This window comes from Pseudomonas sp. S49 (genome assembly GCF_009866785.1).
Lineage (GTDB): Bacteria > Pseudomonadota > Gammaproteobacteria > Pseudomonadales > Pseudomonadaceae > Aquipseudomonas.
Map to the genome: position 1 here is coordinate 475,586 of NZ_CP019432.1, position 57,671 is coordinate 533,256.

Genomic DNA, 57,671 nt, shown 5'->3' on the forward strand with positions numbered 1-57,671 from the left:
GGTGTCGCCAGTCAATTGGCCAGCAAGAACCTTGATCTGGGCAGCGGCAATGCACGCACCGCTACGGTGGTCGAGGCCAAGGATCGCACGCGGCTGATCGTGAGTCTCACGCAACTGGCGCCTTACACCACGCGGGTCGCGGGCAACAATCTGTTCGTGGTGGTTGGGCAGGGCGCGCCGGCGGCAGCGCCGCGATCTGCTGTCGTTGCGCCACGCCCTGCGGCTGCAGCGCCGGCCAAGGCAGTTGTGCCGAAAAGCCGGGCTATTCGCGGCGTAGATTTCCAGCGGGGTACGGCAGGTGAAGGCAACGTGGTCATTGACCTCTCCGACCCGACCATCGCTCCGGATATCCAGGAGCATGACGGCAAGATCATCCTCAGCTTTTCCCGCACACAACTCCCGGAAAAGCTGCGGGTACGCCTCGACGTCAAGGATTTCGCCACCCCGGTGCAGTTCGTCAATGCCGGAGTGACCGCTGATCGCACGGTTATTACGGTTGAACCCAGTGGTACTTACGAGTATTCGACTTTCCAGACCGACAACAAACTGACCGTCAGCATCCGCCCGATGACCGCCGATGATCTGCAAAAGCGTAACGTCGATCGTCAGGCTTACGTCGGCGAAAAGCTCTCGCTGAATTTCCAGGACATCGATGTGCGTTCAGTGCTGCAACTGATCGCCGATTTCACCAACCTCAACCTTGTCGCCAGCGACACGGTGCAGGGTGGCATCACCTTGCGCCTGCAGAACGTGCCGTGGGATCAGGCGCTGGATCTGGTGCTGAAAACCAAGGGGCTGGATAAACGCAAGATCGGCAATGTGCTGCTGGTTGCTCCGGCCGATGAAATCGCTGCCCGCGAACGTCAGGAACTGGAGTCGCAGAAACAGATCGCCGAACTGGCACCGCTGCGTCGCGAACTGTTGCAAGTGAACTACGCGAAAGCAGCGGACATCGCCAAGCTGTTCCAGTCGGTGACCAGTGCCGAGGCTAAAATCGACGAGCGCGGTTCGATTACTGTCGATGAGCGGACCAACAACATCATTGCCTATCAGACTCAGGATCGTCTCGACGAACTGCGGCGGATCGTGGCACAGCTGGATATACCGGTACGTCAGGTGATGATCGAGGCGCGGATCGTCGAAGCTAACGTCGATTACGACAAAAGCCTGGGCGTGCGCTGGGGCGGTTCGATCCAGAACAAGGGCAACTGGAACGCCTCCGGGGTCAACGGATCGTCGACCACCATTGGTACTCCCGGCAGCACCAGTACCAACTCGCCGTTCGTCGACATGGGCACCGTCAACAATACTTCAGGAATCGGCATCGCTTTCATCACCGACAACGTCTTGCTCGATCTTGAACTGACGGCCATGGAGAAAACCGGTAACGGAGAAATCGTCTCGCAGCCGAAAGTGGTCACCTCCGACAAGGAAACCGCGAAAATCCTCAAAGGCACCGAGATTCCGTATCAGGAAGCCAGCTCCAGTGGCGCCACGTCGGTGTCGTTCAAGGAGGCCTCGCTGTCGCTGGAAGTCACGCCGCAGATCACCCCCGACAATCGCATCATCATGGAGGTCAAGGTCACCAAGGACGAACCGGATTACCTGAACAAAGTGCAGGATGTACCGCCAATCAAGAAAAACGAGGTCAACGCCAAGGTGCTGGTCAACGACGGCGAAACCATCGTGATTGGGGGCGTTTTCTCAAATACTCAAAGCAAGGTCGTAGATAAGGTGCCATTTCTTGGCGATGTGCCGTATCTTGGCCGCCTTTTCCGGCGTGATGTGGTTTCGGAGAAAAAATCCGAGCTGCTGGTATTTCTCACACCACGTATCATGAATAACCAGGCGATTGCTGTGAGTCGTTGATTCTGTGCGAAATTTGATTCTTGTAGGACCGATGGGCGCTGGCAAAAGCACCATCGGCCGGTTGCTGGCCAAAGAGCTGCGCCTGCCGTTCAAAGATTCCGACAAGGAAATTGAACTGCGCACGGGCGCCAATATCCCGTGGATCTTCGACAAGGAAGGCGAGCCCGGCTTTCGTGACCGTGAGCAGGCGATGATTGCCGAGCTGTGCGCGTTCGACGGCGTGGTGTTGGCGACCGGCGGTGGCGCCGTCATGCGCGATGCCAATCGCAAGGCGCTGTATGAGGGCGGGCGAGTGGTGTATCTGCACGCCTCCGTTGAACAGCAGGTCGGCCGCACGTCGCGCGACCGCAATCGGCCGTTGCTGCGCACCGCCAATCCGGAGAAAACCCTGCGCGACCTGCTGGCGATTCGTGATCCGCTCTATCGGGAAATCGCCGATCTGGTGGTGGAAACCGACGAACGGCCGCCACGCATGGTCGTGCTCGATATTCTCGATCGTCTGGCGCAGCTGCCTCCCCGTTAAAGCATCGCTCGAAATGCGCTATCCTCGGCGTCCTGTCACAGCCCGCCGAGGTTGTGGCGGATGGCGGGCGAGCGGCGTCATACCCGCTATAGGCCGCAGATAACCAATAATTCAGGGCAGGACGCCTGCTTCCATCTTCACTGTGGGGACACATGCAGACACTCAAGGTCGATCTAGGCGAGCGCAGCTACCCGATTCATATTGGCGAAGGTTTGTTGGATCAGCCCGAGCTGCTGGCTCCGCATATCCATGGGCGGCAGGTGGCAATCATCTCCAACGAGACCGTTGCGCCGCTCTATCTCGAACGTCTGACCCGCAGCCTGGCGCAGTTCTCGGTGATCTCCGTGGTGCTGCCGGACGGTGAAGCCTTCAAGAACTGGGAAACCCTGCAACTGATCTTCGACGGTCTGCTGACCGCCCGTCATGACCGCCGCACCACCGTGATCGCCCTCGGCGGCGGTGTGATCGGCGACATGGCCGGTTTCGCCGCTGCCTGCTACCAGCGTGGCGTTGACTTCATCCAGATCCCCACAACATTGCTGTCCCAAGTCGATTCGTCGGTGGGCGGCAAGACCGGCATCAACCATCCGTTGGGCAAGAATATGGTCGGCGCGTTCTATCAGCCGAACGTCGTGCTGATCGATACCGCGTCCCTGAAAACCCTGCCAGAACGCGAGTTGTCCGCCGGTCTGGCCGAGGTCATCAAGTACGGTCTGATCTGCGACGAACCGTTCCTGACCTGGCTCGAAGACAACGTCGATGCCCTGCGTGCGCTGGATCAGAAAGCCCTGACTTATGCCATCGAGCGCTCCTGCGCAGCCAAGGCTGCGGTGGTCGGCGCCGATGAGAAGGAAACCGGCGTACGCGCCACGCTCAACCTCGGCCACACCTTCGGCCACGCCATCGAGACCCACATGGGCTATGGTGTCTGGTTGCACGGGGAGGCGGTCGCCGCTGGCACGGTGATGGCGCTGGACATGTCCGCACGCCTGGGCTGGATCAGTGACGCGGAGCGTGATCGCGGCATTCGGCTGTTCCAGCGTGCCGGTCTGCCGGTGGTGCCGCCGACTGAAATGGCCGAGGCCGATTTTCTTCAACACATGGCAATCGACAAAAAAGTGATCGACGGTCGTCTGCGCCTGGTGCTGCTGCGCCGGATGGGCGAAGCGGTAGTGACCGACGATTATCCGAAAGAGGTTCTACAGGCCACGCTGGGAGCGGATTACCGCGCCCTGGCTCAGCTTAAAGGTTAATAAGATTCCGATGACTAGTTTGCATGCCGACGAGGCGTTCCTCGGCCATTTCCAGTTAAGTCACGACCCGTTCGCGCCACGCGTACCGGGCTTCAAGTTCTTCCCGGCCCAGCGCAAACCGGTGCTGGGTCAATTGCATCATCTGGCGCGTTACAGCCAGTTGCTGCTGGTGGTCACTGGCCCGCAAGGCAGCGGCAAGACGCTGCTGCGTCAGGCGCTGGTCGCCAGCACCAACAAGCAGTCGGTACAGAGCGTGGTGGTTTCCGCCCGTGGCGCCGGCGATGCTGCTGGCGTGCTACGCCAGGTGGCGCAGGCACTGAACGTCGCTCAGGCCGAAGTTGGCGCGATTCTGGATCAGGTGGTGCAACTCGCACTGACCGGTCAGGAAGTCTATCTGCTGGTGGACGACGCCGAGCAGCTCGATGAATCCGCCCTCGAAGCGCTGATGGCGTTGGGTGCCGGCGCACCGGAAGGTCGCCCGCACGTGTTCCTGTTCGGTGAGTCGTCGCTGATCGCGCAGCTTGAGGCTTTGCACCTTGAGGAAGAGCGCTTCCACGTCATCGAATTGCAGCCGTACACCGAAGAAGAGACCCGCGAATATCTCGACCAGCGGCTTGAAGGCGCAGGCCGGGGTGTCGAACTTTTCACCGCAGATCAGATCTCTGATATTCACGAAAGCGCCGAGGGTTGGCCGGGCAACATCAACCAGGTCGCTCGCGATGCTCTGATCGAAGTCATGATTGCCAGCCGCTCTGCGGTCAAGCGTCCAAGTATGGGGTTCAACATGCCGAAGAAACACGTATTGGCGATTTCCGCCGTCGTTGTGGTCGCGGTCGCTGCCGCCTGGCTGATGCCGGGTCGCAACAAGGCGCCGACTACCGGTGCACCGGCCAATGAACAGGCACAGTTGCCATTGGGCCAGGGCGCAGCCAATGGCGGCGCACCGAACGTCGAGTTCGCTGGTAATACACAGCCGATGCCGTTGCCGCTGGTCGGCAACTCGCAACCGGTGATGCGCGGTCCGTTGGCCGAAGCGGCCGGTGGCATTACCGAAGGCGACGATGGCGTGCCGCTGGAAGGTTCCAGCGATACCCCGCCGACCGTTACTACTTCCGCACCGCCTGCGGGCGTTCCGGCCGGCCCTGCGCCGACACCGGTTCCGTTGCCTGCCGCCAAGCCGACGCCGGCGCCGACGCAAGTCGCCACCGCCAAGCCTGCTCCGGCAGCGCCTGCAGCGAAACCGGCTCCGGCACCGGCCAAGCCAGTCGCTGCAGCCAAACCGGCCGAGAAGCCGGTCACCGTCGCCAAAGCCGCCGGTGGCAGCTGGTATGCCGGTCAGCCGACCGGCAACTACGTGGTGCAGATCCTCGGCACCAGTTCGGAATCCGCCGCGCAAAACTTCGTCAAGGAGCAGGGTGGCGAGTACCGTTATTTCAAGAAAGTCCTCAACGGCAAGCCTCTCTACGTGATCACCTACGGCAACTTCGCCAATCGTGATGCGGCCGTTTCTGCCATCAAGGCCTTGCCAGCGAAGGTTCAGGCTGGTAAACCTTGGCCTCGCACTGTCGCCAGCGTCCAACAGGAACTGGCAACAACTCGCTGAAGATTCGGCGGCCTTACCCAGGCCGCCTCTCCAAGCACCTCAAAATTTCTACGAGTGCGCGCTTCCTTCCAGGTCGCGTGCCTTGTGGTGTCTGCGTCACAGTAGTCTTTGAGTCGTTGCGGTCAAAATTAAAAAAGCTTTGACTAGCACAGCAGATCGCTTTAAACCTTTCACAAATGCGACATGAATTTGCGACATTTCGTCGTCAAATTTGTGAGCCTCTGTGTCGCTGTGTACAATGACCACCCTTTTGCCCCTGCTAAGCTGGCGTACGTTCGGCGCGGGATGCAAGTGGTTGAATTGAAAAGAAATTTGCCTCGAAAAGAGGCAGCCTGGTGAGAAAGTGTCTATGAAAGCAGGTCTGTACCAACCAGATGAATTCAAGGATAACTGCGGTTTCGGCCTGATAGCCCATATGCAGGGCGAGCCCAGTCATACCCTTTTGCAAACGGCCATTGAGGCCCTGACCTGCATGACCCACCGCGGTGGGATTAATGCCGACGGCAAGACCGGTGACGGTTGCGGTCTGCTGATTCAGAAGCCTGACGCGTTCCTGCGAGCCATTGCCCAGGAAACCTTCAGCGTCGAATTGCCCAAGCAATATGCGGTGGGCATGGTTTTCTTCAACCAGGATCCGGTCAAGGCCGAAGCCGCTCGCGAGAACATGAACCGCGAGATCCTCGCTGAAGGCCTGCAACTGATCGGCTGGCGCAAAGTGCCAATCGACACCAGCGTCCTCGGCCGCCTGGCCCTTGAGCGCCTGCCACAGATCGAACAGGTGTACATTGGCGGTGAAGGCCTGAGCGATCAGGATATGGCCGTGAAGCTGTTCAGTGCACGTCGTCGTTCGTCGGTGGCCAACGCCGTCGACTCCGACCACTACATCTGCAGCTTTTCGCACAAGACCATCATCTATAAAGGCCTGATGATGCCGGCCGACCTGGCCGCGTTTTATCCAGACCTGAGCGACGAGCGCCTGCAAACCGCGATCTGCGTGTTCCACCAGCGCTTTTCCACCAACACTCTGCCGAAATGGCCGCTGGCGCAGCCATTCCGCTTCCTCGCCCACAACGGCGAGATCAACACCATCACCGGTAACCGTAACTGGGCGCAGGCCCGTCGGACCAAGTTCACCAATGATCTGATGGATCTGGAAGAACTCGGCCCGCTGGTCAACCGTGTCGGTTCCGACTCCTCGAGCATGGACAACATGCTCGAGTTGATGGTCACCGGTGGCATCGACCTGTTCCGTGGCGTGCGGATGATCATTCCGCCTGCGTGGCAGAACGTCGAAACCATGGACCCGGATCTGCGTGCGTTCTACGAGTACAACTCGATGCACATGGAGCCGTGGGACGGCCCGGCCGGCGTGGTCATGACCGACGGTCGCTACGCGGTGTGCCTGCTCGACCGTAACGGTCTGCGCCCGGCGCGCTGGGTTACCACCACCAACGGTTTCATCACCTTGGCGTCGGAAATCGGCGTGTGGGATTACAAGCCTGAAGACGTGATTGCCAAGGGCCGTGTCGGCCCGGGCCAGATCTTCGCGGTGGACACCGAAACCGGGCAGATCCTCGACACCGATGCGATTGACAACCGTCTGAAGTCCCGTCATCCGTACAAGCAATGGCTGCGCAAGAATGCCCTGCGCATTCAGGCGACCATGGAAGACAACGACCACGGTTCGGCGTTCTACGACGTCGATCAGCTCAAGCAATACATGAAGATGTATCAGGTCACGTTCGAAGAGCGCGATCAGGTCCTGCGTCCGCTCGGCGAGCAAGGCTACGAAGCCGTGGGCTCGATGGGCGACGACACGCCGATGGCCGTGCTGTCGCAGCGCGTGCGCACGCCGTACGACTATTTCCGTCAGCAGTTCGCGCAGGTCACCAACCCGCCGATCGACCCGCTGCGTGAAGCGATCGTGATGTCGCTGGAAATCTGCCTCGGTGCCGAGCGCAACATTTTCCAGGAGTCGCCGGAACATGCTTCGCGCGTGATCCTCAGCTCGCCGGTCATTTCCCCGGCCAAGTGGCGCTCGCTGATGAACCTCGACCGCCCGGGTTTCGAACGGGCGATCATCGACCTCAACTACGACGAAAGCGTCGGCCTCGAAGCGGCGATCCGCAACGTCGCCGATCAGGCTGAAGAAGCCGTGCGCGCCGGTCGTACCCAGATCGTCCTGAGCGACCGTCATATCGCTCCGGGCAAGCTGCCGATCCACGCATCACTGGCGACCGGTGCCGTCCACCACCGCCTGACCGAAAAAGGCCTGCGTTGCGATTCCAACATCCTCGTTGAAACTGCAACCGCCCGTGACCCGCATCACTTTGCGGTGCTGATCGGCTTCGGCGCCTCGGCGGTCTATCCGTTCCTGGCCTACGAAGTGCTGGGCGACCTGATCCGCACCGGTGAAGTGCTGGGCGACCTCTACGAGGTGTTCAAGAACTACCGCAAAGGCATCACCAAAGGTCTGCTGAAGATCCTCTCGAAGATGGGCATCTCGACCATCGCTTCGTACCGTGGCGCTCAGTTGTTCGAAGCCATCGGCCTGTCCGAAGAAGTCTGCGACCTGAGCTTCCGTGGCGTGCCGAGCCGCATCAAGGGTGCGCGTTTCGTCGACATCGAAGCCGAGCAGAAAGCACTCGCCACTGAAGCCTGGAGTCCGCGCAAGCCGATCCAGCAGGGCGGTCTGCTGAAGTTCGTCCACGGTGGCGAATATCACGCCTACAACCCGGACGTGGTCAACACCCTGCAAGCCGCTGTGCAGCAGGGCGACTACGCCAAGTTCAAGGAATACACCTCGCTGGTGGATAACCGTCCGGTGTCGATGATCCGCGACCTGTTCAAGGTCAAGACCCTCGACACGCCACTGGACATCAGTGAAATCGAACCGCTGGAATCGGTGCTCAAACGCTTCGACTCCGCCGGTATCTCGCTGGGCGCACTGTCGCCGGAAGCTCACGAAGCCCTGGCCGAAGCCATGAACCGCCTCGGTGCGCGTTCCAACTCCGGCGAAGGTGGTGAAGACCCGGCGCGTTACGGCACCATCAAGAGTTCGAAAATCAAGCAGGTTGCCACTGGGCGTTTCGGTGTAACCCCGGAATACCTGGTCAATGCCGAAGTGCTGCAGATCAAGGTTGCTCAGGGCGCCAAGCCGGGCGAGGGCGGGCAACTGCCGGGTGGTAAAGTCAACGGTTTGATCGCCAAGCTGCGTTACGCAGTGCCGGGCGTGACCCTGATTTCGCCACCGCCGCACCATGACATCTACTCGATCGAAGACTTGTCGCAGCTGATTTTCGACCTCAAGCAGGTCAACCCGAAGGCACTGGTTTCGGTGAAGCTGGTGGCTGAAGCAGGCGTCGGCACCATCGCCGCCGGTGTGGCCAAGGCCTATGCGGACTTGATCACCATCTCCGGTTACGACGGTGGTACCGGTGCTTCGCCGCTGACCTCGATCAAATACGCGGGCGCACCGTGGGAACTCGGCCTCGCCGAAACTCACCAGACCCTGCGCGGCAACGACCTGCGCGGCAAAGTCCGGGTGCAGACCGACGGCGGCCTGAAAACCGGCCTCGACGTGATCAAGGCAGCCATTCTCGGCGCCGAAAGCTTCGGCTTCGGCACCGCGCCAATGATCGCGCTGGGCTGCAAATACCTGCGTATCTGCCACTTGAACAACTGCGCCACTGGCGTTGCGACTCAGAACGAGAAGCTGCGCAAGGATCACTACATCGGTACCGTCGACATGGTGGTGAATTTCTTCACCTACGTCGCCGAAGAAACCCGTGAGTGGCTGGCCAAGCTCGGCGTACGCTCCCTCGAAGAGCTGATCGGTCGCACCGATCTGCTGGAAATCCTCGAAGGCCAGACCGCCAAGCAAAACCACCTCGATCTGACGCCGCTGTTGGGCAGCGATCACATCCCGGCGGACAAGCCACAGTTCTGCGGTGTTGAGCGCAACCCGCCGTTCGACCAGGGCCTGCTGGCCGAGAAAATGGTCGAGATGGCCTCGTCGGCGATCAACGACATGAGCGGCGCCGAGTTCGATCTGGACATCTGCAATTGCGACCGTTCGATCGGCGCGCGGATCTCCGGCGAAATCGCCCGCAAGCACGGCAACCAGGGCATGGCGAAAGCGCCGATCACCTTCCGCTTCAAAGGCACTGCCGGGCAGAGCTTCGGCGTGTGGAACGCCGGCGGTCTGAACATGTACCTGGAAGGCGATGCCAACGACTACGTCGGCAAAGGCATGACCGGTGGCAAGCTGACCATCGTGCCGCCGAAGGGCAGCGTTTATAAGACTCAGGACAGCGCCATCATCGGCAACACCTGCCTGTATGGCGCAACTGGCGGCAAGCTGTTCGCCGCTGGCACCGCAGGCGAGCGTTTCGCCGTGCGTAACTCCGGTGCTCACACGGTTGTGGAAGGCACTGGCGATCACTGCTGTGAGTACATGACCGGTGGTTTTGTCTGCGTTCTGGGCAAGACCGGTTACAACTTCGGCTCTGGCATGACCGGTGGTTTCGCCTACGTGCTCGATCAGGACAACACCTTCGTTGACCGGGTCAACCACGAACTGGTGGAAATCCAGCGGATCAGCGGCGAGGCGATGGAAGCCTATCGCAGCCACCTGCAAAACGTGCTGAACGAGTACGTCGCGGAAACCGACAGCGAGTGGGGTCGTGAACTCGCCGAAAACCTCGATGACTACCTGCGCCGTTTCTGGCTGGTCAAGCCTAAGGCTGCCAACCTGAAATCGTTGCTTTCCAGCACTCGTGCCAACCCGCAGTGATATGCGCCTGAAGAGTTTGATGAGGTTTTAACAATGGCTGAACGTCTGAATAACGACTTCCAGTTCATCGATGTCGGGCGCAAAGATCCGAAGAAGAAACTGTTGCGTCAACGCAAGAAAGAGTTCGTCGAAATCTACGAACCGTTCAAACCCCAGCAGTCGGCCGACCAGGCCCACCGCTGCCTGGGTTGCGGCAACCCGTATTGCGAATGGAAGTGCCCGGTGCACAACTTCATTCCCAACTGGCTGAAGCTGGTGGCCGAAGGCAACATCCTTCAGGCCGCCGAGCTGTCGCACCAGACCAACACCCTGCCGGAAGTCTGCGGTCGGGTATGTCCGCAGGATCGTCTGTGTGAGGGTGCCTGCACCCTTAACGACGGTTTCGGCGCGGTGACCATCGGTTCGGTCGAGAAGTACATCACCGACACCGCGTTCGCCATGGGCTGGCGCCCGGACATGTCCAAGGTCAAACCGACCGGCAAACGTGTCGCGATCATCGGCGCGGGCCCGGCGGGTCTGGGTTGTGCCGACGTGCTGGTACGCGGCGGCGTGACTCCGGTGGTGTTCGACAAGAACCCGGAAATCGGTGGCTTGCTGACCTTCGGCATCCCCGAGTTCAAGCTGGAAAAGACCGTGCTGAGCAATCGTCGCGAAGTCTTCACCGGCATGGGCATCGAATTCCGTCTGAATACCGAAGTCGGCAAAGACGTGACCATGGAGCAACTGCTCGCTGAATACGATGCCGTGTTCATGGGCATGGGCACCTACACCTACATGAAGGGCGGTTTTGCCGGTGAGGACCTGCCGGGCGTGTATGACGCGCTGGACTTCCTGATCGCCAACGTCAATCGCAACCTGGGCTTTGAAAAGTCGCCGGAAGATTTCGTCGACATGAAAGGCAAAAAGGTTGTGGTTCTCGGCGGCGGCGACACGGCGATGGACTGCAACCGCACGTCGATCCGTCAGGGCGCCAAGTCGGTGACCTGCGCGTATCGTCGTGACGAAGCGAACATGCCCGGCTCGCGCAAAGAGGTGAAGAACGCCAAGGAAGAAGGCGTGAAATTCCTCTATAACCGCCAGCCGATCGCCATCGTCGGCGAAGACAAGGTTGAAGGCGTCAAAGTGGTCGAGACCCGTCTCGGCGAACCGGACGCCCGTGGCCGTCGCAGCCCTGAGCCGATCCCGGGTTCCGAAGAGATCATCCCGGCCGACGCCGTGGTCATCGCTTTCGGTTTCCGCCCGAGCCCGGCGCCGTGGTTCGAACAGTTCGAGATCCAGACCGACAGCCAGGGCCGCGTCGTTGCGCCTGAGCAAGGTCAGTACAAGCACCAGACCAGCAACCCGAAAATCTTTGCTGGTGGTGACATGGTGCGCGGTTCCGACCTGGTGGTGACGGCAATCTTCGAAGGCCGCAATGCCGCCGAAGGGATCCTCGATTACCTGGGCGTCTGATTACATTTCAATCTGAAATGCGATCAAAAATGTGGGAGCGAGCCTGCTCGCGAAAGCGGTCTGTCAGCCAACTTAAATGTTGGATGTGCCGACCTCTTCGCGAGCAGGCTCGCTCCCACAGTTGTTTCTCGGTGTTGCTGATAGCGCATTCCAACGCAATAAATTGACCCGATAGACAAAAGGCTGACCTGCATCCGTGCCTTTTGCGTCGCGCTCTGAGAAAATGCCCGCACTTTTTTTCCGGATGCCGACATGACTGCCCTGAAGAACGACCGTTTCCTCCGCGCCCTGCTCAAGCAACCCGTTGACGTCACCCCGGTGTGGATGATGCGCCAGGCCGGCCGCTACCTGCCGGAATACCGCGCCAGCCGCGCCCAGGCCGGAGATTTCATGAGCCTGTGCATGAATCCGGAATTCGCCTGCGAAGTCACGATGCAACCGCTCGACCGCTACCCACAACTGGACGCGGCGATCCTGTTTTCCGACATCCTCACCATCCCCGATGCCATGGGCCAAGGCCTGTACTTCGAGACCGGTGAAGGTCCGCGCTTCAAGAAAGTCGTCAGCACGCTGGCCGATATCGAAGCCCTGCCGATCCCGGATCCGCACAAAGACCTTGGCTACGTCATGGACGCGGTCAGCACCATCCGTCGCGAGCTGAACGGTCGTGTGCCGTTGATCGGTTTCTCTGGCAGCCCGTGGACCCTGGCAACCTACATGGTCGAAGGCGGCTCGTCGAAAGACTTCCGCAAGACCAAAGCGATGCTCTACGACAACCCGCAGGCCATGCACCTGCTGCTGGATAAACTGGCGCAGTCGGTGACCTCGTACCTCAACGGCCAGATCATGGCCGGTGCGCAAGCGGTGCAGATCTTCGATACCTGGGGCGGCAACCTGTCGGCGGCGGCGTATCAGGAGTTCTCGCTGGCCTACATGAAGAAAATCGTCAGCGGCCTGATCCGCGAGCACGACGGCCGCAAAGTGCCGGTGATCATCTTCACCAAAAACGGCGGCCTGTGGCTGGAAAGCATCGCCGAGGCTGGCGCCGACGCACTGGGCCTGGACTGGACCTGCGACATCGGTAACGCCCGCGCCCGCGTTGGCGACAAGGTTGCGCTGCAAGGCAACATGGACCCGACCGTGCTGTACGCCAAACCGGAAGCGATCCGCACCGAAGTCGGGCGCATTCTGGCCAGTTATGGCAAGGGCAGCGGTCACGTGTTCAACCTTGGCCATGGCATCACGCCTGAGGTTGATCCGGAGCATGCCGGTGCGTTCTTGCGTGCGGTGCATGAGCTGTCGGCGCAGTATCACGAGTGATCGCCACACCATAAAAAACGCCCGGCTAAATGCCGGGCGTTTTTATTTGCACGATCCTACGTCGGACGCAGACCAATTGTAGGAGTGAGCCTGCTCGCGATAGCGGTGAGTCAGTCGCCCAATATGTTGGCTGACACACCGCTATCGCGAGCAGGCTCACTCCTACATGGGTTACGCGTCAGGCCTTTACACCCTGCAATGGCGGCAACTTCGCCAGCTTCAACGCCACCAGCAGCGCGATCAGCAACAGCGCGCCAATAAACAAGCCGATGCCATTCCACCCGCCAAGATGCCAGAACACCCCGCCCGCCGTGCCGGCAATGCTCGACCCGGCGTAATAACTGAACAGGTACAACGACGACGCCTGTCCCTTGGCCTTGGTCGCGCGACGGCCGATCCAGCTGCTCGCCACCGAATGCGCGCCAAAGAAGCCAAAGGTGAAGATCAACATGCCGACAATCACCAGCAGCAGCGGCGTAAACATGGTCAAGGCAAGACCGGCAAACATCAGCGCAATGGTCGCCCACAGCACCTTGCGCCGCCCCAGTTTGTCCGCCAGCGAACCGATCTTCGCCGAGCTGTAAATCCCCGACAGATACACCACCGACAGCAAACCAACGAACACCTGATCGAGGTTGTACGGCGCGGCCAGCAAGCGATAACCGATGTAGTTGAACAGCGTGACGAACGCGCCCATCAACAGAAATGCTTCAAGAAACAGCAACGGCAGACCGGCATCGCGAAAGTGCATGGTGAAGCCGTCGAGCAAGCTGCGCGGGTGCAGCGAGCGTGAGCGGAAGTTGCGCGATTCGGGGAGGATCTTCCAGAACACCGCGGCGGCGATCATCGCCAGACCGCCAATCACCAGCATCGCCGTGTGCCAACTTACGAAGTCGATCAGCACGCCGGTGATCAAACGCCCGCTCATGCCGCCAATGGCATTGCCGCCAATGTACAAACCCATCGCCAGACCAATGTGTTGAGGGTGAATTTCTTCGCTCAGATAGGTCATTGCCACCGCTGCCAGCCCACTCAACGACAGCCCGATCAGCGCGCGCATGATCAGCACACCTTCCCAGCTCGGCATCATTGCGCTGGCCATGGTGCACAGCGCCGCTGCGAACAGCGCAGTCACCATCACCGGTTTGCGCCCGACCCGATCAGAGATCGGTCCGGTGATCAGCAGGCCGATGGCGAGCATGCCGGTCGCCACCGAGAGGATCAGGCTGCTCTGCGCCGCATTGATCCCGTACTCGTGGGACAGCAGCGGCATCATCGGCTGCACGCAATACAGCAGGGCAAACGTCGCGAAGCCGCCGCTGAACAGCGCCAGCACCGTGCGCATGAACATCGGCGTGCCTTTTTCGATGTAGATCTCTTGCAGCTCGGCGACGACATCGTCCGCCGCAGCAGGCGGGACTTCATGGGCTAGGGGCGCGACAGCAGTTTTCACTTCAGACCTCGGAGGGCACGGCCAGGCAGGCAATGAAAAAATCATATAGCTGGCTAATGTTTCTATCCAATATATTGTTCGACCTGTTTGATAGCTTTAACGACCTAATGGGGTTTCCATGGAATTGCGTCATCTGCGCTACTTCATCGCCGTCGCCGAAGAGCTGCATTTTGGCCGCGCCGCACAAGTGCTGGGGATTTCTCAGCCACCGCTGAGCCAGCAGATTCAGGCGCTGGAGCAAGAGGTTGGCGCGCGGCTGTTCGAACGCACCAATCGTCGTGTCGAGCTGAGTGAGGCGGGGCGATTGTTTCTGGAGGAGGCGCGGCTGGTGCTGGCGCAGGTCGACAAAGCAGCGGATGTTGCCAGGCGTGCGCAGCTCGGTGAATTGGGCGAGTTGAAGATTGGCTTCACTTCGTCGGCACCGTTCAACTCGACCATTCCGCAGGCGATCTTTTCCTTTCGCCAGCGTTTTCCGGCGGTGCACCTCAACCTTCGCGAGATGAGTAGCACGCAAGTCGCCGAGGGCCTGGTGGATGAGTCGATCGAGGTTGGCATCATGCGCCCGCTGGGTTTGCCCGATTCGCTGAGTGTGGTGGAGTTGATGCGAGAGCCGCTGGTCGCCGTGCTCGGTTCCAAGCATCCATTGGCGCAGGGCAGTGAAGAAGGGCTGTTCCTCTCGGCGCTGGCGCTGGAGCCGTTCGTGTTCTTTCCGCGCAGCTACGGCAGCGGGCTGTATGCCCAACTGCTGAGTCTGGCGCGCGATGCCGGGTTCAGCCCGCACTTCGCTCAAGAGGCGGGAGAGGCGATGACCATTATTGGTCTGGTCGCAGCGGGGCTTGGAGTTTCGGTACTGCCGGCGTCTTATCAGCGGATGCGCATCGACGGCGTGGTCTATCGCCCGTTGCTCGATCCGGAGGCGGTGTCGGCGGTGTGGCTGGTGCAGCGCAAGGATCAGAAATCGCCGATGGCCAAGGCGTTTGTCGACCTTCTTACGCGCAAGGTTGAACCTTCAAAGGCCTGATTGCTGCGCAATTCAAATCGCGAGCAGGCTCGCTCCCACAGGGGAACGCATTCCAAGGTGGGAGCGAGCCTGCTCGCGAAGGCGTCGGCCCAAACATCACCGATTTCAGGGCAACCGCACCAAATCCCCCCTCAACGCCACCCGCGTGACAAAAATCCCCGCCCGGCACTCGTACGTATTCAAATCCTTGCGCACATGCTGGTCGTAATAGCTGACGATATTGACCACCGCATTCGCCCCGACCCGCTTGGCATCGGCCTGCAACTTGATCAGATTCGACTGCAACACCCACTCGCAGGAGTTGTGGTCACTCTTGTTGAAGCCGTTGGTCTTCAAATCACTGACCACCCCTCGGCGAAGCAACTGCTGCGTGCCCTGCGGCCCATTACCGAGCAGATAGAACTTCACACTGCCATCCAGCCGCCCGGCGCGAAGCGCATCCGACAGCACGGTTTCGAAGGGCATGTACATGAGGTTGGTAGCGTGGCTGGCGCTGGGCAGTAGCGCGAAAAGTGCGACGGCGATCAGGGCTTTCACTTGCATGGTCATCTCCTTGACGTAGCGATGAACATTCGCTGATTCAAAGAGTGTAGACACCGTACATCTGCTACAGAGAAAACAGTGTGGAGTATGTGTAGCTCAAAGGCTACACTTCGGCGATGACTGAGATTCTTCGAAGTTCCACATTTTCCAGCTGGCTTTTAAAGTTGGCTGATAGTCGCGCCAGGATGCGTATTCAGGTGCGAATTGATCGTATGGCTGACGGAAATTTTGGCGATGTCAAAGCTATCGGTGAAGGGCTCAGCGAAGTCAGAATTGACTATGGCCCCGGATATCGAGTCTATTTCATGCAACAAGGTCGGCAAGTGGTCATCCTCCTTTGCGGCGGAGACAAGAGCAGCCAACCCCGAGACATCAAGCAAGCCAGGCTCATCGCGGAGTCCTGGCAGGAGCAAAACCCATGACCGAAAAATTCACTCGTTGGGACTCAGCCGAGTACCTCAAGACAGAAGAGGACATGGCTAACTATCTGGACGCCTGCATGGAGGAGGCTGGAGATGACCCGGCTTTTATCGCCAAGGCACTTGGCACCATAGCGAGAGCGCGAGGCATGACTCAGGTCGCACGTGACGCAGGGTTGTCCCGAGAGAGCCTCTACCGCGCACTATCAGGTGAAGGAAACCCCGAGTTCGGAACAATCCTGAAAGTGGTGAAGGCGTTAGGATTGAAGTTACACGCCAGTACTTGATCCGGGCTGAATGACAAAGGGCGCCGAATGGCGCCCTTTGTCGTTTCTACAATCCCATCAATCCACGTGCGCCAGATCCCCGCGCAGCGCCACGCTCGACACCACCAGCCCGGCACGGCACTGGAATTTTTCGGTGTCCTTGTACAGATCACGCTGGTCGACGCTGGCGATGTTGATCACCGCGTTGGCGTCGGCTTTCTTCGCGGCGTTCTGCAAGGTGGCCAAGGCCGATTGCAGCGCCCAGAAGCAGGCGTCTTCGTCGGACTTGTTCGAGCCGTTGGTTTTACGGCTGCTGCTCACGGTGTCGAGTTTGCGCACCTGTTTTGGCAGCGTTTCGCCGGCCAGGTAGAACTTCACGCTGCCGTCGAGCAGGCCGGCGTCGGTGGCGCGTTTGACGCCTTCGCGGAAGCTCAGGTAAGTCGGCTCGTCGGCACCCTGTTTGATGATGCCTAGGTTGTTGACGGCTTCGATGTCCGGGTTGATCGACAGCTCTTTGAGCACGTTGTCGCGCAGGCGATTGACCCAGCGGTTGTAGTTGCCGTGGATCTTGCCGTCCTTGGCGTCGAGGCCGTAGCTGCTGCGGTAATCGATTTCAAACGAAGTCGGGGTAAACGGAATATCGACTTCGGCGTGATGACGACCGCGTACGGTGATCGCCGCTTTGATCATGCCCGGACGTACCGATTGCACGACCCACTGGCGATCGTTCAGCGCAGTGACGATGGCGCGGCTCATCTGTTGCTGGGTGAAGCCGAGGTTGGGCGAGAACTCTTCCTTGGCGTTGTAAACCGGTTTGCTGGTGCAACCGCCGAGCACAAAAGCCAGTGCCAACAGAGCGGCGATGCGGTGAAACTGAGTCATTCCCTTCACTCCAAAGGTGTTGCGGTCAGTGCCAGCGGCGGAAAATCAACGAGGTGTTGACGCCACCAAAAGCGAAATTGTTGTTCATCACGTAGTCGTGATGCATCTGGCGGAATTCGCCGCGCAGGTAATCGAGTTTGCCGCAGTGCGGATCGACCTCGTCGAGGTTGAACGTGTGCACATACAGGTCGCGGTTCATCATCTCGATGCTGAACCACGACTCCAGCGCGCCGCAGGCCCCGAGGGTGTGGCCAAGAAAGCTCTTCTGCGAACTGATCGGCATGCGTTCGCCAAACAAACTGCTGGTTGCCAGTGTTTCGGCAATGTCGCCCTGTTCTGTAGCGGTGCCGTGGCCATTTACATAACCGATGGCCTCCGGCGTCAGGCCGGCGTCTTCCAGCGCCAGTTCCATGGCACGGCGCATGGTCACTTGTTCCGGGCGTGTGGTGTGCTGGCCGTCGGCGTTGCTGCCGAAACCGACGATCTCGGCGTGGATGTGCGCACCGCGCGCCAGAGCATGTTCCAGCTCTTCAAGGACCAGCATGCCGCCGCCTTCACCGATCACCAGGCCATCGCGGCCCTTGTCATACGGGCGTGGACTGGTCTGTGGCGCCTCGTTTTTCAGGCTGGTGGCGTAGAGCGCGTCGAAGACCATGGCTTCGGTCGGGCACAACTCTTCGGCGCCGCCGGCGAGCATCAAGGGCAGGCGGCCGAACTTGATCGCCTCGTAGGCGTAACCGATGCCCTGGCTGCCGCTGGTGCAGGCGCTGGACGTCGGGATCAAACGACCGGTCAGGCCAAAGAAGATGCTGATGTTGGCGGCGGTGGTGTGCGGCATCATCCGCACGTAGGAGTTGGCGTTGAGGCCTTCGGCGACCGAGTTGAGCAGCATATTGCCGAACGCTTTGATCTCGTCGGTGCTGCCAGTGGACGAGCCGCACGCGACGCCCATGCGCCCGTCCTTGATCGATTCGTCACCGAGCAAACCGGCGTCAGCCAGGGCGTTTTCTGCCGCACGAACCGCCAGCCGCGACACCCGGCCCATACTGCGCAGCTGTTTGCGCGTCCAGTGGGCGGGTACTTCGAAGTCATCGATCGGCCCGGCCAGGCGCGTGTTGAGTTCGCTGAAACGATCCCACTCGTCCATCCGGCGAATGCCGCTGCGATTGGCCGCGAAGTTGCCAGCGATGGTCTCCCAGTCGCTGCCCAGCGAGGTGATGCCGGCCATGCCGGTGACGACGACGCGCTTCATCAGCACAAGCCTCCGTTGACCGCCAGCACCTGGCGGGTGATGTACGAGGCTTCCGCCGACATCAGGAAATTCACCGCACTGGCGACCTCTTCCGGGGTGCCCATGCGTTGCGCGGGGATCATTTTCATCAATTCTTCCACCGGCACGTTTTCGTCGAGCATCGCGGTGTCGATCAGGCCCGGCGCGACGCAGTTAACCGTGATTTTGCGCTTGCCCAGCTCGATCGCCAACGCCTTTGCCGCACCGATCACCCCGGCCTTGGAGGCGCTGTAGTTGACCTGTCCACGGTTGCCGATCAGCCCCGACACCGAGGTGATGCAGACAATGCGACCAGCAGCACGGCGGCGGATCATCGGCATCATCACCGGGTGCAGCACGTTGTAGAAACCGTCGAGGTTGGTGCGCAACACCACGTCCCAATCGTCGTCACTCAGCGCCGGAAACGCACCGTCGCGGGTCAGGCCGGCATTCAACACAACACCGTAATAGGCACCGTGGCTTTCGACGTCGGCTTCCAGGATGGTTTTGCAGGTTTCGCGATCGGCAACGTCGAATTGCAGGATGCGCGCCTTGCGCCCCAAGGCTTCGATTTCCGCCTGAACGCCTTGCGCCTCAGTCACGCCGCTGCGGCAATGCAAGACGATATCGTGCCCGGCCTGCGCCAGACGCAAGGCAATGGCGCGGCCGATGCCACGGCTGGAGCCGGTGACCAGTACGGATTCAGTCATCGTTCGACTCCTGTGTCTGTTGCAGATATTGGGATGGCTGGGGTGGGCGGAACACGTTCAGCCGCGCGCTGGCATGGATGCCGGCGCCGTGGATATGACATTCGAATACGCCCATGCCGTTGTCGTCTTCCAGCGAGCGCAGACCATGAATGGTCAGATCGCTACCGGCGGGAAACGCTTCGACGTTGCATTCGAACTTGCGCGTGCCGAGCAGGAACCCCAGCTCCACCGGATTGCCTTTGAGTCGCGCGTGGCAACCGGCAAACGCGGCGACGCTCTGTGCCATCAGTTCGACGCCGACCCATGCCGGCAGGCTGCCGTCGGGCAGGCTGAACAAGCCTTCGGGCTTGACCGTGAGGCGGGTGAAAATCTGCTCCTCGTCAAAGCTGAGGATGCTGTCGATCAGAATCATGTCGCCCGCATGGGGCAGCAGTTCGGCGAGCGGCCAGGCCGTCATGGGGCGTCTCCGATAATCAGGCTGACGTTGTTGCCGCCGAAGGCAAACGAGTTGCTCATCAGGTAGCGGGGTGCAATGGACGTCAGGCGCTCGCTCGCGGTCACCCACTTCAGCGGCGGCAGCGCGGGATCGGCCTGACCGTCCCAGACGTGTGGCGGCAAGGCGTGGTCGGGATTGTCGACGCTCAGGCTCAACCAGCAAAACGCCGCTTCCAGTGCGCCGGCTGCGCCGAGGGTGTGGCCGGTCAGCGGTTTGGTCGACGAGCAGGCCACGCCTTCGGGGAACAGTGCGGCGACCGCCAGACTTTCCATGGCGTCGTTGTGCTGGGTGGCGGTGCCGTGCAGGTTCAGGTAGTTGATCTGCGTTGCTTGCAGATGCGCGCGGTTCAAGGCTTTCTGCATGGCTTGCAGCGCGCCGCGCCCGGTCGGCTCAGGGGCGGAGATATGATGGGCGTCGGAACTGGCACCGGCGCCGAGCAGGGCAATGGCCGGGCCTTCGCCTTGCTGTTTGCTCATTACGAACAGCACCGCCGCTTCGCCGATGTTGATACCGCTGCGGTTGGCCGAGAACGGATTGCAGCGTTCGTCGGACATTGCTTCCAGTGACGAGAAACCGTTGAGGGTCAGTTTGCACAGGCTGTCGACGCCACCGCACAGCACCGCGTCGCACAGGCCCAGATCGAGCAAACGCTGAGCGCTCATCAGCGCCCGAGCGCTGGAGGTGCACGCCGTGGAGATCACATACGCCGGGCCGCTCAGTTGCAGCCAGTCGGCGAGGAAATTCGCTGGCGCGCCGAGTTCCTGCTGACGGTAATCGTACTCCGCCGGAAACTGTTGCTCGCGGATGTAATGCGCCAGACCACGGCTGGCCTCGTCGATGCCCGAGGTGCTGGTGCCAAGCACCACGCCGATGCGCTCGCGGCCATAGGTCTGGATCGCTTGATCGATGTCATCGCGAATCTGCTGTGCCGCTTCCAGCAACAGCTGATTATTGCGGCTGCGCTGATCGGCGAGTTCTGCCGGGATCGGCGCCAGTTTGCCTTGCACGGCAGCGACGGGTAACACACGTTCGGGCACCCAGCCGGACTCATGGCGCATGCCCGAGCAGTCGCCAGCGAACAAATTGCGCGCCACTTGTTGTTTGTCGCGACCCAGCGAACAGATCACGCCGAGGGCATTCAGGTAGGCGGTCATGGCGTCGGTTCACCCAGCGGTGCAACCCGATAGTGCGGGCCTTGGGGCAGGTTCAATTGAAAGCTCAACGGTTGTGAATAGTGAATATCCCAGCGCGCAGGCAGGGACCGTTGCTGACCTTCTTGTTGCGCGGCGGGGTAATTGCGCAGCAGCTCACCGGACGGGGTCAGGGCGAACAACAGCGCGGCGAACAATTCCCGCGCTTCCGGATTCGGTGGCAGCAGCCCATCGGCTTGCCAGTGCCCGTCGATCAATTGCTGACGCGCCTGAGGGATGCCCAGCGGATCCATCATCGACCAGCGGATGCCGGGACCTTCGCGCTGGATCACCAACAGCCAGTCCTGGCGTTGTTCGGCTTGCTGGCGTTCGATGTGCAGTTGCAGCGGCAGGGGCAGCGTCGGGTTGCCCGCTGGCAGCGGCGCCTGGCTGGCGCAGGCACTCAACAGAAGAATCACGCCGACCACGAAAAGTCGCCACACCGCGGACACTGTAGGAGTGAGCCTGCTCGCGATAGCGGTCGGACATTTAAAATACAGGTTGGCTGACCCACCGCTATCGCGAGCAGGCTCACTCCTACAAGGATTTGTGTACATCAGGAAACCTCTGCCAGAGGCTTGCGCGCAACGACATTCACCAACGTCTCTTCGCGCTGCCCGAACGGCTTTGGCTTGCGCAACCCGAACCGCTCCAGCAAGCCAAAATCCTTCGACCGGCTCCACCACAGATACGGGTAGGAAACATTGCGTTCGCCAAACTCGAAACCCTGCCCGCGAATCATCTGCAGATACTGCGCCGCACTCTTCTGCACTTGCATCGGATGGCGGAACAGCCAGCGAATCACCCACGTATCAATGTATGCCTCGGTGGACTCGGCGAACAGCAGATAGCCGCCCGGTTTCAGCACCCGATAAAACTCGGCCAGGGACTTTTCCTGCTCGACCAGATGATGAAAGGTCTGGTGGCAGAACAGCAGGTCAACGCTGGCGTCCGCTACATTGAGCGTCGCGCAATCGCTGCCGATCAGTTCCACGTCCAGTTCCAGACGCGTCGCTTCTGCGCCGCTCAATTCAAGGCTGTGCGGATCAGCATCAACGCCGATCAAACGCTGTGGCGCAAAGGTCTGGCGCAGATGGCCGAACGACTTGCCCTGACCGCAACCGGCGTCCAGCAGCACCGGATTTTCCGGCAGGGCGTCACTGAACAAGCCGCGCAAATCATTGATCGCCACGCGCAACACATGGTGCTGCCAGGTGTGACTGCGCAGGAACCAGAAACCGAAGCGGGTTTCCTCGACGTAGCTGTCGCTCAGGTAATTCATGTGGCGTCCTTTGCACAGAGTTCGGAAATCATCTTCAAGCGGCGACGCGCTTCGCTGACGAACGGATTGCGCTCATCCCAGGCGTAACCGGCGAGGATGGAGCAGATCATCCGACGGATTTCCGCCTGACTGTCTTCATAAAAAATCACGTCTTGAAAAGTGCCGGCGTACCAGCCCTCGACGTAGCAGCGGAAGGTGTCAACGCCGCGCTTGAGCGGCTCGGCGAACTCGCTTTGCCAGTCAACCGTTTCACCCTGCAACTGACGGTGCAGAACGGCAGCGGCCATGCTCGCCGAGCGCATGGCGATGGTCACGCCGGAGGAGAACACCGGGTCGAGAAATTCCGCCGCGTTGCCGAGCAGCGCGAAACCCGGACCGTGCAGGGTTTTCACATTGGCCGCGTAGCCGCCGAGGGTGCGCGCCGGGGTGTCCCACACGGCATTGTTCAGCACGCCGGCAAGGCTCGGCGTTTCGGCGATGAAGCCGCGCAGGCAGGCATCCAGATCGCTGTCGCGACCCTTGAAATGTTCCTCGGCCGCGACCACACCCACCGAGCAGCGTCCGTTGCTGAACGGGATCGTCCAGAACCAGATATCGCGATGCTCAGGATGGGTGGTGACGAGGATCTTTTCGCGGTCGAAGGCCGGGTTGTCGATGTGATCTTCGACGTGGGTGAACACCGCCTGACGCACCGGGAAATTCGACGGTGCTTCGAGGTCCAGCAAGCGTGACAGCACACGACCGTAGCCGCTGGCATCAAGGACGAAATCCGCTTCGACGCGGTACTCACTGCCGTCCTCGCGGCGCACGTCGAGCAACGGTTTTGTCCGGTCGAAATCGACGCTGACGATGGCATCGCCGTAGCGGATTTCCGCGCCTTGCAACGCCGCTTGATCGGCCAGCAGTTTGTCGAAGTCGGCGCGTTGCACCTGGAACGTGGTCGGTTTGCCGCCGGTAAAAGTCTCAGCGAAGTCGAAGGCGCTGTAACGCTCGCCCCATGCGAATGCGGCGCCGGTCTTGCGCTGGAAACCGGCGGCGTTGACGGCGTCGAGCATGCCGGCCTCTTCGACGAAATCCAGGCAATGGCTGAGCAGGCTTTCACCGATGGAAAAGCGTGGGAAGTGCTGGCGCTCGAGCACCAGCACATCGTGGCCCTTGCGCTTGAGCAGCGCGGCGGCGATGGCGCCGGACGGGCCGGCGCCGATGATCACGACCTGACGGGATTCCATTTCAACGATTGGCACGTGAACTCCGGGGCAAAGGATGTTGCAGATTCAATGGTGCGCGATGCAGACCGATCAGGGCCGGTAGCAGCGTCGCGATCAGGCCCATCAGCATCAGCGCGAAGTACAGCGCCGGGGTGATGAGTTGTTGTTGCAAGAGCAGATTGAGAAAGACGATTTCGCTGAGGCCACGAATGTTCAGCAGCACGCTTTCACGCCAACGGCTGGCGCCTTCGAACGAAGCACCGGCCCAGCCGAGACCGAGCCAGTTGCCGAGCAGTTTACTGGCAATCGGCAACAGCAGCAGCGCCGCCCATTGCACCGCGCCGAGGCTGGCGAGGGCGCTGTGCACGTCGATCTGCACAATGCCGAAGGTGAGGATCAGCGGAATCGCCAGCCACGTTTGCAAGCGGCTCATCCAGCGCGCCGGCAACGGTAGCACCAGTGGCACTTTCAATGCGGCCATACACAGCAGATAACCGATGCCGAAGATCAACGCGTTGAGTTTGTAATGCTCGGCCATCACCAAAAGCGCAAAGAACCCGAGGCTGTAGGTCAGCGGTCGACGCACACGCAACAGATTCAATAGCAACGGCACACAGGCGAGACCCAGCGGCAGCAGCAGACTGCTCAGATGCAGACTGCCCTGGGCGAGGCCGAACAGCGTCCAGCAGGTCAGATCAATGAGGATCGCGGTCTGCACCAGGCGGCGCGTGGCGGCGGGCGGGTAATCGATGTGGCGCAGATACAGGTAGAGCACCGGGATCGCGGTAATCGCGAACACCAGGCCGATGGCCAGCGAGTTGAGCCACGGTTGCGCCGGCAGTAGCCAATAAGCCGCGGCAAGACCACAGGCGAACGGCACGGCGAAACTGGGCACGGCGATTTTCACACTCTGCCGATCCAGTTTCAGATCGATCACATCGCTGAGAATATGCCCGAGCAGCAGGGCGAAACTCAGGCTGTAGAGGTTTTTCAGCCAGTCTGGTGCGATCAGTTCTGCGCCGCTGAGCTGCCAGCCTGGCTCGATCCAGAAGTACATCAGCAGCGGCAAGCCGAAGCTCGCCAGCAGTAACTGGCTGACAATCGGAATCAGACCGAAGTGGCGTCCGACGCGGGTGGCCACGGCAAACAACGCCAGCGCCATGAACCAGAAGGCGACGACCATCATGCTGCCGGCTCCGCGACTGTCGCGGTGTGTTCGTGGCGTCCGGCCCACGGTGCGAGCATGAAGCTGAACGCCAGACCGAGGCTCACCGACAGACCGAAGTTGCTCACCGCCGGCGTGCTGGAAACCGCCAGCAAACCGAACGACAGCCACGTCGTCACAGCCGCCAGCAAGGTGCCGAGCAGGCTCACCGCCGCGCCGCCGACTTGTTCACGCATGAGAATCGCGTAATCAACGCTGATCGCCGTGACCAGCAGCAGGCCGAACAGGCTGAACAGGGTCAGTGGCTGACCGAGCCAGCCCAGACTGGCGAGGCTACACAGCGCGGCGAGCAACGGCAGGGCGACAATGCGCAGCGCACCGCCGAGACCGAACGGCAGCATCAGCACCAGCACGATCAATGCGCAGGAAGCGAGTTTCAGTTCGGCAGCGCTGATCTGCGTCGCGGCGAAAACCTCGTTCAATTCACCGAGACGATCGACCAGCATCACCCCCGGCAAATCCAGCGCCTGCACCCGCAGCAGCGCCGGGTTGTTCAGACCTTGCAGACTGGTCATTGCCGCTACGCCGTCTTCGGTCGGGCCGAGCCAGAGTGTGCGATATGGCTCGCCGAGCGGGCCGGCCAACGCTGCGTCGATGTCTTCGGCGGGCACGGTCTGCAACTGTTGCAGTTCGCTTTGCAGCGCGGCGAGCGGTACGCCGAGGTCAAGCAGTGGCTGCCAGTATTGCGGCAGTTTGTTCAGCGCCGCGCGCACTTGCTCTTGCTGATTCGGCGGGCTGACCAGTTGATCGAGGGCCAGATAGCCTTGCAGCTTGTCGAGGTTGACCAGTTGCTCCAGGCGCTCGCTCAGCGCGGCCTGACGCTCGAGCAATTGCTGCTGATTGTCGGCGCGCACGAGGAAAAACTGGCTGGTCGGCTGATAGCCGGTGATGCGCGCGATGGCCTGCGCTTCGTCGGTCAGCTGTTGCGGTGCGCCGACCCATTGGCGGATGTCATTCTTGCTTTGCAGCTGCACCAGACCGCCCACACAGAAGGCGATCAGCAGCGCCAGCAACACCGGCGTGCGTACGCGTTCGAGGAGTTTTTCGCGCAGCGCAACCATGCGCTCGGCCAAATGCAGCGGCCATTGCGCGGGACGCAGTTCGACGTTGTTCAACAGCGCCGGCAACAGGCATACCGCCGACAAATACGCGCCGAGCAGGCCGGCGGCAGAGAACACGGCGATTTGCGTCAGCGCCGGGAACGGCGTCCAGGCCAGCGCCAGATAACCAATGGCGCTGGTGATCAGGCTCAGGGTCAGCCCGGACAAGGTCAGGCGCAAGGCTGGCCAACTGCGCCACGGCTTCAGGCTCCAGCTCTTCGACAAATAGTGCAGCGGATAGTCCACCGCCACGCCGATCAGGCTGGAGCCGAGCACCAGCGTCATCACATGCATGTGGCCGAACAGCGCCACACACGCCACCGCACCGAACAACATGCCGACCAGCACCGGCACGAACGCCAGCAACACCCGCCAGCGGCGAAACGCGAGCAGCAGCAGCAACAGAATGCCGACAGTGGCCCCGCCGCCAACCCAGGTCATTTCACGGGTGGCTTGCTGCTGACCGTTGGCCGCGTACAGCAAACCGCTGGCAGCAAGCAGTTGCACGTCGGATTTCGCGGCCTGCTCGCGGCTGGCTCCCAGCAGTGCCGCGACTTGCAGCGGCAAGTTCATGTCGAAGGCGTTGCCGGTGGTGCGCGCGCGCAGCAGCACCCAGCTCTTGCCGTCGGCATCGGCAATCAGCGCGCCGCTGCCGATGTCCAGTTGCACCGAACCGTGCTGCGGCTGGCTGTTCTGGATGCGCCCGGTCAGGCCGAGCCAGTCGTCCTGGCTCGGCACCAGAGTGAAACCGTTGAACGGGTCGAACAACGCCTGCACGCGTTGCTGAATGAACACGTCGGGGTGTTCGATCAGCAGTTGTCGATCGTCTGCCGAGAGCATCGCCAGCCGCCCTTGCAGCAGTTGCGTGCGCAGCGCTGGCAGATCTGCCTGCAGGTTCCATTGCACTTTTTCGAACAGACCACTGGCCTGCCATTGCTCGCCCAGCGTCTGTGCCATGGCCACCGCTTGCTGGCGATCGGCGTGGCCGACCAGCACCAGCATCTCGCGGTTGAGCGGTTCCTGCATGCGCTGCTCGGCGCGCTGTTCAAGAGCGTCCGGGTGAGTGCCGGGCACCAGTTCCATCAGGTTCGCCGACAGCGGCGCACCGTCGCGCCATTGCCAACCGGCCAGCGCGACGACCGCCAGCAGCAGGATCAGAAACAGCCAGGGCAGCCTGCGTTCACTCGGCAAAGTCATGTTGCTCCGCGTCGCTCAACGGTTGACTGGCGTTGCTGTCCTGCATGCGCAGCACGGTGCTGTCGCCCTGGGTTTCCAGCAATTCGATGGTCTGCACCAGCGCGCCGCCGTCGATATTGATTTGATTGAACACTTGCTTGAGCAGCAGCGAGCGCGGGGTCAGGGTGAGTTTCCACTGTTGTGCATCGCCGCTCAGCGCCAGTTCGAAATCCCGTTGCAGGCCGCTGCTGTCGCCTTGCAGCACGGCGAGGAACAAACGGTTCTGTTCAGCCCCGGCGCTCTTGTTCGGCAGCAATTGCCAGCCGTTGTCGTCACGACGGGCGATGCCTTTGGCGCTGATGCGGTAATCCTGTTGCAACGGTGTTTTCAGCAACCAGAGCAGGCCGTGGTTTTTTGCCAGAACGAAGCTGCCCTTGCTGATCAGTGGCTGCGGTAATGCACGCAGGTGTTTTTCCTGGATGAACTGGCCGTGGATCACGTCCGGTTTCGCCAGTTGTTCGCTGAGCTGTTGCAGGTCGAAGGCGTTGGCCAGCGACGACACGGCCAGCAGCGCCACTGCGCCAAGGCTTTTGAATAACAGGTTCATCGCAGCATCCTTTCCACGGCATCGGTGAAGACCTTCGGCGAAGCCAGTTGCATCTCGCGACTGTTCACTTCAACGGCGACCTGCACCGAGCTGGCGCGGGTCAGGCGCTCGCCGGTTTGCAGGTCGGTGATCAGGTAATTGATCTTCAGTCGGTTTTCCCACTCGACCAGACTGGCGCGCACGTTCAGGCGCTGACCGAACACCGCGCCACGCACGTAGCGCAGTTGCAGGTCGATGATCGGCCAGGCGTAACCCGACTCGACCATGTGCGTGTAGTTGTGGCCGATCTTGTCCAGCAGCGCGCAACGCGCCACTTCCAGATACTTGACGTAATGGCCGTGCCAGACGACGTGCATGGTGTCGACGTCGAAGAACGGCACGAGGATTTCGGTGTCGGCGTGAAGCACTCCGGCGCTACGCATGCAGCCTCCAGTGTTGCGCAGCGATGCGTTGCAGGCACAGGCGCAATTCGCCTTCCAGGGCGCGGTCTTCGATCACCGGCGGGAAGTCCTTGGCCAGTTCTGCGTGCATCGCCGCCAGCGATGGCGGCAACGGTCGGGCGTCTTCGGCCTGGGCGCGCAGCCACACGCCCTGGTTGGCGGCGAGCAGGGTGGCGGCGGCGACCTGTTCGGTCAGCTCCAGCACACGAATCGCATCGCGGGCGGCGATGGTGCCCATGCTCACTTTGTCCTGGTTGTGGCACTCGGTGGAGCGCGAGAACACGCTGGCCGGCATGGTGTTTTTCAGCGCTTCGGCGGTCCAGGCGCTGGTGCCGATCTGCACGGCTTTGAAGCCGTGGTTAATCATTGCGCGATCCGCCGGAGCACCGGACAGGTTGCTCGGCAGACCGTGGTTGTAACGCTCGTCGACCAGCAGCGCGAGCTGGCGGTCCAGCAGGTCAGCGACGTTGGCCACGAGGTTTTTCAGGCTGTCCATGGCGAACGCGATGTGGCCGCCGTAGAAGTGCCCACCGTGCAAAACGCGCTCGGCTTCGGCGTCGATGATCGGGTTGTCGTTGGCGCTGTTCAGTTCGGTCTCGATGAACGAACGCAGCCAGTTCAGGCTGTCGGCCAACACCCCGAGCACGTGCGGGGCGCAACGCAGCGAATAGCGATCCTGCAGGCGATGCAGCGGTGCTGTCGGCGCGTCGATCGCCAGATCCTTGCGCAGCCACGCGGCGACCTGCATTTGCCCAGGATGCGGTTTGGCGGCGAACAGGCGCTCGTCGAAGTGCTCCGGATTGCCTTGCAGCGCGACCACATTGAGCGCGGTGATGCGCGTGGCCAGTTGCAGTAGATAATCAGCGCGGGCAAAGGCCAGGCACGCGAGGCCGGTCATCACCGCGGTACCGTTCATCAGCGCCAGCGCTTCTTTCGGGCGCAACACCAGCGGCGTCCAGCCGAGTTCGCGATGCACATCGGCCGCCTGACGGCGCTCGCCACGGAACATCACTTCACGTTCGCCGGACAAGGTCGCGGCGACGTAAGACAGCGGCGTCAGATCGCCGCTGGCACCGACCGAGCCTTCTTCGGGAATCAGCGGCAGGATGTCGTATTCGAGAAACGCGTGCAGGCGCTCCAGCAATTCCACGCGTACTCCGGAAACGCCGTGGCACAACGACTGCAAACGTGCCGCGAGCACCGCGCGAGTGGCTTGCGCATCAAGCAGTTTGCCCAACCCGCAACCGTGGAAGGTGTAGAGGTGACGCGGCAACGCTTCGACGTGATGCAACGGCACCGCGACCACGCAGGAGTCACCGTAACCGGTGGTCACGCCGTAGATCACGCCTTCCTTGTCCAGCAGCGAATCGAGAAACCGCGCGCCTTTGGCGATGCGCTCGCGATAGTCGGCGTCGCTCTGCAACTGCACGGGCGCCTGACGGTTGGCCAGGGCCAGCACGTCTTCGATGCGCAATGGGCGTTCGCCGAAGGTTACCGGCTCATGGGTTGGCGTCGTCATCGGTCTTCCAGAAAGGGTAAAAGTTGAACCATTGTTGCGGCGCTTCGAGGCAATAGTGACTCAGGCGCTGCGCATAGCGGGTGGCCCACTGATGAATGACCTGCTCGCGCTCGCTGCGCTTCCACACCACGGCGTCGGCGAAGGGCTCGAGGGTCAGGCGATAGTGACCGTCCGGTTGCTTGAGGCACATCAGCAGATTGACCGGGCATTTCAGCAGACCGGCGAGCAGCCACGGGCCTTGCGGGAATGGCGCCGGGTGGCCGAGGAAGTCCACGGTCACACTGCGCCCGCCGTGCAGCGGCACGCGGTCGCCAGCAATCGCCAGCCACTCGCCGCGCTCCAGGCGTTCGTGCAGTTGCAGCATGATCACCGGGTCGAGTTCGCTGACCTGGATCAGGCGCAGATTGGTCGCTCCGGCTTCACCGAGCAGGCGATTGAATTGCTCGGCATGCTTGGTGTGCACCAGCACGTTCATGGTGACCTTTTCGCCGATCTCCGCCAGTGCGCGACAGACTTCGAGATTGCCCAGGTGCGCGCCGACCAGCAGTTGCCCGCGACTGCCGCGCAACTGGTTGCGCAGCAGCGCCGGGTCGATGATTTCGATTTGTTCGATACGCAGTTTGCCGTTCCACACGTCAAGCTTGTCGAGCATCGAATCGGCGAAGGCCATGAACTGGCCGAACACCCGCCAATGCGTCGGGCGCAAATCGGCGCGCTGACTCCAGTCGGCCAGGCGCTGCTGGTATTGCCAGGCACTGCGCCGTGCGGTGCGGCCGAACAGGAAAAAGTACAGGACGATGCCGTACAGCAATGGGCTGAGCAGGCGTCGGCCAAGGACTTTTGCGGCGAACGCGGTGAATTTCATCAGCAGGAAACTGCCGCGTTCTTCGCGGTCGGCCCAGTGCTTCTTGTCGGTCTCGCTGGTCATGCTCGCCACCGCCGCCAGAGGATCACCGGGAAGCGCAGCAACATGCCAAGAAACAGCCGCGTATGCATGCTGGAAATCAGCGCGTTGTCGTGGAACAAGCGGAAGTGCGACACACCGTCCAGCGGGTAGTGCACGCTGGTTTGCAGCCAGCGCATCGGCTGATTGCGCCACGACAGGCGCACGAGAATGTCCGAGTCGAAATCCATGCGCTTGCCGACTTTCGCCGAGTCGATCACCGCCAGCGTCGGGGCCAGTGGATAGACGCGAAACCCGCACATCGAATCGCGGATCTGCAGCGACAGCGTGTTGATCCAGACCATCACGTGGGTCAGGTAGCGGGCGTACAAACGGCCTTTCGGCACGCTCTCGTCGAACAGCGGATAACCGCAGATCATCGCCTCGGGATGGGCGCGGGATTCATCGACGAAACGGGCGACGTCTTGTAAGTCGTGCTGGCCGTCGGCGTCGACCTGCAATGCGTGGGTGAAGCCCAGCAGCGCGGCCTCGCGCAGGCCCGTCATCACCGCGCCGCCCTTGCCTTGGTTGGCGGTGAGGCGTACCAGATGCACGTTGTCGCGCTCGGCCAGAGCGTCGAGGACCCTGGCGCAAGATGGCGTGCTGGCATCGTCCACCAGAATGCACGGCAGGCCTTGCGCGAGCAGGGCGTCGACCACCGTGGTGATCGCGGTTTCGTGGTTATAAACCGGGATCACGGCGCAAGGGTTATGCATACCGACGATCCCTGTAGGAGTGAGCCTGCTCGCGATTGAGTGCGCAGCACTCACCAAGGTCAATCATGATCAACACCCAAAAGAATCCGCCCACTGGAGCAGGTCGCCGTGTCATTGCGATAGGCAAAATACAACTTGCGCCGCTCCGGGTCGAAACGCAGGTGCAACTGGATTTCATCACCGGGCCGAACCAGCTGCTGGAACTTCAGCACTTCCATCCCGGCAAACGGGCCGGTCAGATTCAGCAACTGCCGCCCAAGGTTCAGCGCCCATTCCACCTGCACCACACCGGGCAATACGGGTGCTTTGGGAAAGTGACCACTGAAATAAGCCAGATCCGGCGGCACGCTCAGTTGCAGACTCCATTCACCCTCGGTCTCGATCTGCGACAGCACTTGCGGCGCTTTCGCTCGCGGGGCAATCAGCAAGGCTTCGACATCGGCCTGCGGCAGCTTGCCCTGGCTGTTCAACGGCAATTGCCGCACCAGCCGCCAGCGGCGGGGCAGCGCCAGCGCTTCACAGTGCTGGCGCAAATGCTGGCGCAGGGTTTCGGTCAGACTGCGGCGACCATGTTCACGCAAGGCAAACAGACCTGACTCGCTGAGCACCAGCAGAGCGCCGAGAGAGGCGCGATTTTCCTGGACCACGCCCAAGCGCGCTTCGGCGACCCAAGCGTGGGCGACCAAGGCTTGTTCGAGCATCGGCAGAGAAATACGTTTTTCTTCAAGTTTGACGATGCGATCCAGCCGCCCCAACAACTCAAATCGACCATCGGCGGCAATGCGCGCGGCATCGGCGGTGTGTTCGACATGGCCGGCAGGCAGGTAAGGAGAGGCGATCAGCAGGGCGCCTTCGCTGTCCTGGCTCAATTCAACACCGGCGAACGGTTGCCACAGTTGTTCGCCCTGACGCCAGGCAATGCCGCCGGTTTCCGAGCTGCCGAGGATTTCCGTCGGCCATTGCTGCAAGCGTTGCTGCAGGCTCTGCGCGGCTTCAAGCGGCAACGCGCCACCGGAGGAAAACACCCGACGCACGGCGCTCAGGGCTGGCCAGTCGAGGTTGTCGCCCATGCGCTTGAGCAGCGCCGGGCTGGCGACCCAGGCAAAGGCCTGATGTTCGCGGCTGGCACGCTGCAAGTCCTCGGGAAACGCCAGTTGCTTGCGCACGAACGGGCGCCCGGCGCACAGCGGCCACAGCACGCGAAAGAGCAAACCGTAGATATGTTGGGTGGCGACGCTGCCGATGATGCAGGCCTCGCCGAGGTCCGCGCCCCACAACTGCTCCAGCGCTTCGACTTCATTGGCCAGTTGGCGCAGGGTCTTGTCGATGCGCTTGGGTTCGCCGCTGGAACCGGACGTGCACAGGCTCAGACGGCACTGGTCGAGGTCCAGTTCGGCGCCGGGCAGCGGTGGCTGCTGAAAGTCGTTCAGTTGCGCGTCATCGGCTTGATCCGTCAGCCACAGATCGACTTCAGCGGACCAGCGCTGGCGGGTTTGTGCTTGCAGGTCCGAGGGCAGCAGCACACTGACGCCGGCACGCCATGCGCCCAGCAAGGCGATGGCCAGTTCGGCGGCATCTTCCAGATGCACAGCCAGGCGCTTCACGCCTTGCGCTTGCAGACCGGCGGCAACGCTCAACGCCTGTTCGCACAGTTGCGCGTGATCGAGTGCCGGTGCGTGGCTGATTGCCCGTGCCGGCCCAGCCTTGAGCAACAGCTGCTCAAGTTTTATCCAGTTCATGTACGGCCTCTTACCCGTTGTCGTATCAGCCATTCAATGGCAAACATCAGGCCGATCAATCCATAGGAGATCAGGCCGGTGTACAACATCCACCAATTCAGCGGCGCCCACAGGGTCAGGAGGGCGGCGCATAAACCGTTGCAGAAGAAAAACACGCTCCAGGCCACCGTGACCTTGCGCGTATAGCGGATCGCGATGTCCGGTAGTTCTGGCTCGCGCAAGCGCGCCAGGCGCTCGACCATCGGCGGGCCGTATTTCAGGCTCAGGCTGAACAGCACCAGCATGAAACCGCTGATCAGCACCGGATACCAGCGCAGCAACAGCGGACTGTCGAACAGTGCGAGCAACAGGCAAAAGGTGATCGCCACACAGGCCATCCACAGACTGCCGGGCTTGCGTTCGCCAGTCATTGCCCGCGCCAGCCACAAGCTGCCGAGCAACAGGCCGAACTGCCACGGGGCAAAGTGCTCCATGCCGAAATACACCGCAAAGGGGTACAGCAGACCGGCCAGCAGCAGGCCGAGGCCGATCAGTCGGCTCATGCGGCCGGTTGAACCAGACGGTAGACCGCCTCGACCACGTCGCCAACGGTGCGCACCGACTTGAATTCTTCAGCGGCGATTTTCTTGCCGGTCTGGCGCTTGATGTGATCGATCAGATCGACCGCATCGATGCTGTCGATTTCCAGATCCTGATACAGGTTGGAGTCCAGGCTCACACGGGCCGGATCCAGTTCGAACAGCTCGACCAAGGCATCGCGCAGGGTGTTGAAAATGTCGTCACGAGTTTGCATGGTCCGGTCTCAAGCTGCCTGTTTTGCCGTGACGAAAGCCGCAAGGCTGGCCACGTTGGTGAAATGGTTGCGGGTGTCTTTGGCGTCGGCGTCGATTTTGATGCCGTACTTTTTCTGGATCGCCAGACCCAGTTCCAGCGCGTCGACGGAATCCAGGCCGAGGCCTTCGCCGAACAGGGTCTGCTCGTCGCCGATGTCGTCGGCGCTGATGTCTTCGAGGCCGAGGGCGTCGATGATCAGCAGTTTGATGTCACGCACCAGGCTAGGGGTGTTCAGATCGCTCATCTTCGGCGAGCTCCTTAATAAAGTAGGTGTGCAAATAATCGTTGAGCTTGCGCGAGGCTTGCGGGGCTGGCCCCTGCGCGGCAAAGGTCTGTGGGTCTATATCGGCCCCGACGCGAAAACTGAAGTGCACGCGGCGACTGGGGATCCGATACCAGGGTTCGGCTTTGGTCAGCGTGGTCGGGCTGACCTTGATGATCACCGGCGTGAGGATTTTCGCACCGCGCAGGGCAATCGCCGCGGCACCCCGATGAAAGGCCGGCGCCTGCCCTGGCTGAGTGCGGGTGCCTTCGGGAAAAATGATCAGGGTCTGGCCGTTTTGCAGGGACTCGGCAGCGGCATCAAGCATGTCCATGCTGCCGTCATTGCTGATGTATTCGGTGCTGCGTAATGGCCCACGGGTGAAGGGGTTTTCCCACAGGGTTTTCTTCACCACGCAATTGGCCTGCCGCACCAGGCCGATGAGGAACACCACGTCGATCAGCGACGGGTGGTTGGCGATGATCATTTGTCCGGGGCGACCGAGACGTTCGGCGCCCTGAATGTCATAGGTCAGTACGCCGGTGCGGGCCATGAACCGCACGAAAAACCAGAACAGGCGGCTGACGGTCTGTCGCGCACGCCGGCGGTGCGTAACGGCATCACCAGGCAGGCAGGCCAGCAGCGGAAACACCAGCACGCGCAGGCACAGTCCGCCAAGCCCGAACAGGGCGAAGCTTGCGGCGGTGGCCAGCAGGCGCCAGTAATAGGCATCGCGGTTTTTTTCGGTCACGGGTTGCGTTGCCAGGTCCATACACGATTTTTCCAGGCATGTTGGCAATGGGGTTGCTGGCCGAGCAAGGTTCGCAGCAGATTCAGCGCGTGAGGCCAGTGCGCTTTTGACCGTGTTTCTGTGGTGCTGTTCAGGGTCAGCCGCCAGTCGGTACCGGGGGTCAGCAAAAGACCGACTGCGTAGGGAAACGGCACATCGTCGATCCACGCTGAATACGCTTCGGGCGGTTGTTCTTCGGTAATGATCAGCAGCACCGCCGGTGCGCCTTCATCGAGCAGTGCCGCGGCTTCGAGCATGCCGTGTTCGAGACCGTCGCCGGCAGCGGCGAGGGCAGTCATTTCGCTGGTCTCGCCGCGCATGATCGACCACAGGCCGATGATCGCGTTGTGCACCGAGAGGCTGAACTGGGTCGGCGACAACGGCTGCTCGTTCGCCAGATCGCTGAGAATCTCGTAAGTACGTGGGGTTTCGCCGTGTCGCGAGACAAACACCAACGGCAGATTTTCCCGTCCGTCGGCCAGGGGCCAGCCCACGCTGAACGCCATGCGCGCCAGTCGACTGAGGCGGCGGCGCTGCATGGCCGGCAAAAACGACACATCGGGCGCGGCATCACTGCTCTGAAGCACGACCGGTTGTCGGCTCCAGGCCTGCCAGGCGTCCACGCTGTCGAGGCCAGGGGCCCACGCGCGCCATTGGGCGATGTTGAAGTTGATCACGGACATTCATCCCGCCCCTGCGGGCTTTCGTTGACGCGTTTAGTGGCCAAAGCCGCAGCAGACTTGACGTGGCGCTTGGCGCCGGGTGGCGCGCATTATCCCGGTGCGACGAGTGTGTAGCAAATGCTGGTTACATTTTGTGCAATGAAATGTACCGAGTGGTTCGCAAGAAAACTGTCATTTGGCCATTATCCAGATCGCCAGCGGCTTGTCTGTCGGGTTTCTCGCCGATCAGTGGTGGTTATCGCACTGTCTGTCCGCAGATATTTGCACCTGACTCTGTAGTCCATGTCCATGAAGGTAGCGAAGCGAGCGCGCGCGCATCTACACTCGGTCATTCTTTGATACACGGAGGTTTTGTCATGCGGCGCGTGGTGTTCAATCAGAAAGGTGGCGTAGGCAAATCCAGTATTGCTTGCAATCTGGCGGCGGTCAGTGCCAGCGAGGGTTATCGCACACTGTTGGTGGACCTCGATGCCCAGGCCAACTCCACTCAGTATCTGACCGGGCTCACCGGCAACGACATCCCGATGGGAATTGCCGACTTCTTCAAGCAGACGCTGTCCTCGGGGCCGTTCTCGAAGAAGAATCAGGCCGATATCTACGAAACCCCGTTCGACAACCTGCACATCATCACCGCGACCGCCGAGCTGGCCGACTTGCAGCCCAAGCTCGAGGCCAAGCACAAGATCAACAAGCTGCGTAAGTTGCTCGATGAGCTGTCCGAGGATTACGACCGGATTTACCTCGACACGCCGCCAGCGTTGAATTTCTATGCGGTATCAGCGCTGATTGCCGCTGATCGTGTGCTGATTCCTTTTGATTGCGACAGCTTTTCCCGTCAGGCCCTGTACGGCCTGATTGCGGAAATCGAAGAGCTGAAGGACGACCATAACGAAGGTCTGGAAGTCGAAGGCATCGTGGTCAATCAGTTTCAGGCCCGGGCGAGCCTGCCGCAGCAGATCCTTGACGAGTTGATTGCCGAAGGTTTGCCGGTATTGCCGGTGTACCTGACCAGTTCGGTGCGCATGCGCGAATCGCACCAGGCCAGCATGCCGCTGATCCACCTCGACCCGCGACACAAGCTGACCCAGCAATTCGTCGAACTGCATAATCTGCTCGAAGATCACTGATCTCCCGGATTGCACCCAACCTACCTGTGGGAGCGAGCCTGCTCGCGAAGAGGCCAGTACATTCAACATCTGTGTTGACTGACCGGACGCCTTCGCGAGCAGGCTCGCTCCCACAATTGGATTTGTGTGGTGTCAGATACCCTGGCTACGCAGCCACGCCATCAATTGCGGCAGCGGAAACGCACCACTCTGCCGTGCCACTTCCCGGCCGTTCTTGAACAGAATCAAACTCGGAATCGAGCGAATCCCCAACTGCGCCGACAACTGCTGATTCGCTTCGCTATCAAGCTTGGCCAAGCGACACTTGCCCGCGAGTTGCGCCGCCGCCTGCTCGAACACCGGCGCAAACGACTTGCACGGCCCGCACCACTCCGCCCAGACATCCACCAGCAACGGCAGATCACCCTTGATCTGACTGGCGTAATCGCCTTGCTTGAGATCGAAGGGTTTGCTCAGCAATACGGCGGATTTGCAGCGTCCGCACTTGGGCTGGTCCGCGAGGCGCTCTGCGGGGATGCGGTTGAGGCCGTTGCAGGAGGGGCAGGGGATGAGGAGTGGGTCAGTCATATTCGGCTCGTTGGCGTTCAGCGTTTCGTACGACTTATCTTGAGCCGTAAGAACTGTTTATCAAGATGAGGCGCTGGCACTCAGGAAGAACAACTAATCTCCAAATGCTTGCCCCACTCCGGTGGCCGCTCGGCATAAGCCTCCATTCCCGCCTGCTCTTCAAACGGTTTGCTCAACACCGCATGCAGTCGGCGGACCTCCGAGTAATCGCCTTGCTCAGCCGCATCAATAGCCTTTTGCGCCAGGTAATTGCGCAGGATGTATAGCGGATTGACCGCATGCATCCGCGCTCGGCGCTGTGCCTGATCAGCCTCGCCATCGCGGGCAACCCGGGCGACGTAGCGTTCGCCCCAGGCATCAAAGCCCTTGATGTCGACGAAATCGTCGCGCAAACGGGCGACGGCCTGTTCGGCTGATTCTTCACCGAGTCGGCGGAAGAACAGCGTGTAGTCGACGCCGCTGTTCTGCATCAGTTGCAACAGGTCTTCCAGCAGCTTCTGGTCATCGTCCTCGGCCGTGGTGAAGCCGAAGCGGCGGCGCATCAGGTCGAGGTAGTGCGCCTGAAACAGCGGCAGGTACAAGCCGAGGGTTTCGCGCAGGGCTTCGACGCTGATGAACGGCGTCAACGCCTGAGCCAGTGCACTGAGGTTCCACTGGCCGACCGGCACCTGATTGCTGAACGAGTAACGCCCCTGATCATCCGAATGGTTGCAGATGAAGTTCGCGTCGAAGTCATCGAGGAAGGCGAACGGGCCGAAGTCGAAGGTGATGCCGAGGATCGACATGTTGTCGGTGTTCATCACGCCGTGGCAGAAACCGTAGGCCTGCCATTTGGCAATCAGTTCGGCGTTGCGCTCGACGATCTCGCGGAACATCGCCAGATACGGTTCCGGTTGCTCCAGGCACTCAGGGAAATGCATCGCCAGCACGTGCTCGCCGAGTTGCTTCTGCTGTTCTGGACGCTTGGTGTAGTAGAAATATTCGAAGTGGCCGAAGCGGATATGGCTTGGCGCCAGACGCAGGACCATCGCTGCGCGTTCCTGCTTTTCGCGCCAGACCGGGGTGTCGGAACCGATCACGCACGCAGCGCGCGACGAGGGGATGTTCAGCGCGTATAGCGCCTCGGAAGCAAGGAACTCGCGGATCGACGAACGCAACACCGCACGACCATCACCCATGCGCGAAAACGGCGTTTGCCCGGCACCCTTGAGGTGCAAGTCCCAGTGCTCGCCGGCCGCGTTGTACACCTCACCCAGCAGCAGGCCGCGACCATCGCCCAGTTGCGGCGTGTAGCCGCCGAACTGATGCCCGGAATAGACCATCGCCCGCGGTTCGGCATCGGCCCACAGCTTGTGGCCGCCGAACAGTTCGGCGAATTCCTGGGTTTCAGCGGTCGCCGGGTCGAGATCGAGCAAGGCCAGGGCCGCCGGGCTGGCGACGACCAGACGCGGATTGTCGATCGGCTCGGGCAGCACGTGAGCAGAGAACGCATCGCCCAGGCGGGCGAAGCGATTATCGAAGGTCAGTTCGTCGAGGGCTTTCAAGGGCCGGCTCCAGCAGAATGTCCGAGCATTCTGCTGGGATTAGACCGGTTAGTCGAGTTTGGCCGGCGGCGGCTCTTGCAGCGGTTTCTGATCGTCGGCGATCGGCACGATGGTTTTGGTTTCCGGCTCGATCGGCACCATCTTGTATTCCTGACCGTGAAGGTTCTTCAGGTAGACCTCCATCTGGCGGAACGAGATGTTGATGTGCTGCTTCTTGAACTCGCGGTTGATGAAGCGGTTGACCTCATCGAGCACCGGGTTACGGTCACCGAGGTCGCGCACGTGCATGCGCAACTCGTGGTCGAGGGTGCTTTCGCCGAAGTTGAGGAAGTACACGTGCGGCTCGGGTTCCTTGAGCACGCGCGGGTTCTCGCGGGCAGCCTTGAGCAGCAGTTCCTTGACCAGATCCAGATCGGAGCCGTAATCGACGCCGAGTTTCAGCGTGACGCGGGTGATGGTGTCGGTCAGCGACCAGTTGATCAGTTGCCCGGTGATGAACGTCTTGTTCGGGACAATGATGTCCTTGCGGTCGAAGTCGGTGATGGTCGTGGCGCGGATGCGGATCTTGCTCACCGTGCCCGACAGGTTGCCGATGGTGATGGTGTCACCGATCCGTACCGGGCGTTCGAAGAGGATCATGATGCCCGAGATGAAGTTGGCGAAGATCTCCTGCATGCCGAAACCGAGGCCGACCGACAGCGCCGCCACCAGCCATTGCAACTTGTCCCAACTGACGCCGAGGGTCGACAGGGTCGAGACGAAGCCGACGCCAGCGATCACGTACGACAACAACGTGGTGGTCGCGTAGGCACTGCCCTGAGCCAGATTGAGCTTGGACAGCACAAACACTTCGAGCAAGCCGGGCAAGTTGCGCGCGAGGGCAAAGGTGATGCCGATGATGATCAGCGCGCCGAGCATGTCGCCGATGCTGATCGGCACCATGCTCATGTTGGCGCCGGTGCCGCTGGTGTATTCGTAGAGGGTGATGTTGTCGAGGTACGAGAACACCGAAATCAGGTCCGACCAGACCCAGTACAGCGCGGCGATGAAGCCGCCGAGCAGGGCCAGGCGGATCAGGCGCAGGGACTGTTCGTTGACCTTTTCGATGTCCAGCGTCGGCTCTTCGATCACCGCTTCGCCATCGCCGGCTTCTTTTGCTGCCTGACGTTTGGCCAAGGCACGCTGATAGGCCAGACGCCGTGCGGCAACGCTCAGACCACGGACGAACGTGGCTTCGATCACCAGCCAGAACATCAGCAGGTACAGGGTATTGATCAGTCGGTCGCTGAGTTTCAGCGCGGTGTAGTAGTAGCCGAAGCACACCGCCACGAATAACGCGATCGGCAGCAGGGTGAACATCACGCCGACGGCTTTGCGGAACAGCGAAGTGTTCTCGTGGGCCGGGCTGCTGATCAGCAAACGGCTGAGCAGCCATGCCATCAGGGCGTAGCAAGTCAGCACCACCGGCATGCCGAGCACATCATCGGCCAGGGCCGCCGGTTGCAGTTCGGCGACGGCAACAATGGTCACCAGCGCCATGACCACCAGACCCAGTCGACGAATCCAGCCTTGCAGGAATTCGACCTGAGGCTTTTCCCAACGGAAGTGCAGTTCCGCCACGCCGCCCGGCGCCAGAATCCGGTAAGCGGTGTAGAACACCAGCCACGCCTGACCCATTTGCAGCAAAGCCGCGCCCATGTTGGCGTTCTGCCCGCGAGCGTCAATCTGCAACGCCAGACCACACAAGGCCAAGCCCAACGCGACCGGCATCGCCAACAGAATATTGATCAGGATCGCCTGCGGCGTGTGCCACTGGCTGTCACGTTTGAAGTGACCGATGTCCTGGTGAACCTTGTTCAGCCGCGCGTACAGATTCTTGCGCCGCCACAGCAGTGCACCGATCAGCAGCGCCAGCGGCAGGAACAGCAACGGACGCTGGGTCAGGCCGTCGGTCAGTTCGCTCAGACTCGAGGCCCACGGCAGGGTGTCGACCTGGCGTTTCAGGCGCTCCGGCACCGCGCGCATCCATTCCAGATCCAGCGGCTTGTTGCTTGGAATCCAGAACATCTGCTCATCGAGCGTCGCACGCAGCCCCTGCGCGGTGCTCAGCAGTTGTTTCTGATTGAGTTGCAGGGTGATCGACTCGTTGAGCATGGCGCTCAGTTCGCGATTCAGTCGCTCTAGGAGGTCGGCGCGGGTGTTGGCCAGATCCAGCAGGTTTTTGCGCAATTGCGGGGTGACCTGCTCCGGCGGCTGCGTGGATAGCAGGTTGTCGACATAGGCGGCCGGATTGCTCAGTTGCTCACGCTGCTGGCTGACGTCGAATTGCCACAAGCGAATGTCGGCGATCTGATCGGCCAGGTCGCGGTCGACCTTGAGCCGCGGCAGGGCTTGTTTCTGTTTATAGAGAATCTTCGACAGCAGCAGGCTGCCCTTGAGCACGCTGATCTGCTCGTCCAGCGCTGAATCGCTTTGGGTCAGGCTGTCGAGTTGCTGTTTGGTCTGCAGGTTCTGCTGGGTGACTTCGTTGAGGCGGTCAGTGCTTTTCAGCAGGTAGTCGGAGAGCTTGAGGTTGGCCGTGCTTTCGATGGCCAGCAGACTGCTGCTACCGGCCTTCTGCGCTTCGATCGACTGCTGGGTAACGGTTTCCTGCGACTGCGCCAGACGCTTCTGGTTGATCAGGGTTTGCAGTTCCTGAATCTCGCGGTCGAGGCGATCGGACTTCTCCGAGAGCAAGTCATGCTGGGCATTGCCCAAGTCTTGCAATTGGCTGTTGCCGGCCAGCTCCTGACGGCGCAACGGGATCAGCGCATTCAGCGCCGCCAATTCGGCGTTCAACTGATCGCGCTGCTCGGCGGTGACGGTTTTGCCCGCGTCCTTGCCGGACTTGAGGGTGTTGTTGATCTGCTGGATGCGCGTCTGGCTGGCGGAAATCTCTGCCTGAGCACGTTCGGGGCGAGTCTGCGCGGTGATGATCAGACTGTTGGCTTCGGCCAGCGCTTTTTGCAGATCACTTTGCTGGGTCGAGCGATCGGTGAGGATCTGCTCCAGCTGTTGGATCGACTCTTTGGGAAAACGCTGTGCCACCGGCACCACGGCCGTAGCCTTGAGGCGCGTCAGTTCACGGGTGCTTTCAATCGTCTGCTTGGGCGCGGTCGCCAATTGCTGCTTGAGATCGATCAGCTTTTGCTCGTAATCACGCTGATTGTTCAGCTGATTGAGCGTGTTCTGCAGGACGGTCTGCAGGGTCTTCTTATCGGCATCCGGCAGTTTGCTGTCGGCGAGCTTGTCGAGGCTGGCCTGCACGGCGTCGCTGGACGGTGGTTCGGCGGCATATAGCGGGCCGACAGTAAGACTCAGGCCCAGCAGGGCCGCGGCGAAAAAGGAGCGCAGGGTAGGCATAGAGACCGGTCAAGCAAGTGAGAGTGGACGCAGTTTAGAGGAAGAGCCCGGGGCCCGGGCGACTTCCTTCGGGGAATCTGACGCCCACTTTGCCGATCTTGTTCCCGTCCATGACCGCAACCGTCCAGTGGGTGTTGTTCCACTCCACCTGGTCACCGACGATGGGCGCACCGCCGACTTTCTGAGCAATGAAGGCGCCCAGGGTCATGTCCGGATCGATGCCCTCGGCCGGCAACCCGTAGAGCGCTGCAACCGCTTTAAGCTGGGCGTCTCCTTCAAGCACGAAATCACCGAAGAAGCGCAGATCGAGGCCGCGTTGCGGTGCCTGGCTGAACAGTTTTCCGAGGGCGCCGAGGTTGTGTTCATGGCCGATAACACACAGCAAATCATCGACTTCCAGCACCGTACTACCCGACGGATGGAGCAGTTGCTGGCCACGAAACAGTGCCGCGATACGTGTGCCTTCGGGCATTTTCAGTTCACGCAGGGGCGAACCGATGCACCACTTCTCCGCGCCGAGCTTGTAAACGAACAGCTCCCACTCGCTGGTGACGTGGACTTCCAGTGCCGCCCGGGAAATCGGCGCGGGCTCTGGCGGCACCGTTACTTTCAGCAGTTTGGCGACCCACGGCAGGCTCGTGCCCTGCACCAGCAGCGACACCAGCACGATAAAGAACGCGAGGTTGAAGTACAGCTGCGCATTCGGCAGCCCGGCCATCAGCGGGAACACCGCAAGAATGATCGGTACCGCACCGCGCAGGCCAACCCAGGAAATAAAAGCTTTTTCGCGCCCGTGGAACGCCTTGAACGGCAGCAGGCCGACCATCACCGACAGTGGCCGCGCGAACAGAATCATCCACAGCGCCAGACCGAGAGCGGGCAGGGCGATTGGTAGCAAATCATGCGGCGTGACCAGCAATCCCAGCACGAGGAACATGCCGATCTGCGCCAGCCACGCCATGCCGTCGAGCATGTGCAGAATGCCGTGACGGCTGCGTACCGGACGGTTGCCGATGACCAGCCCGCACAGATAAACGGCGAGGAAGCCGCTGCCATGCAGGGCGTTGGTCAGGGCGAATACCACCAGACCGCCGGCAATCACCAGAATCGGATACAGGCCGGCCGCCAGATTGATCCGGTTGACCAGTTGCAACATCAGCCAGCCGCCGCCGAGACCGATCACGCCGCCGATGCCGAACTCGCGGATCAGGTGGGTCAGGAGACTCCAGTGCAGGCCGGTCTGGCCGCTGGCGAGCATGTCGATCAGGGTCACGGTGAGAAACACCGCCATCGGGTCGTTGCTGCCGGATTCGATTTCCAGGCTGGCGGTGACCCGTTCGTTCAGGCCTTTGCCGCCGAGCAGCGAGAACACCGCCGCGGCGTCGGTCGAGCCAACGATGGCACCGATCAACAAGCCTTGAATCAGATTGAGGTCGAACAGCCAGGCGGCGGCCATGCCGGTCAGCCCGGTGGTGATCAACACCCCGACCGTGGCCAACGATAGCGCTGGCCATAGCGCCACGCGGAAACTGGATACCCGTGTGCGCAAGCCACCGTCGAGGAGAATCACTGCGAGTGCGAGGTTGCCGACCAGATAGGCCGTCGGGTAGTTATCGAAAATAATGCCGCCGCCATCGACCCCGGCGGCCATGCCGACAGCGAGGATGATGACCAGAATCGGGATGCCGAGACGGGAAGAAAGAGAACTGACGAGAATGCTTGCGCCTACCAGCAACGCGCCGATCAAGAACAGGCTGTTGATGGTCGTCGCATTCAAAGGCAGTACTCCAGAAGCGTAAAGACGGGCACAAACTGACCATGCAGTCTGCGTGCCAGCGATTCTAACCTGTTGAAATGTGATGCTGTCAAAAAGCTTTTTCAGCGGAGCATCAGGTTTTGTGTTCGGCGGGCGATTGCTGCCCTCACCCTAACCCTCTCCCGGGGGGAGAGGGGACTGATCGCGGTGTTTGTGCGAGGTGCATCGACCTGAAACTCCGAGTCGAACTCAGACTTTGAAAAGCATGAAAATCTGCCCCCTTCCCCCCTCTCCCGGGGTGAGAGGGAACTGATCGAGGTGTTTGTGCAAGGTACATCGACCTGAAAAGCCTGAGTCGAACTCAGGTTTTGAAAAACACGAAGATCTGCTCCCTTCCCCCTCGCCCCCTTGGGGGAGAGGGTTGGGGTGAGGGGGTAGCCTTTGATCTTAGAGGCTGAACCGCCCAACCATGTTGTTCAGGTCCAGCGCCAGACGCGACAGCTCATTGCTCGCCGCACTGGTCTGATTCGCGCCAGTCGCCGATTGCACCGACAGATCACGGATGTTCACCAGATTGCGATCCACTTCCCGCGCCACCTGCGCCTGTTCTTCGGCGGCGCTGGCGATCACCAGGTTGCGCTCGTTGATCTCGACGATGGCGGTGTTGATGGTGTCCAGCGACATACCCGCACCACGGGCGATGTTCAGGGTCGACTCGGCACGTTCGGTGCTGTTGCGCATCGAATCCACGGCGTGTTCGGTACCGCTCTGAATGCTGCCGATCATCCGCTCGATTTCGCTGGTCGACTGCTGCGTGCGGTGCGCCAGTGCTCGTACTTCATCCGCCACCACAGCAAAACCACGACCGGCTTCACCGGCCCGCGCCGCTTCAATCGCTGCGTTCAGTGCCAGCAGGTTGGTCTGATCGGCCAGACCACGAATCACATCCAGCACTTTGCCGATGTCGCGGGATTCATTGGCCAGATCGCCGATCAGGCTGGCGGTGCTCTGTACATCGGCGCTCATGCGTTCGATGGCGCTGACGGTTTCCTGGACCAGATCACGACCGTCGCCGGCCGAGGTGGTGGCGTTTTTCGACGCTTCCGAAGTGCTCACCGCGTTGCGTGCGACCTCTTCCACAGCACTGGTCATCTCGTTGACTGCCGTGGCCGCCTGTTCGATTTCGTTGTTCTGCTGAGTCAGGCCGCGCGCGCTTTCGTCGGTGACGCTGTTCAACTCTTCAGCCGCCGAAGCCAACTGAGTGGCCGAACCGGAAATGCGCTGCAGGGTGTCACGCAGCTTCGATTGCATCTTCGCCATGGCTGCGAGCAGGCGACCGGCCTCGTCTTCACCGTCAACGTGGATCGGCTGGGTCAGATTGCCTTCGGCGATGGTTTCCGCAGCGTCCAGTGCTTTGGAAATCGGTTTAGTGATGCTCACCGTCAGCAGCCAGGCGAACAAAAATGTCAGGCCGGTCGCGATCACCAGCAGAGTCACCACCAGATCAAACGCCGAAGAGTACTGGTCGGCCGCCTGCTGATTGGTCTCGCTGATCTGCTCGCCGTTGATCTGCATCAGACGGTTGAGCACGGTATTCATCGCTTCGGAGTTGTTCAGCAACTCGGTGTTGAGCAGGGTGCGCAGTTCATCCACCTGATTATTGCGCGACAGGCTCTTCATGCGGTCTTCGATCTGGCGGTACTGGCCGAGCAACTGCACGTACTGGTCGTAGGCTGCACGTTCTTCAGGGCTGCCGATCAGCGGCTCGTAATCGCTCTGAGCCTTGCGGATCTGCTGGTTGCGCATGTCCAGCAGTTCAACGGTTTTCTGCTGCACGTCCGGCTCGCGGTTGACCAGCAAACGGTACGACAGCACACGCAGGCGCAGGGTCAACTGGGTGAACTCGTCGAGGTTCTTGATGCTCGGCACGCTGGTGGACGAGATGTTCTCGGCTGCATCGCGGATTTTACTCATCTGATTAAGCGCAAACACGCCGAGAATCAGCATCAGGCCGCCGATCAGGGCGAAACCGGTAAACGCCCGTGGGGCGATATTCATATTGCGGAGGGACATGGGCGGATACCAAGAGAGGGCCGCTTCCATGCGGGCTGAGACTGCTGTATGGATGACTTATCGGTCATACGACTAAAGTCTTGAGGCACTGTGCGTATTTGTCGCAGAAGGGCTTGGGCGACGAAGTGCAGGAACCAGATCGGCAGATCACAGTCTTTAAAACTCGCAGGAACGGTCCGCCACCAGGAAAATCAAGGCCTTGCGCCGGTTTAACCCTGGCATCCGTGGTGACTTTTCTTTATCGTACGCGCCCTTTGAAAACGCTTGGAAGATCAAAATGTTGGAAGCATCCCTCAGCCAATTGGAACAGCTCGTCAGCGACCTGGTGCAACAGAACCAGACCCTCGCGCAAACCAACCAGACCCTGTCCACGGAACTGGCCCAGGCCAAGGATGAAAACGAAAGCCTGCAACTGAACCTGATGGAACAGGAAGAAAAGCACGGCGCCACCGCCGCCCGCATTCAGGCCCTGGTTGATCGCGTCAACGCAGGTCCTGTCAGCGCATGAACCACCACACAGCAGGGGTAAAGGTCGTCTCCATTCTCGGGGAGGACTATTCGATCAAGGCACCGGCCGGGGAAGAACAGACCCTGCTGGACGCGGCCATGATGCTCAAGGCAGCGCTGGACGACACCAAGCGCAAATACCCGACATTGATCGGTGACCGCTTGCTGGTGCTGGCGGCGATGAATCTGTGCTCGCAGCAGATCGAAATGAAGAAGCAACACAAAGAAGAACTCGACCGTTATCAAGAGCAAGTCAGCGCCACGGTCGACACCATCGCCAAGACCATCAACCAGGGTTGATGGAGCTGCGCACAACCAAAGAATAGATTGTCGACCGGGTTGTATACAATCGGCACGGCTGTTGCATTGTTTCGGCCACTTATTCTTTGGGGGTGCTCCATGCAGTTGTGGCGACGCAGTATTCAATGGCAGCTGATTCTCAGCATGGGCACCGCCCTGCTGGTCAGTATCCTGATCGTGGTTGGCATTTATACCCTGGTGGTCAACCGCCTCGCCCAGAGCTATCTGGTCGAACAAGCCCTGCCGTCGAGCATCGAAGCGACGCGCAACGATATCGAACGGATCCTCGTGCAACCGCTGACAGCGGCCAAAGATATCGCCAGTAATACGATGGTCCGCGACTGGCTCGCCTCGGGCGAAGACAGCAGCAAAACGGCTGGCTTCGCGCAGTATCTGGAAGGCATCCGCGCCGAACATAAAGCCTTCACCGCTTTGATAATCGGCACCGAATCCAATCATTACATCACCGAAAAAGGCCTGGACCGCACCCTCAGTCGCACCAAACCGGCCGACGCGTGGTTCTATTCCTTCCTCGACAGCAATCAGCCGCGCACTCTGAATATCGACAATGACGGGGCGACCGGAGAACTGGCGCTGTTCATCGATCTGAAGGTCGAGCAGGCCGGCAAAGTGGTCGGTGTGGCCGGGCTCGGACTGAGCATGAAAGAGCTGTCGGAACTGATTCACAACTTCAGCTTTGGTGAGCGTGGCAAGGTCTATCTCGTGCGTTCCGACGGTTTGATTCAAGTGCACCCGGAGGCGCAGTTCAGCGGTAAACGCACCTTGAGCGAGCAGATTGGCGCCAATGCGGCGCAGTCCGTCATGGGCCAGAAAACGGCGATCAGCAGCAGCTTCCAGAGGGATGGCGAAGACTTCCTCGCCTTCAGCCTGCCATTGCGCGATTTGGGCTGGACTCTGGTGGCCGAAGTGCCGCGGTCGCAGATCTACGCCGAAGCCCGTAAAGCGATGTGGATGAGCGGCGGCATTGGTCTGGCCGTGGCACTGGTGTGCCTCGCGTTGGTGGTGTGGCTGGCGCAAGGTTTGGTGCGGCCGATTCGCCAAGTAACAGCTGCGTTGGTAGCAATCGGTAGCGGTGGGGGAGATTTGACCCACCGGTTAGATTCCAGTCGCGCCGATGAGTTGGGCGACCTCGCGCGCGGCTTCAATCGTTTCCTCGACAGCCAGCGCGGGATGATCGCTGAAGTGCTGACCACCAGCGAGCGTCTGCGTACGGCTGTGGGGCAAGTGGCGAAAGTGGTGGAAAACACTGCCGAGCGTTCCGGCCGTCAGCAGGAAATGACCGACATGGTTGCCACCGCCGTTCACGAAATGGGCCTGACCGTGCAGGAAATTGCGCAGAATGCCGGCAACGCGGCACTGGCCTCGCAAACCGCGCGGGATGAAGCGATGCAGGCGCGGGAAGTGGTTGGCGGTTCGATCAAGCATATTGAAAGCATGTCGGATGAGATTGGCGTAGCGGCGGGCGCGGTCGGCGAGCTGGCGCATCAAGTGGCGTCGATTGATTCGGTGCTGGCGGTGATTCGCGGGGTGTCCGAGCAGACCAACCTGTTGGCGCTCAATGCCGCCATCGAAGCAGCTCGAGCCGGGGATATGGGGCGCGGCTTTGCGGTTGTTGCTGATGAAGTGCGCACCTTGGCGCGACGCACTCAAGCGTCTACTGACGAGATTCAACAGATGATCGGCAGCCTCAAGCAAGGTGCGGAAAACGCCGTGTCGTCTATGCGCACCGGTCAAGCCGCAACCGGCACCGGGGTTGAGTCGAGCCAGCGCACCGGGGCATCACTGACGGCGATTACCGGGCAGGTAGAGCGCATCAGTGACATGAACCATCAGGTGGCGACGGCGACGGAAGAGCAGTCGGCGGTGACGGAAGAGATCAACCGTAATGTGCAGGGGATTTCCGATCTGGCGCGGGCGACGGCGGGGGAGGTTAGGGCGTGTCGTGAGGATTGTCAGATGTTGCAGAGGCTGGCGGATGATCTGGCGCGGCAGATGGGTGGGTTCAAGTTGACTTGAGTGTTGAGCCAGAAAAGCCCCTCACCCTAGCCCTCCCGAAACGTCGGACCGCCCGTAGGGAGAGGGGACTGACCTTGGGATGCTTGAGTAATACGCCGACCTGGGAGTGCAGTACCGAATCCATAATCGACGCGGTTTTTCCGGTCGATGTATAGCGTCAGACACCTCGGTCGGCCCCCTCTCCCTCGGGGAGAGGGCTGGGGTGAGGGTCGGCTTTCAGAACCAGGCATCCTGCATCGCCAGGCACGTATCGTCCCGCGCCTCCAGCAACGCCAGTTCATGGTGGCACCCCGGCACTTCCCACGTCAGGAAATACCGCGCCGCCTGCAGCTTGCCCTTATAGAAGTCAGCATCCACCAAATTGCCCTTGGCCAACCCTTCCTCGGCACGAATCGCCTGCTCCAGCCAGCGCCAGCCAATCACTGTGTGCCCGAACACCTTCAGGTACAGCGCTGAGTTCGCCAGGCTGCTGTTGATCTTGCCCTGTGCCAGATCGGTCAACAAACCGATGGTCACCGTTTGCAGGCGCGCCACCAGTTTCTCCAGTGGCTCCCGCAGTGCGGTCAGCGAATCGTACGCCGTAGCGCGTTCAGCAGTGGTGGCGATCAACCGAATCAACTGCTTCAGCCCGGCACCACTGTTCTGCGCCAGTTTGCGCCCGAGCAAGTCCAGCGACTGAATGCCATGGGTGCCTTCATGAATCGGGTTCAAGCGGTTATCGCGGTAGTACTGTTCAACCGGGTATTCGCGGGTGTAGCCGTGACCGCCAAGAATCTGGATCGCCAGTTCGTTGGCCTTGAGGCAGAACTCCGATGGCCAGGATTTGACGATCGGGGTCAGCAAATCCAATAGCTCATGCGCCTGTTTGCGCTCGGCTTCGGACTCAAGCGTGGTGGTGTCATCGAACAACCGCGCGGCATACAAGCCAAGGTCAAACGCCCCTTCAACATAGGATTTCTGCGTCAGCAGCATGCGTCGTACATCCGCGTGCTGAATGATCGCCACTGGCGCCGTGGTCGGATCCTTGCTGTCCGGCACCCGCCCTTGTGGACGCTCGCGAGCATACTCCAGCGAATACAGATAACCGGCATAACCGAGCATCACTGCACCCATGCCAACGCCGATCCGCGCTTCGTTCATCATCTGGAACATGTAGCTCAAACCGCGATGCGGCTCGCCCACCAGATAGCCGACGCACTCACCGTTATCGCCGAAGTTCAGCGCTGTGGAGGTGGTACCGCGCCAGCCCATCTTGTGGAACAGCCCGGCCAGCAGCACGTCATTGCGCTGGCCGAGGCTGCCGTCATCGTTGACCAGAAACTTTGGCACGATAAACAGCGAGATACCTTTAACGCCCGCAGGCGCGTCCGGCAATTTGGCCAGAACCATGTGCACGATGTTTTCCGAGAGCGGGTGATCGCCGCCGGAAATGAAAATCTTGTTGCCCTTCAGGCGATAAGTGCCGTCGGACACCGGCTCGGCGCGCGTACGAATATCCGACAGTGACGAACCGGCGTGCGGCTCGGTCAGGGCCATGGTGCCGAAGAAGCGCCCGTCGATCATGGGCTGCAGGAAGCGCTGTTTTTGCTCGTCGGTGCCGAAGCTCTCGATCAGGTTCGCCGCGCCCATGGTCAGGAACGGGTAGGACGTCGAAGCGGCGTTGGCTGACTGGAAATGTGCGAAACAGGCTTGCGACAGCAGTGTAGGAAGTTGCATGCCGCCGGCGTCGAAACTTCTCGCGGCGTTGAGAAAACCGGCCTCGAGGAAGGCATCCACCGCCGGTTTCACTTCCGGAATCAGAATCGCCTTGCCGTCTTCATAGCGCGGTTCGTTCTCGTCGCCCTTGCGGTTGTGCGGTGCAAAGTACTTCTCGGCGATGTTGCGCGCGGTGCCGATGGCGGCGTCGAAGGTCTCGCGGTTGTGCTCGGCAAAACGCTCACGCCGGGTCAGGCCCTCGGCATCGAGGACTTCATACAGCTCGAAAGCCAGATTGCGGGAACTGAGCAGCGTCTCGGACATGGCGGCCTACCTGAAATTGGGGTTGGGCCGAGTCTAAGGCGGGGGAATAGAGGCTGGATAGGATGATTGATGAGAGTGATGCAGAGGTGAGGGCGACACTAATCAAATGTAGGAGTGAGCCTGCTCGCGATAGCGGTCTGTCAGACACATTTATTCTAACTGACAGACCGCTATCGCGAGCAGGCTCACTCCTACAGGGGTTTACATTCCAGGCGACCATTGCGGTCGCCTGGATTTACAGCGGTTTAGCCGATTGTCATCAAGCTGGCATTACCACCCGCCGCAGCAGTGTTAACGCTCAACGCCCGCTCGATCACCAGACGCTCCAGGGCAATATTGGTCTCGCCCTGGGACAAGCCCTGAACCCCAACAATCGCGCCGGCACGCTTGGCAATCTGCTGGCAAACGCCGCGCAACTGGTCGGAATGGCCGTGATGCAGAACCGCATCGAACACCACCTCATCCTTGTTCCAGTCAGCAACCAGCTTGATCCGCGCCTGAATGTCCTTCGGCAGGCGTGCGAACAAGGCCTTGCTGATGTCGGACTCCGGCCATACCGCCGAACCGCCTACGGCCAATACCGCAGCCAGTTGCGTCAGCAGATCACCTTCAACCTCCGCCAGGCACAGCACGTGCTCACGCGGCAGGATCGCGTAACTGTTCTTCTCACCGGTCGGGCCGGCCAGCGTACGGGTAATGCCGCTCTGCGATTGCGCAGCGTACTGCACGCACAGAGTGCTCAGGTCGGCGTACTTGTTGCTTTCAGCCCAGGCTTTCAGCGCGTTCAACGGTTTGCTCATGGCATCGCGCAGGCGAACGTCCGGGGCGACAACAGCATCACCGCGAGCGAAGGATTGTTCGATGGCGTCGGTAGGCCGCGTCGACAGCAAGCGGTACAGGTACAGCGGGCCACCGGCTTTCGGGCCAGTACCCGACAGACCTTCGCCGCCGAATGGCTGCACGCCGACCACGGCACCAACGATGTTGCGGTTAACGTAGACGTTACCGGCGTTGACGTTGTCGATCACCTTGGCGATGGTCTCGTCGATCCGGGTGTGCACGCCCAGCGTCAGGCCGTAGCCGGAAGCGTTGATCTGGCCGATCAGTTGATCGATCTCTTTGCGCTTGTAGCGCACCACGTGCAGCACCGGACCGAAGATCTCGCGTTGCAGCTCGTCAAAGCTTTCCAGTTCGATCAGGGTCGGCATGACGAAGGTGCCGCGTTTGACTTCTTCAGTGTCGGCAATCGCCACTTGGTACACGTTGCGACCTTTGTCGCGCATGCCCTGGATGTGCTTGTCGATGCCAGCCTTGGCTTCGGCGTCGATCACCGGGCCGATGTCCACGGACAGGCGCTCAGGGTTGCCGAGACGGCTTTCAGCCATGGCACCTTTGAGCATTTCGATGACGCGATCGGCGGAATCTTCCTGCAGGCACAGTACGCGCAGCGCCGAGCAACGCTGACCAGCGCTGTCGAAGGCCGAGGAAACGACGTCGATCACCACTTGCTCGGTCAGAGCCGACGAATCGACGATCATCGCGTTCTGGCCACCGGTTTCGGCGATCAGCGGAATCGGACGGCCCTGGTTGTCGAGACGGCCGGCGATGTTGCGTTGCAGCAGACGCGCGACCTCAGTGGAACCGGTGAACATCACGCCTTTGACGCGCTCATCGCCAACCAGACCGGCGCCGACGGTTTCACCGCGACCCGGCAGCAGTTGCAGCACGCCTTCCGGAATCCCGGCTTCGAGCAGCAAGCGCACGGCTTGCGCGGCCACCAGCGGAGTTTGCTCGGCAGGCTTGGCCAATACCGGGTTACCGGCAGCCAATGCCGCAGCGACTTGGCCGCTGAAGATTGCCAGCGGGAAGTTCCACGGGCTGATGCATACGACTGGGCCCAATGGGCGGTGGGCGTCGTTGCTGAAATCGTTGCGAGCCTGCACTGCGTAATAACGCAGGAAGTCGACGGCTTCGCGGACTTCGGCGATGGCGTTGGCGTAGGTCTTGCCGGCTTCACGAGCGAGCAGGCCCATCAGCGGCTGGATCTCGCCTTCCATCAAGTCAGCGGCACGTTCCAGAATCGCTGCACGTTCGGCGGGCGGGGTGGCCTGCCAGATCGGCGCAGCGTTCAGCGCGCATTGAATGGCGTTGTCGACGTCTTCAACCGTGGCTTCTTGAACGTGACCCACCACATCGCGGTGATCCGCCGGGTTCAGCACCGCTGCCGGGGTTTCAGTGCTGGACGCGCAACCGAGCATCGGCGCCGCTTTCCAGTCGGTGTGGGCAGTGGCGAGCAAAGCGCAGGACAGCGAAGCCAGGCGATGTTCGTTGGCCATGTCGATGCCGCTGGAGTTGGCGCGTTCGGCACCGTACAGATCACGCGGCAGCGGGATGCGCGGGTGCGGCAGGCCGAATCCACCTTCCACGGTCGCCATCTGCTCGATCTGCGCCACCGGATCGGCCACCAGCTCCTGAATCGAGATCGACTGGTCGGCGATGCGGTTGACGAACGAAGTGTTCGCGCCGTTTTCCAGCAAGCGACGTACGAGGTACGCCAGCAGCGTCTCGTGGGTACCGACCGGCGCGTACACGCGGCACGGACGGTTCAGCTTGCCTTCGGAAACTTTGCCTACAACCTGCTCGTAGAGCGGTTCGCCCATGCCGTGCAGACACTGGAATTCGTACTGGCCCGGGTAATAGTTCTGACCGGCAATGTGGTAAATCGCCGACAGGGTGTGGGCGTTGTGCGTGGCGAACTGCGGATAGATGACTTCCGGCACCGACAGCAGTTTGCGTGCGCAAGCGATGTAGGAAACGTCGGTGTACACCTTGCGGGTATAGACCGGATAGCCTTCCAGGCCTTCGACCTGGGCGCGCTTGATTTCGCTGTCCCAGTAGGCGCCTTTCACCAGACGGATCATCAGGCGATGACGGCTGCGGCGAGCCAGATCGATCACGTAGTCGATCACGTACGGGCAACGCTTCTGGTAAGCCTGGATGACGAAACCGATGCCGTTCCAGCCGGTCAGCTGCGGCTCGAAGCACAGGCGCTCAAGCAGATCCAGTGACAGTTCGAGACGGTCGGCTTCTTCGGCGTCGATGTTCAGACCGATGTCGTATTGCTTGGCCAGCAGGGTCAGCGACAGCAGGCGCGGGTACAGCTCGTCCATCACACGCTCGTACTGCGCACGGCTGTAACGCGGGTGCAGTGCCGACAACTTGATGGAAATGCCCGGGCCTTCATAAATCCCACGGCCGTGGGACGCTTTGCCGATCGAGTGAATGGCTTGTTCGTACGACGCCAGGTACTTCTGCGCATCGTGTTCGGTCAGTGCCGCTTCACCGAGCATGTCGTAGGAATAACGGAAGCCCTTGGCTTCGAACTTGCTCGCGTTGGCCAAGGCTTCGGCGATGGTTTCGCCGGTGACGAACTGTTCGCCCATCAGGCGCATGGCCATGTCGACGCCCTTGCGGATCATCGGCTCGCCGCTCTTGCCGATGATGCGGCTCAGCGAAGAGGTCAGGCCAGCTTCGTTGTGCGTCGAGACCAGTTTGCCGGTCAGCAGCAGCCCCCAAGTGGCCGCGTTGACGAACAGCGAAGGGCTGTTGCCCAAGTGCGGATGCCAGTTGCCAGTGCTGATCTTGTCGCGGATCAGTGCATCGCGAGTGCCTTTGTCCGGGATGCGCAGCAGCGCTTCGGCGAGGCACATCAGCGCCACGCCTTCCTGGGACGACAGGGAAAATTCCTGCAGCAGACCCTGAACAATGCCTGCACGACCGCCGGCACTTTTCTGGTTACGCAGTTTTTCCGCAATGGAGGCGGCGAGTTTGTTGGTGGCTTCAGCCATGGCGACCGGCAGGCGAGCCTGCTCGATCAGCATCGGTACCACTTCCGGCTCAGGGCGACGGTAAGCGGCGGTGATCGAAGCGCGCAGTACGGACTGCGGCAGGATGCTTTCAGCAAATTCGAGGAAGCATTGGTGGGCGTGATCGGTGTGGACTTCGCCCGCCTCATCGGCGTCCTTGGCGGTCAAACCGTTCAGCTCGGTCAGGGTTGCACCACCCTCGAGTTTTTCCAGGTAATTGAAAATTGCCTGCTTGATCAGCCAGTGCGGTGTGCGATCAATCGAGGTCGCGGCCGCCTTCAGGCGCTCGCGGGTCGGGTCATCGAGTTTGACCCCAAGGGTGGTGGTAGCCATATTTTTATCCTCATGGTTGCCACAGTTGCGTGGCATCAGCTGGCGGCAAGATTAGCCGTGCGCCGAAAGAGGTGCAACCGGGTGCAACCCTTTTTTTGTCGGAAAAATAAACGCTTCGTCAGGAATTATTTTCTGGTACGGAAGTGCCGCACTTGCTTGGTGCTTTTGCTTCTAGCAATGCGCTTTGACTGCGCTAAAAGGGAGCAAAAACTGCCTGTTTCTCGGAATATCCGACTAGGTGCAACTAATTCGCGCGAAACTGGTTGCACCTTTTTTGGTTTGTTGCATAGCATTCGCGCCCTAGGTGCAACCGGGATAACCCGGTGCATCGGCTGGTGGCTTTCCTGGGGAAACATCAGTCCTAAATGCGCGGGATCGCGAATCGTCTGCCAAACGTCATCGTTTGCGCGCGGTTCATCACCGCTGCTACATAAAAACAAAGCCAGGGCGTAACTTAATGAGCGTAAGCAATCCAACACTGATCACGTTCGTGATCTACATCGCAGCAATGGTGCTGATCGGCTTCATGGCCTATCGCTCCACCAATAACCTGTCTGACTATATTCTCGGTGGTCGCAGCCTCGGCAGCGTCGTCACCGCGCTGTCTGCCGGTGCTTCCGACATGAGCGGCTGGTTGTTGATGGGCCTGCCGGGCGCCATCTACATGTCCGGTCTGTCCGAAAGCTGGATCGCCATCGGCCTGATCGTCGGTGCCTACCTGAACTGGCTGTTCGTTGCCGGCCGTCTGCGTGTGCAGACCGAACACAACGGCGATGCCCTGACCCTGCCGGACTACTTCTCCAGCCGTTTCGAAGACAAAAGCGGCCTGCTGCGCATCATTTCGGCGATCGTGATCCTGGTGTTCTTCACCATTTACTGTGCCTCCGGCATCGTGGCTGGCGCCCGTCTGTTTGAAAGCACCTTCGGCATGTCTTACGAGACAGCGTTGTGGGCCGGTGCTGCGGCGACGATTGCCTACACCTTCGTTGGCGGCTTCCTCGCGGTGAGCTGGACTGACACCGTACAAGCCACGCTGATGATTTTCGCGCTGATCCTTACGCCGATCATCGTCCTGCTGGCCACTGGCGGCGTCGACACCACGTTCCTGGCCATCGAAGCCAATGATCCAAGCAACTTCGACATGCTCAAAGGCACGACCTTCATCGGCATCATCTCGCTGATGGGTTGGGGTCTGGGCTACTTCGGTCAGCCGCACATCCTCGCGCGTTTCATGGCGGCGGATTCGGTGAAGTCGATTGCCAACGCCCGTCGCATCTCCATGACCTGGATGATCCTGTGCCTGGGCGGCACCGTGGCCGTGGGTTTCTTCGGTATTGCTTACTTCTCGGCACACCCGGAAGTTGCCGGCCCAGTCACCGAGAACCATGAACGTGTGTTCATCGAACTGGCCAAGATCCTCTTCAATCCATGGATTGCCGGTGTGCTGCTGTCGGCGATTCTCGCCGCTGTAATGAGCACCCTGAGCTGCCAGTTGCTGGTGTGCTCCAGCGCCCTGACCGAAGACTTCTACAAAACCTTCCTGCGTAAATCCGCCTCCCAGGTTGAACTGGTCTGGGTCGGCCGCGCCATGGTGCTGTTGGTTGCGCTGATCGCGATCGCGATGGCAGCCAACCCGGAAAACCGCGTACTGGGTCTGGTGTCCTACGCCTGGGCCGGTTTCGGTGCTGCGTTCGGTCCGGTTGTGCTGATCTCGGTTATCTGGAAAGAAATGACCCGCGACGGCGCACTGGCCGGTATTCTGGTCGGCGCGATCACCGTGGTGGTCTGGAAGCATTTCGAACTGCTGGGTCTGTACGAAATCATCCCGGGCTTCATCTTCGCCAGCCTGGCCATCTACATCGTCAGCAAGATGGGCGAGCCGACCAGAGGCATGGTGCAGCGCTTCGAAGCGGCGGAAAAAGATTTCCACCTGAACAAGTAATTGTTCTGAGCTGAAGCTCACCGGAAAACGGCCCGTTTCCTACAGGAGGCGGGCCGTTTTTTTGTGCCTGCGATTTCTCTGATTCACCGTGCTCCCCTGTAGGAGTGAGCCTGCTCGCGATAGTGGTGTGTCAGTCGACATCAATGCTGAATGTCAGACCGCTATCGCGAGCAGGCTCACTCCTACAGGGGGTCGGTGGTGGTTTTGGAGGATTTGTCTGTAGTTGAAGGCGCCGATTTTTGCAGGGTTTTTCGTCAATGAAGGTAGGGCAAATCTGATTTTTCCGTCACCCACTCATCACCCCTTGCCCCTCATGCAGAATCGCCCGCCCTTCATTTTGCAGAGAGACATCGGATGTTCGCGCCTGCCAATCAACCGCGTTTCACGTTGACCCTCGAAGGCGCCCAGCATGACCTCAAGGTCCTTGAGTTCACGGGCAAGGAAGCCATCAGCCAACCGTTCCGCTTCGAGCTGGAACTGGTCAGCGAGCGGCCGGATCTGGACCTTGAAAGCCTGCTGCACTGTCAGGCGTTTCTGCGCCTGGATGCGCAGGGTTCCGGTATCCATGGTCAGATTTATCAGGTCGGGCAGGGCGATTCCGGGAAACGT

At 60.7% G+C, this 57,671-nt stretch carries 46 protein-coding genes (2 of these 46 running past the window's edge); 16 read left to right on the plus strand and 30 right to left on the minus strand.

Going from position 1 to position 57,671, the window contains the following annotated elements:
* The 7 genes from pilQ to hemE form a co-directional block, all read left to right on the plus strand.
* On the plus strand, positions 1-1,869 hold the 3' portion of the coding sequence (gene pilQ / locus PspS49_RS02100; RefSeq protein ID WP_150776184.1) for a type IV pilus secretin PilQ. 204 nt of this gene lie to the left of the window's left edge; the window shows 1,869 of its 2,073 coding nt (coding positions 205-2,073); the start codon falls outside the window, past its left edge; its stop codon occupies positions 1,867-1,869.
* Between the two features lie 4 nt (positions 1,870-1,873).
* The gene (aroK, locus tag PspS49_RS02105; protein WP_045122915.1) at positions 1,874-2,392 is read left to right on the plus strand and encodes a shikimate kinase AroK; all 519 of its coding nucleotides are present in this window, start codon (positions 1,874-1,876) and stop codon (positions 2,390-2,392) included.
* A 152-nt stretch (positions 2,393-2,544) separates the two neighbouring features.
* Positions 2,545-3,645: a 3-dehydroquinate synthase gene (gene aroB, locus PspS49_RS02110; RefSeq protein WP_160037936.1), complete on the plus strand. Its 1,101-nt coding sequence runs from the start codon at positions 2,545-2,547 to the stop codon at positions 3,643-3,645.
* A gap of 10 nt (positions 3,646-3,655) precedes the next feature.
* Complete coding sequence (locus PspS49_RS02115; protein ID WP_150750143.1) at positions 3,656-5,248, plus strand: AAA family ATPase; 1,593 nt, start codon at positions 3,656-3,658, stop codon at positions 5,246-5,248.
* Between the two features lie 349 nt (positions 5,249-5,597).
* Positions 5,598-10,043, plus strand: a complete 4,446-nt coding sequence (gene gltB / locus PspS49_RS02120) for a glutamate synthase large subunit (protein ID WP_160037938.1) — start codon at positions 5,598-5,600, stop codon at positions 10,041-10,043.
* Between the two features lie 33 nt (positions 10,044-10,076).
* Positions 10,077-11,495: an FAD-dependent oxidoreductase gene (locus PspS49_RS02125; RefSeq protein WP_007909438.1), complete on the plus strand. Its 1,419-nt coding sequence runs from the start codon at positions 10,077-10,079 to the stop codon at positions 11,493-11,495.
* Positions 11,496-11,747: 252 nt separating this feature from the next.
* Positions 11,748-12,815 (plus strand): uroporphyrinogen decarboxylase, encoded by a 1,068-nt coding sequence (gene hemE, locus PspS49_RS02130; protein ID WP_127925535.1) that lies wholly within the window; start codon positions 11,748-11,750, stop codon positions 12,813-12,815.
* Between the two features lie 178 nt (positions 12,816-12,993).
* Here the strand turns inward: hemE and PspS49_RS02135 are convergent, their stop codons facing one another.
* On the minus strand, positions 12,994-14,268 hold the full coding sequence (locus PspS49_RS02135; RefSeq protein ID WP_122599397.1) for an MFS transporter: 1,275 nt from the start codon (positions 14,266-14,268) through the stop codon (positions 12,994-12,996).
* A gap of 118 nt (positions 14,269-14,386) precedes the next feature.
* Between PspS49_RS02135 and PspS49_RS02140 the strand changes: the two genes are divergently transcribed.
* Positions 14,387-15,289, plus strand: coding sequence for a LysR family transcriptional regulator (locus PspS49_RS02140; RefSeq protein WP_016983863.1), 903 nt, complete (start codon positions 14,387-14,389; stop codon positions 15,287-15,289).
* A gap of 105 nt (positions 15,290-15,394) precedes the next feature.
* Here PspS49_RS02140 and PspS49_RS02145 read toward each other — a convergent pair whose 3' ends face one another.
* Positions 15,395-15,832 carry an excinuclease gene (locus PspS49_RS02145; protein WP_150750139.1) on the minus strand — a complete coding sequence of 146 codons (438 nt, stop codon included), beginning with the start codon at positions 15,830-15,832 and terminating at the stop codon, positions 15,395-15,397.
* A gap of 116 nt (positions 15,833-15,948) precedes the next feature.
* Between PspS49_RS02145 and PspS49_RS02150 the strand changes: the two genes are divergently transcribed.
* Together PspS49_RS02150 and PspS49_RS02155 are read left to right on the plus strand one after the other, a co-directional pair.
* The gene (locus PspS49_RS02150) at positions 15,949-16,254 is read left to right on the plus strand and encodes a type II toxin-antitoxin system RelE/ParE family toxin (protein WP_038360087.1); all 306 of its coding nucleotides are present in this window, start codon (positions 15,949-15,951) and stop codon (positions 16,252-16,254) included.
* A complete protein-coding gene (locus tag PspS49_RS02155; protein ID WP_038360089.1) occupies positions 16,251-16,538 on the plus strand; it encodes an addiction module antidote protein in 288 nt (95 codons plus the stop codon). Before PspS49_RS02150 ends, PspS49_RS02155 begins: the two co-directional genes overlap by 4 nt.
* 57 nt (positions 16,539-16,595) lie before the next feature.
* Here PspS49_RS02155 and PspS49_RS02160 read toward each other — a convergent pair whose 3' ends face one another.
* The 21 genes from PspS49_RS02160 to PspS49_RS02260 form a co-directional block, all read right to left on the minus strand.
* On the minus strand, positions 16,596-17,399 hold the full coding sequence (locus PspS49_RS02160; RefSeq protein WP_038360091.1) for a hypothetical protein: 804 nt from the start codon (positions 17,397-17,399) through the stop codon (positions 16,596-16,598).
* Between the two features lie 25 nt (positions 17,400-17,424).
* The gene (locus tag PspS49_RS02165) at positions 17,425-18,651 is read right to left on the minus strand and encodes a beta-ketoacyl-ACP synthase (protein WP_150775527.1); all 1,227 of its coding nucleotides are present in this window, start codon (positions 18,649-18,651) and stop codon (positions 17,425-17,427) included.
* On the minus strand, positions 18,651-19,379 hold the full coding sequence (fabG, locus tag PspS49_RS02170) for a 3-oxoacyl-ACP reductase FabG (RefSeq protein WP_122599393.1): 729 nt from the start codon (positions 19,377-19,379) through the stop codon (positions 18,651-18,653). The genes PspS49_RS02165 and fabG overlap by 1 nt, the downstream gene beginning before the upstream one ends.
* Positions 19,372-19,836 carry a hotdog family protein gene (locus tag PspS49_RS02175; RefSeq protein ID WP_150775528.1) on the minus strand — a complete coding sequence of 155 codons (465 nt, stop codon included), beginning with the start codon at positions 19,834-19,836 and terminating at the stop codon, positions 19,372-19,374. Before PspS49_RS02175 ends, fabG begins: the two co-directional genes overlap by 8 nt.
* Positions 19,833-21,029, minus strand: a complete 1,197-nt coding sequence (locus tag PspS49_RS02180) for a beta-ketoacyl-[acyl-carrier-protein] synthase family protein (RefSeq protein ID WP_160037940.1) — start codon at positions 21,027-21,029, stop codon at positions 19,833-19,835. The genes PspS49_RS02175 and PspS49_RS02180 overlap by 4 nt, the downstream gene beginning before the upstream one ends.
* Entirely contained in the window at positions 21,026-21,508 is a 483-nt protein-coding gene (locus PspS49_RS02185) for a hypothetical protein (protein WP_160037942.1), read from the minus strand. Before PspS49_RS02185 ends, PspS49_RS02180 begins: the two co-directional genes overlap by 4 nt.
* A gap of 113 nt (positions 21,509-21,621) precedes the next feature.
* Positions 21,622-22,347 carry a methyltransferase domain-containing protein gene (locus PspS49_RS02190; RefSeq protein ID WP_160037944.1) on the minus strand — a complete coding sequence of 242 codons (726 nt, stop codon included), beginning with the start codon at positions 22,345-22,347 and terminating at the stop codon, positions 21,622-21,624.
* Entirely contained in the window at positions 22,344-23,591 is a 1,248-nt protein-coding gene (locus tag PspS49_RS02195; RefSeq protein ID WP_160037946.1) for an NAD(P)/FAD-dependent oxidoreductase, read from the minus strand. Before PspS49_RS02195 ends, PspS49_RS02190 begins: the two co-directional genes overlap by 4 nt.
* Positions 23,578-24,741 carry a sodium:proton antiporter gene (locus PspS49_RS02200; RefSeq protein ID WP_160037948.1) on the minus strand — a complete coding sequence of 388 codons (1,164 nt, stop codon included), beginning with the start codon at positions 24,739-24,741 and terminating at the stop codon, positions 23,578-23,580. Before PspS49_RS02200 ends, PspS49_RS02195 begins: the two co-directional genes overlap by 14 nt.
* A complete protein-coding gene (locus PspS49_RS02205; protein ID WP_160037950.1) occupies positions 24,738-27,077 on the minus strand; it encodes an MMPL family transporter in 2,340 nt (779 codons plus the stop codon). Before PspS49_RS02205 ends, PspS49_RS02200 begins: the two co-directional genes overlap by 4 nt.
* Positions 27,061-27,663, minus strand: coding sequence for an outer membrane lipoprotein carrier protein LolA (locus PspS49_RS02210; protein WP_160037952.1), 603 nt, complete (start codon positions 27,661-27,663; stop codon positions 27,061-27,063). Before PspS49_RS02210 ends, PspS49_RS02205 begins: the two co-directional genes overlap by 17 nt.
* Positions 27,660-28,085, minus strand: a complete 426-nt coding sequence (locus tag PspS49_RS02215; protein WP_160037954.1) for an acyl-CoA thioesterase — start codon at positions 28,083-28,085, stop codon at positions 27,660-27,662. Before PspS49_RS02215 ends, PspS49_RS02210 begins: the two co-directional genes overlap by 4 nt.
* A complete protein-coding gene (locus tag PspS49_RS02220; RefSeq protein WP_034152935.1) occupies positions 28,078-29,622 on the minus strand; it encodes an aromatic amino acid ammonia-lyase in 1,545 nt (514 codons plus the stop codon). The genes PspS49_RS02215 and PspS49_RS02220 overlap by 8 nt, the downstream gene beginning before the upstream one ends.
* Positions 29,603-30,550 carry a glycosyl transferase gene (locus PspS49_RS02225; protein WP_150650040.1) on the minus strand — a complete coding sequence of 316 codons (948 nt, stop codon included), beginning with the start codon at positions 30,548-30,550 and terminating at the stop codon, positions 29,603-29,605. The genes PspS49_RS02220 and PspS49_RS02225 overlap by 20 nt, the downstream gene beginning before the upstream one ends.
* Positions 30,547-31,281, minus strand: a complete 735-nt coding sequence (locus PspS49_RS02230; RefSeq protein WP_150750129.1) for a glycosyltransferase family 2 protein — start codon at positions 31,279-31,281, stop codon at positions 30,547-30,549. The genes PspS49_RS02225 and PspS49_RS02230 overlap by 4 nt, the downstream gene beginning before the upstream one ends.
* A 59-nt stretch (positions 31,282-31,340) precedes the next feature.
* Complete coding sequence (locus tag PspS49_RS02235) at positions 31,341-33,020, minus strand: acyl-CoA synthetase family protein (RefSeq protein ID WP_160037956.1); 1,680 nt, start codon at positions 33,018-33,020, stop codon at positions 31,341-31,343.
* Positions 33,017-33,562, minus strand: coding sequence for a hypothetical protein (locus PspS49_RS02240; RefSeq protein ID WP_160037958.1), 546 nt, complete (start codon positions 33,560-33,562; stop codon positions 33,017-33,019). Before PspS49_RS02240 ends, PspS49_RS02235 begins: the two co-directional genes overlap by 4 nt.
* Positions 33,559-33,813: an acyl carrier protein gene (locus PspS49_RS02245; RefSeq protein ID WP_064388843.1), complete on the minus strand. Its 255-nt coding sequence runs from the start codon at positions 33,811-33,813 to the stop codon at positions 33,559-33,561. The genes PspS49_RS02240 and PspS49_RS02245 overlap by 4 nt, the downstream gene beginning before the upstream one ends.
* A 9-nt stretch (positions 33,814-33,822) precedes the next feature.
* On the minus strand, positions 33,823-34,098 hold the full coding sequence (locus tag PspS49_RS02250; protein WP_116029224.1) for a phosphopantetheine-binding protein: 276 nt from the start codon (positions 34,096-34,098) through the stop codon (positions 33,823-33,825).
* On the minus strand, positions 34,076-34,888 hold the full coding sequence (locus PspS49_RS02255; RefSeq protein ID WP_127925551.1) for a lysophospholipid acyltransferase family protein: 813 nt from the start codon (positions 34,886-34,888) through the stop codon (positions 34,076-34,078). The genes PspS49_RS02250 and PspS49_RS02255 overlap by 23 nt, the downstream gene beginning before the upstream one ends.
* On the minus strand, positions 34,864-35,589 hold the full coding sequence (locus PspS49_RS02260) for a beta-ketoacyl synthase chain length factor (RefSeq protein ID WP_160037960.1): 726 nt from the start codon (positions 35,587-35,589) through the stop codon (positions 34,864-34,866). Before PspS49_RS02260 ends, PspS49_RS02255 begins: the two co-directional genes overlap by 25 nt.
* Positions 35,590-35,945: 356 nt before the next feature.
* Between PspS49_RS02260 and PspS49_RS02265 the strand changes: the two genes are divergently transcribed.
* The gene (locus tag PspS49_RS02265) at positions 35,946-36,716 is read left to right on the plus strand and encodes a ParA family protein (RefSeq protein ID WP_038360142.1); all 771 of its coding nucleotides are present in this window, start codon (positions 35,946-35,948) and stop codon (positions 36,714-36,716) included.
* A 132-nt stretch (positions 36,717-36,848) separates the two neighbouring features.
* Here PspS49_RS02265 and trxC read toward each other — a convergent pair whose 3' ends face one another.
* The 5 genes from trxC to PspS49_RS02290 form a co-directional block, all read right to left on the minus strand.
* A complete protein-coding gene (trxC, locus tag PspS49_RS02270; RefSeq protein WP_150750124.1) occupies positions 36,849-37,283 on the minus strand; it encodes a thioredoxin TrxC in 435 nt (144 codons plus the stop codon).
* A gap of 80 nt (positions 37,284-37,363) precedes the next feature.
* Entirely contained in the window at positions 37,364-38,827 is a 1,464-nt protein-coding gene (locus tag PspS49_RS02275; RefSeq protein WP_160037962.1) for a YdiU family protein, read from the minus strand.
* A gap of 48 nt (positions 38,828-38,875) precedes the next feature.
* Positions 38,876-42,229, minus strand: a complete 3,354-nt coding sequence (gene mscK / locus PspS49_RS02280) for a mechanosensitive channel MscK (RefSeq protein WP_127925555.1) — start codon at positions 42,227-42,229, stop codon at positions 38,876-38,878.
* A gap of 34 nt (positions 42,230-42,263) precedes the next feature.
* Entirely contained in the window at positions 42,264-44,006 is a 1,743-nt protein-coding gene (locus PspS49_RS02285; RefSeq protein ID WP_016983888.1) for a potassium/proton antiporter, read from the minus strand.
* A gap of 426 nt (positions 44,007-44,432) precedes the next feature.
* Positions 44,433-46,058, minus strand: coding sequence for a methyl-accepting chemotaxis protein (locus tag PspS49_RS02290; RefSeq protein WP_160037964.1), 1,626 nt, complete (start codon positions 46,056-46,058; stop codon positions 44,433-44,435).
* A gap of 277 nt (positions 46,059-46,335) precedes the next feature.
* Between PspS49_RS02290 and PspS49_RS02295 the strand changes: the two genes are divergently transcribed.
* The 3 genes from PspS49_RS02295 (at position 46,336) to PspS49_RS02305 (ending at position 48,902) form a co-directional block, all read left to right on the plus strand.
* Positions 46,336-46,566 (plus strand): hypothetical protein, encoded by a 231-nt coding sequence (locus tag PspS49_RS02295; protein WP_007909525.1) that lies wholly within the window; start codon positions 46,336-46,338, stop codon positions 46,564-46,566.
* Positions 46,563-46,865, plus strand: a complete 303-nt coding sequence (locus PspS49_RS02300) for a cell division protein ZapA (protein WP_064117128.1) — start codon at positions 46,563-46,565, stop codon at positions 46,863-46,865. Before PspS49_RS02295 ends, PspS49_RS02300 begins: the two co-directional genes overlap by 4 nt.
* 99 nt (positions 46,866-46,964) lie before the next feature.
* Positions 46,965-48,902, plus strand: a complete 1,938-nt coding sequence (locus tag PspS49_RS02305) for a methyl-accepting chemotaxis protein (protein ID WP_160037966.1) — start codon at positions 46,965-46,967, stop codon at positions 48,900-48,902.
* A 216-nt stretch (positions 48,903-49,118) separates the two neighbouring features.
* Here the strand turns inward: PspS49_RS02305 and PspS49_RS02310 are convergent, their stop codons facing one another.
* Together PspS49_RS02310 and putA are read right to left on the minus strand one after the other, a co-directional pair.
* The gene (locus PspS49_RS02310) at positions 49,119-50,921 is read right to left on the minus strand and encodes an acyl-CoA dehydrogenase (protein ID WP_160037968.1); all 1,803 of its coding nucleotides are present in this window, start codon (positions 50,919-50,921) and stop codon (positions 49,119-49,121) included.
* Between the two features lie 245 nt (positions 50,922-51,166).
* The gene (putA, locus tag PspS49_RS02315) at positions 51,167-55,120 is read right to left on the minus strand and encodes a trifunctional transcriptional regulator/proline dehydrogenase/L-glutamate gamma-semialdehyde dehydrogenase (RefSeq protein WP_160037970.1); all 3,954 of its coding nucleotides are present in this window, start codon (positions 55,118-55,120) and stop codon (positions 51,167-51,169) included.
* A gap of 457 nt (positions 55,121-55,577) precedes the next feature.
* Between putA and putP the strand changes: the two genes are divergently transcribed.
* A complete protein-coding gene (gene putP, locus PspS49_RS02320) occupies positions 55,578-57,062 on the plus strand; it encodes a sodium/proline symporter PutP (protein ID WP_160037972.1) in 1,485 nt (494 codons plus the stop codon).
* Positions 57,063-57,416: 354 nt separating this feature from the next.
* Positions 57,417-57,671, plus strand: partial view of a type VI secretion system tip protein VgrG gene (locus PspS49_RS02325; RefSeq protein ID WP_160037974.1) — the start only. Its footprint extends 1,761 nt past the window's final position; 255 of the gene's 2,016 nt are visible here — the first part of the coding sequence; the start codon lies at positions 57,417-57,419; its stop codon lies off the right edge, out of view.

Bases quoted from the DNA above. Each gene is read 5' to 3' on its own strand.
- aroB (WP_160037936.1), top strand. From the start codon at position 2,545: ATGCAGACACTCAAGGTCGATCTAGGCGAGCGCAGCTACCCGATTCAT.
- PspS49_RS02115 (WP_150750143.1), top strand. From the start codon at position 3,656: ATGACTAGTTTGCATGCCGACGAGGCGTTCCTCGGCCATTTCCAGTTA.
- gltB (WP_160037938.1), top strand. From the start codon at position 5,598: ATGAAAGCAGGTCTGTACCAACCAGATGAATTCAAGGATAACTGCGGT.
- PspS49_RS02125 (WP_007909438.1), top strand. From the start codon at position 10,077: ATGGCTGAACGTCTGAATAACGACTTCCAGTTCATCGATGTCGGGCGC.
- hemE (WP_127925535.1), top strand. From the start codon at position 11,748: ATGACTGCCCTGAAGAACGACCGTTTCCTCCGCGCCCTGCTCAAGCAA.
- PspS49_RS02140 (WP_016983863.1), top strand. From the start codon at position 14,387: ATGGAATTGCGTCATCTGCGCTACTTCATCGCCGTCGCCGAAGAGCTG.
- PspS49_RS02145 (WP_150750139.1), bottom strand. From the start codon at position 15,832: ATGCAAGTGAAAGCCCTGATCGCCGTCGCACTTTTCGCGCTACTGCCC.
- PspS49_RS02150 (WP_038360087.1), top strand. From the start codon at position 15,949: ATGACTGAGATTCTTCGAAGTTCCACATTTTCCAGCTGGCTTTTAAAG.
- PspS49_RS02155 (WP_038360089.1), top strand. From the start codon at position 16,251: ATGACCGAAAAATTCACTCGTTGGGACTCAGCCGAGTACCTCAAGACA.
- PspS49_RS02160 (WP_038360091.1), bottom strand. From the start codon at position 17,399: ATGACTCAGTTTCACCGCATCGCCGCTCTGTTGGCACTGGCTTTTGTG.
- PspS49_RS02165 (WP_150775527.1), bottom strand. From the start codon at position 18,651: ATGAAGCGCGTCGTCGTCACCGGCATGGCCGGCATCACCTCGCTGGGC.
- fabG (WP_122599393.1), bottom strand. From the start codon at position 19,379: ATGACTGAATCCGTACTGGTCACCGGCTCCAGCCGTGGCATCGGCCGC.
- PspS49_RS02175 (WP_150775528.1), bottom strand. From the start codon at position 19,836: ATGACGGCCTGGCCGCTCGCCGAACTGCTGCCCCATGCGGGCGACATG.
- PspS49_RS02180 (WP_160037940.1), bottom strand. From the start codon at position 21,029: ATGACCGCCTACCTGAATGCCCTCGGCGTGATCTGTTCGCTGGGTCGC.
- PspS49_RS02190 (WP_160037944.1), bottom strand. From the start codon at position 22,347: ATGAATTACCTGAGCGACAGCTACGTCGAGGAAACCCGCTTCGGTTTC.
- PspS49_RS02200 (WP_160037948.1), bottom strand. From the start codon at position 24,741: ATGATGGTCGTCGCCTTCTGGTTCATGGCGCTGGCGTTGTTTGCCGTG.
- PspS49_RS02205 (WP_160037950.1), bottom strand. From the start codon at position 27,077: ATGACTTTGCCGAGTGAACGCAGGCTGCCCTGGCTGTTTCTGATCCTG.
- PspS49_RS02210 (WP_160037952.1), bottom strand. From the start codon at position 27,663: ATGAACCTGTTATTCAAAAGCCTTGGCGCAGTGGCGCTGCTGGCCGTG.
- PspS49_RS02215 (WP_160037954.1), bottom strand. From the start codon at position 28,085: ATGCGTAGCGCCGGAGTGCTTCACGCCGACACCGAAATCCTCGTGCCG.
- PspS49_RS02220 (WP_034152935.1), bottom strand. From the start codon at position 29,622: ATGACGACGCCAACCCATGAGCCGGTAACCTTCGGCGAACGCCCATTG.
- PspS49_RS02225 (WP_150650040.1), bottom strand. From the start codon at position 30,550: ATGACCAGCGAGACCGACAAGAAGCACTGGGCCGACCGCGAAGAACGC.
- PspS49_RS02230 (WP_150750129.1), bottom strand. From the start codon at position 31,281: ATGCATAACCCTTGCGCCGTGATCCCGGTTTATAACCACGAAACCGCG.
- PspS49_RS02235 (WP_160037956.1), bottom strand. From the start codon at position 33,020: ATGAACTGGATAAAACTTGAGCAGCTGTTGCTCAAGGCTGGGCCGGCA.
- PspS49_RS02240 (WP_160037958.1), bottom strand. From the start codon at position 33,562: ATGAGCCGACTGATCGGCCTCGGCCTGCTGCTGGCCGGTCTGCTGTAC.
- PspS49_RS02245 (WP_064388843.1), bottom strand. From the start codon at position 33,813: ATGCAAACTCGTGACGACATTTTCAACACCCTGCGCGATGCCTTGGTC.
- PspS49_RS02250 (WP_116029224.1), bottom strand. From the start codon at position 34,098: ATGAGCGATCTGAACACCCCTAGCCTGGTGCGTGACATCAAACTGCTG.
- PspS49_RS02255 (WP_127925551.1), bottom strand. From the start codon at position 34,888: ATGGACCTGGCAACGCAACCCGTGACCGAAAAAAACCGCGATGCCTAT.
- PspS49_RS02260 (WP_160037960.1), bottom strand. From the start codon at position 35,589: ATGTCCGTGATCAACTTCAACATCGCCCAATGGCGCGCGTGGGCCCCT.
- PspS49_RS02265 (WP_038360142.1), top strand. From the start codon at position 35,946: ATGCGGCGCGTGGTGTTCAATCAGAAAGGTGGCGTAGGCAAATCCAGT.
- trxC (WP_150750124.1), bottom strand. From the start codon at position 37,283: ATGACTGACCCACTCCTCATCCCCTGCCCCTCCTGCAACGGCCTCAAC.
- mscK (WP_127925555.1), bottom strand. From the start codon at position 42,229: ATGCCTACCCTGCGCTCCTTTTTCGCCGCGGCCCTGCTGGGCCTGAGT.
- PspS49_RS02290 (WP_160037964.1), bottom strand. From the start codon at position 46,058: ATGTCCCTCCGCAATATGAATATCGCCCCACGGGCGTTTACCGGTTTC.
- PspS49_RS02295 (WP_007909525.1), top strand. From the start codon at position 46,336: ATGTTGGAAGCATCCCTCAGCCAATTGGAACAGCTCGTCAGCGACCTG.
- PspS49_RS02300 (WP_064117128.1), top strand. From the start codon at position 46,563: ATGAACCACCACACAGCAGGGGTAAAGGTCGTCTCCATTCTCGGGGAG.
- PspS49_RS02305 (WP_160037966.1), top strand. From the start codon at position 46,965: ATGCAGTTGTGGCGACGCAGTATTCAATGGCAGCTGATTCTCAGCATG.
- PspS49_RS02310 (WP_160037968.1), bottom strand. From the start codon at position 50,921: ATGTCCGAGACGCTGCTCAGTTCCCGCAATCTGGCTTTCGAGCTGTAT.
- putA (WP_160037970.1), bottom strand. From the start codon at position 55,120: ATGGCTACCACCACCCTTGGGGTCAAACTCGATGACCCGACCCGCGAG.
- putP (WP_160037972.1), top strand. From the start codon at position 55,578: ATGAGCGTAAGCAATCCAACACTGATCACGTTCGTGATCTACATCGCA.